This window comes from Anaerovorax odorimutans, assembly GCF_024459955.1.
GTDB lineage: Bacteria > Bacillota > Clostridia > Peptostreptococcales > Anaerovoracaceae > Hominibacterium > Hominibacterium odorimutans_A.
In genome coordinates this window covers 1-57,671 of the sequence record NZ_JANFXK010000012.1, presented here as the reverse complement: position 1 = coordinate 57,671, position 57,671 = coordinate 1, and the positions used below count along the sequence as shown (strand labels likewise).

At 45.5% G+C, this 57,671-nt stretch carries 52 protein-coding genes and 1 tRNA gene (1 of these 53 running past the window's edge); 9 read left to right on the top strand and 44 right to left on the bottom strand.

What is annotated here, in order from left to right:
• The 15 genes from NE619_RS11345 to NE619_RS11280 all read right to left on the bottom strand — a co-directional run.
• Positions 1-226, bottom strand: partial view of a DUF4367 domain-containing protein gene (locus tag NE619_RS11345; protein ID WP_256132534.1) — the 5' portion only. It extends 521 nt beyond the left edge of the window; the window shows 226 of its 747 coding nt (coding positions 1-226); its start codon is at positions 224-226; its stop codon lies beyond the left edge, outside the window.
• Complete coding sequence (locus tag NE619_RS11340; protein WP_256132533.1) at positions 223-783, bottom strand: RNA polymerase sigma factor; 561 nt, start codon at positions 781-783, stop codon at positions 223-225. Before NE619_RS11340 ends, NE619_RS11345 begins: the two co-directional genes overlap by 4 nt.
• Positions 784-1,058: 275 nt before the next feature.
• Entirely contained in the window at positions 1,059-2,237 is a 1,179-nt protein-coding gene (dltD, locus tag NE619_RS11335) for a D-alanyl-lipoteichoic acid biosynthesis protein DltD (protein ID WP_256132532.1), read from the bottom strand.
• A 4-nt stretch (positions 2,238-2,241) separates the two neighbouring features.
• Positions 2,242-2,472, bottom strand: a complete 231-nt coding sequence (gene dltC / locus NE619_RS11330; protein WP_256132531.1) for a D-alanine--poly(phosphoribitol) ligase subunit DltC — start codon at positions 2,470-2,472, stop codon at positions 2,242-2,244.
• An 18-nt stretch (positions 2,473-2,490) separates the two neighbouring features.
• Positions 2,491-3,648 (bottom strand): D-alanyl-lipoteichoic acid biosynthesis protein DltB, encoded by a 1,158-nt coding sequence (gene dltB / locus NE619_RS11325; protein ID WP_256132530.1) that lies wholly within the window; start codon positions 3,646-3,648, stop codon positions 2,491-2,493.
• Positions 3,648-5,168, bottom strand: a complete 1,521-nt coding sequence (gene dltA / locus NE619_RS11320) for a D-alanine--poly(phosphoribitol) ligase subunit DltA (RefSeq protein WP_256132529.1) — start codon at positions 5,166-5,168, stop codon at positions 3,648-3,650. The genes dltB and dltA overlap by 1 nt, the downstream gene beginning before the upstream one ends.
• Before the next feature lie 230 nt (positions 5,169-5,398).
• Positions 5,399-6,856 (bottom strand): polysaccharide deacetylase family protein, encoded by a 1,458-nt coding sequence (locus tag NE619_RS11315; RefSeq protein WP_256132528.1) that lies wholly within the window; start codon positions 6,854-6,856, stop codon positions 5,399-5,401.
• 107 nt (positions 6,857-6,963) lie between these two features.
• A complete protein-coding gene (gene mutY, locus NE619_RS11310; RefSeq protein WP_256132527.1) occupies positions 6,964-8,046 on the bottom strand; it encodes an A/G-specific adenine glycosylase in 1,083 nt (360 codons plus the stop codon).
• A gap of 4 nt (positions 8,047-8,050) precedes the next feature.
• A complete protein-coding gene (cysK, locus tag NE619_RS11305; protein ID WP_256132526.1) occupies positions 8,051-8,980 on the bottom strand; it encodes a cysteine synthase A in 930 nt (309 codons plus the stop codon).
• Between the two features lie 145 nt (positions 8,981-9,125).
• Complete coding sequence (locus NE619_RS11300) at positions 9,126-10,397, bottom strand: ComF family protein (RefSeq protein WP_256132525.1); 1,272 nt, start codon at positions 10,395-10,397, stop codon at positions 9,126-9,128.
• Positions 10,378-11,445: a DNA-processing protein DprA gene (locus tag NE619_RS11295; protein ID WP_256132524.1), complete on the bottom strand. Its 1,068-nt coding sequence runs from the start codon at positions 11,443-11,445 to the stop codon at positions 10,378-10,380. Before NE619_RS11295 ends, NE619_RS11300 begins: the two co-directional genes overlap by 20 nt.
• A 485-nt stretch (positions 11,446-11,930) precedes the next feature.
• The gene (locus tag NE619_RS11290; protein ID WP_256132523.1) at positions 11,931-12,311 is read right to left on the bottom strand and encodes a VOC family protein; all 381 of its coding nucleotides are present in this window, start codon (positions 12,309-12,311) and stop codon (positions 11,931-11,933) included.
• 469 nt (positions 12,312-12,780) lie between these two features.
• On the bottom strand, positions 12,781-14,073 hold the full coding sequence (locus NE619_RS11285; RefSeq protein ID WP_256132522.1) for an ATP-binding protein: 1,293 nt from the start codon (positions 14,071-14,073) through the stop codon (positions 12,781-12,783).
• 99 nt (positions 14,074-14,172) lie between these two features.
• Positions 14,173-14,280 carry a DUF3791 domain-containing protein gene (locus NE619_RS19305; RefSeq protein WP_420314507.1) on the bottom strand — a complete coding sequence of 36 codons (108 nt, stop codon included), beginning with the start codon at positions 14,278-14,280 and terminating at the stop codon, positions 14,173-14,175.
• Positions 14,281-14,300: 20 nt separating this feature from the next.
• Positions 14,301-14,867 carry a DUF234 domain-containing protein gene (locus NE619_RS11280; protein WP_256132521.1) on the bottom strand — a complete coding sequence of 189 codons (567 nt, stop codon included), beginning with the start codon at positions 14,865-14,867 and terminating at the stop codon, positions 14,301-14,303.
• Between the two features lie 104 nt (positions 14,868-14,971).
• Here NE619_RS11280 and NE619_RS11275 point away from each other — a divergent pair, with 104 nt between their 5' ends.
• Entirely contained in the window at positions 14,972-15,331 is a 360-nt protein-coding gene (locus tag NE619_RS11275) for a hypothetical protein (protein WP_256132520.1), read from the top strand.
• A gap of 1,090 nt (positions 15,332-16,421) precedes the next feature.
• On the opposite strand, the gene NE619_RS11270 is transcribed toward NE619_RS11275, so the two are convergent.
• From NE619_RS11270 to NE619_RS11255, 4 genes are all read right to left on the bottom strand, one after another.
• A complete protein-coding gene (locus NE619_RS11270; RefSeq protein WP_256132519.1) occupies positions 16,422-19,673 on the bottom strand; it encodes a hypothetical protein in 3,252 nt (1,083 codons plus the stop codon).
• Positions 19,674-19,843: 170 nt separating this feature from the next.
• On the bottom strand, positions 19,844-20,992 hold the full coding sequence (locus tag NE619_RS11265; RefSeq protein ID WP_256132518.1) for a helix-turn-helix domain-containing protein: 1,149 nt from the start codon (positions 20,990-20,992) through the stop codon (positions 19,844-19,846).
• A gap of 496 nt (positions 20,993-21,488) precedes the next feature.
• Positions 21,489-21,576 (bottom strand) — tRNA-Ser (locus NE619_RS11260).
• A 233-nt stretch (positions 21,577-21,809) separates the two neighbouring features.
• A complete protein-coding gene (locus NE619_RS11255) occupies positions 21,810-22,796 on the bottom strand; it encodes a diacylglycerol/lipid kinase family protein (protein ID WP_256132517.1) in 987 nt (328 codons plus the stop codon).
• A gap of 122 nt (positions 22,797-22,918) precedes the next feature.
• Between NE619_RS11255 and NE619_RS11250 the strand changes: the two genes are divergently transcribed.
• The gene (locus tag NE619_RS11250; RefSeq protein WP_305146622.1) at positions 22,919-24,028 is read left to right on the top strand and encodes an aminopeptidase; all 1,110 of its coding nucleotides are present in this window, start codon (positions 22,919-22,921) and stop codon (positions 24,026-24,028) included.
• 157 nt (positions 24,029-24,185) lie between these two features.
• On the opposite strand, the gene NE619_RS11245 is transcribed toward NE619_RS11250, so the two are convergent.
• Both NE619_RS11245 and NE619_RS11240 read right to left on the bottom strand, forming a co-directional pair.
• Positions 24,186-25,112 (bottom strand): alpha/beta hydrolase, encoded by a 927-nt coding sequence (locus NE619_RS11245; protein ID WP_256132516.1) that lies wholly within the window; start codon positions 25,110-25,112, stop codon positions 24,186-24,188.
• Between the two features lie 80 nt (positions 25,113-25,192).
• Positions 25,193-25,525, bottom strand: a complete 333-nt coding sequence (locus tag NE619_RS11240; protein WP_256132515.1) for a winged helix-turn-helix transcriptional regulator — start codon at positions 25,523-25,525, stop codon at positions 25,193-25,195.
• Between the two features lie 126 nt (positions 25,526-25,651).
• On the opposite strand from NE619_RS11240, the gene NE619_RS11235 reads away from it, so the two are divergent.
• The gene (locus NE619_RS11235) at positions 25,652-26,221 is read left to right on the top strand and encodes a flavin reductase family protein (protein WP_256132514.1); all 570 of its coding nucleotides are present in this window, start codon (positions 25,652-25,654) and stop codon (positions 26,219-26,221) included.
• Positions 26,222-26,343: 122 nt separating this feature from the next.
• On the opposite strand, the gene NE619_RS11230 is transcribed toward NE619_RS11235, so the two are convergent.
• From NE619_RS11230 to NE619_RS11215, 4 genes are read right to left on the bottom strand one after another with little or no spacing between them, the layout of a single operon-like run.
• The gene (locus NE619_RS11230) at positions 26,344-26,616 is read right to left on the bottom strand and encodes a hypothetical protein (RefSeq protein WP_256132513.1); all 273 of its coding nucleotides are present in this window, start codon (positions 26,614-26,616) and stop codon (positions 26,344-26,346) included.
• A gap of 2 nt (positions 26,617-26,618) precedes the next feature.
• Entirely contained in the window at positions 26,619-27,392 is a 774-nt protein-coding gene (locus NE619_RS11225) for an ABC transporter permease (protein ID WP_256132512.1), read from the bottom strand.
• Complete coding sequence (locus NE619_RS11220) at positions 27,389-28,111, bottom strand: ABC transporter permease (protein WP_256132511.1); 723 nt, start codon at positions 28,109-28,111, stop codon at positions 27,389-27,391. Before NE619_RS11220 ends, NE619_RS11225 begins: the two co-directional genes overlap by 4 nt.
• Complete coding sequence (locus NE619_RS11215) at positions 28,108-28,863, bottom strand: ABC transporter ATP-binding protein (RefSeq protein ID WP_256132510.1); 756 nt, start codon at positions 28,861-28,863, stop codon at positions 28,108-28,110. Before NE619_RS11215 ends, NE619_RS11220 begins: the two co-directional genes overlap by 4 nt.
• 148 nt (positions 28,864-29,011) lie before the next feature.
• Between NE619_RS11215 and NE619_RS11210 the strand changes: the two genes are divergently transcribed.
• Positions 29,012-29,719 carry a response regulator transcription factor gene (locus NE619_RS11210; RefSeq protein WP_256132509.1) on the top strand — a complete coding sequence of 236 codons (708 nt, stop codon included), beginning with the start codon at positions 29,012-29,014 and terminating at the stop codon, positions 29,717-29,719.
• Positions 29,716-31,107, top strand: a complete 1,392-nt coding sequence (locus NE619_RS11205) for a sensor histidine kinase (protein ID WP_256132508.1) — start codon at positions 29,716-29,718, stop codon at positions 31,105-31,107. The genes NE619_RS11210 and NE619_RS11205 overlap by 4 nt, the downstream gene beginning before the upstream one ends.
• A 97-nt stretch (positions 31,108-31,204) precedes the next feature.
• Here the strand turns inward: NE619_RS11205 and NE619_RS11200 are convergent, their stop codons facing one another.
• The 5 genes from NE619_RS11200 to NE619_RS11180 form a co-directional block, all read right to left on the bottom strand.
• Positions 31,205-32,869, bottom strand: a complete 1,665-nt coding sequence (locus NE619_RS11200; RefSeq protein WP_256132507.1) for an APC family permease — start codon at positions 32,867-32,869, stop codon at positions 31,205-31,207.
• 147 nt (positions 32,870-33,016) lie between these two features.
• Positions 33,017-34,294: a sensor histidine kinase gene (locus NE619_RS11195; RefSeq protein ID WP_256132506.1), complete on the bottom strand. Its 1,278-nt coding sequence runs from the start codon at positions 34,292-34,294 to the stop codon at positions 33,017-33,019.
• Positions 34,291-35,109, bottom strand: coding sequence for a LytR/AlgR family response regulator transcription factor (locus NE619_RS11190; RefSeq protein ID WP_256132505.1), 819 nt, complete (start codon positions 35,107-35,109; stop codon positions 34,291-34,293). Before NE619_RS11190 ends, NE619_RS11195 begins: the two co-directional genes overlap by 4 nt.
• Before the next feature lie 150 nt (positions 35,110-35,259).
• Positions 35,260-36,903, bottom strand: a complete 1,644-nt coding sequence (locus NE619_RS11185) for an APC family permease (protein WP_256132504.1) — start codon at positions 36,901-36,903, stop codon at positions 35,260-35,262.
• Positions 36,904-37,010: 107 nt separating this feature from the next.
• Complete coding sequence (locus NE619_RS11180) at positions 37,011-38,636, bottom strand: amidohydrolase (protein WP_256132503.1); 1,626 nt, start codon at positions 38,634-38,636, stop codon at positions 37,011-37,013.
• A gap of 205 nt (positions 38,637-38,841) precedes the next feature.
• Here NE619_RS11180 and NE619_RS11175 point away from each other — a divergent pair, with 205 nt between their 5' ends.
• Entirely contained in the window at positions 38,842-40,170 is a 1,329-nt protein-coding gene (locus NE619_RS11175) for a MerR family transcriptional regulator (protein WP_256132502.1), read from the top strand.
• A gap of 11 nt (positions 40,171-40,181) precedes the next feature.
• Here NE619_RS11175 and NE619_RS11170 read toward each other — a convergent pair whose 3' ends face one another.
• The 5 genes from NE619_RS11170 to NE619_RS11150 form a co-directional block, all read right to left on the bottom strand.
• A complete protein-coding gene (locus NE619_RS11170) occupies positions 40,182-41,819 on the bottom strand; it encodes an amidohydrolase (protein ID WP_256132501.1) in 1,638 nt (545 codons plus the stop codon).
• Between the two features lie 223 nt (positions 41,820-42,042).
• Positions 42,043-42,702, bottom strand: coding sequence for a hypothetical protein (locus tag NE619_RS11165; RefSeq protein WP_256132500.1), 660 nt, complete (start codon positions 42,700-42,702; stop codon positions 42,043-42,045).
• 17 nt (positions 42,703-42,719) lie between these two features.
• On the bottom strand, positions 42,720-44,528 hold the full coding sequence (locus tag NE619_RS11160) for an SH3 domain-containing protein (protein ID WP_256132499.1): 1,809 nt from the start codon (positions 44,526-44,528) through the stop codon (positions 42,720-42,722).
• Positions 44,529-44,690: 162 nt separating this feature from the next.
• On the bottom strand, positions 44,691-44,966 hold the full coding sequence (locus NE619_RS11155) for a DUF3343 domain-containing protein (protein ID WP_256132498.1): 276 nt from the start codon (positions 44,964-44,966) through the stop codon (positions 44,691-44,693).
• A gap of 16 nt (positions 44,967-44,982) precedes the next feature.
• Positions 44,983-46,194 (bottom strand): D-alanyl-D-alanine carboxypeptidase family protein, encoded by a 1,212-nt coding sequence (locus NE619_RS11150; protein WP_256132497.1) that lies wholly within the window; start codon positions 46,192-46,194, stop codon positions 44,983-44,985.
• A gap of 424 nt (positions 46,195-46,618) precedes the next feature.
• Here NE619_RS11150 and NE619_RS11145 point away from each other — a divergent pair, with 424 nt between their 5' ends.
• The gene (locus tag NE619_RS11145; RefSeq protein ID WP_256132496.1) at positions 46,619-47,326 is read left to right on the top strand and encodes a 4Fe-4S dicluster domain-containing protein; all 708 of its coding nucleotides are present in this window, start codon (positions 46,619-46,621) and stop codon (positions 47,324-47,326) included.
• Between the two features lie 21 nt (positions 47,327-47,347).
• Entirely contained in the window at positions 47,348-48,937 is a 1,590-nt protein-coding gene (gene hcp, locus NE619_RS11140; protein ID WP_330640723.1) for a hydroxylamine reductase, read from the top strand.
• Between the two features lie 378 nt (positions 48,938-49,315).
• Here hcp and NE619_RS11135 read toward each other — a convergent pair whose 3' ends face one another.
• The 9 genes from NE619_RS11135 to NE619_RS11095 form a co-directional block, all read right to left on the bottom strand.
• On the bottom strand, positions 49,316-50,200 hold the full coding sequence (locus NE619_RS11135; RefSeq protein ID WP_256132495.1) for an SPL family radical SAM protein: 885 nt from the start codon (positions 50,198-50,200) through the stop codon (positions 49,316-49,318).
• 70 nt (positions 50,201-50,270) lie between these two features.
• Positions 50,271-50,639 (bottom strand): ACT domain-containing protein, encoded by a 369-nt coding sequence (locus NE619_RS11130; RefSeq protein WP_256132494.1) that lies wholly within the window; start codon positions 50,637-50,639, stop codon positions 50,271-50,273.
• 20 nt (positions 50,640-50,659) lie between these two features.
• A complete protein-coding gene (locus NE619_RS11125) occupies positions 50,660-50,920 on the bottom strand; it encodes a hypothetical protein (protein WP_256132493.1) in 261 nt (86 codons plus the stop codon).
• 77 nt (positions 50,921-50,997) lie between these two features.
• Positions 50,998-51,960, bottom strand: coding sequence for a DUF4097 family beta strand repeat-containing protein (locus tag NE619_RS11120; RefSeq protein ID WP_256132492.1), 963 nt, complete (start codon positions 51,958-51,960; stop codon positions 50,998-51,000).
• A gap of 111 nt (positions 51,961-52,071) precedes the next feature.
• Complete coding sequence (locus tag NE619_RS11115; RefSeq protein WP_256132491.1) at positions 52,072-52,734, bottom strand: helix-turn-helix domain-containing protein; 663 nt, start codon at positions 52,732-52,734, stop codon at positions 52,072-52,074.
• A gap of 204 nt (positions 52,735-52,938) precedes the next feature.
• A complete protein-coding gene (locus NE619_RS11110) occupies positions 52,939-53,568 on the bottom strand; it encodes a CatB-related O-acetyltransferase (RefSeq protein ID WP_256132490.1) in 630 nt (209 codons plus the stop codon).
• Positions 53,569-54,093: 525 nt separating this feature from the next.
• A complete protein-coding gene (locus NE619_RS11105; RefSeq protein WP_256132489.1) occupies positions 54,094-54,483 on the bottom strand; it encodes a helix-turn-helix transcriptional regulator in 390 nt (129 codons plus the stop codon).
• A 115-nt stretch (positions 54,484-54,598) separates the two neighbouring features.
• Positions 54,599-55,471: an AAA family ATPase gene (locus NE619_RS11100; protein ID WP_256132488.1), complete on the bottom strand. Its 873-nt coding sequence runs from the start codon at positions 55,469-55,471 to the stop codon at positions 54,599-54,601.
• Positions 55,472-55,498: 27 nt separating this feature from the next.
• Complete coding sequence (locus tag NE619_RS11095) at positions 55,499-56,521, bottom strand: GNAT family N-acetyltransferase (RefSeq protein WP_256132487.1); 1,023 nt, start codon at positions 56,519-56,521, stop codon at positions 55,499-55,501.
• A 180-nt stretch (positions 56,522-56,701) separates the two neighbouring features.
• On the opposite strand from NE619_RS11095, the gene NE619_RS11090 reads away from it, so the two are divergent.
• A partial coding sequence (locus NE619_RS11090; RefSeq protein WP_256132486.1) for an Rpn family recombination-promoting nuclease/putative transposase occupies positions 56,702-57,671 on the top strand: 970 nt, incomplete at its 3' end.

Sequence of the window (57,671 nt, the reverse complement as noted above, 5' to 3'; positions counted from 1 at the left end):
TTGCGGAAATCATACTACCCACCAGAAAAACAAGAACGACGGCCGCGGCAATGGCCGCGTAACGCTTTGCGCGGTTTGGCTTTTTCCTCATATCCTGATCGCTTTTCATGAAATCCCGGTTCAAAGGGGGAAGCTCGCCAATTTCTTCTTTATAGTCCTCCTCTGCGGCTTTCTGTACAAACTCAACACGTTCCTCATGTGTATAGGTTGGCTTTTCTTTTTTCATTTGTCACCCTCCCCTACTATCTGGCGATATTCTTTATCCAGCATCTTCACCGCTCTGCCATAGTAAACCCTTGCCGTGCCCTCTTCCATCTGCATAATGATCGCAATTTGTGAAAATTTCAGATCCTGAATCAGCCTGAGGTCTAATAAAATTCTATACTTTTCCCGCACTCGTTTGAATGCCTCCATCATTATTTTTCTGTCCTCCCTGGCGATGATTGTTTCCAGCACATCGGCTTCTATCTGTTCGGGATTTTCAGAGATTTCAAATTCCTGCAGATCATAGCTTTCCTCATGGAACAAATTCCGTTTCTGCGCATTCTGCGCACGAAAGTATTTGCGTATTTCATTCATGGCAATTTGCATCAGCCATGCGCGTGCGGATTCTATATTCTTCAGCTGCTCAATCCGGTTCCAGGCCAGTTCCATCGTATCCTGCGTAATATCCATTGCCAGTTCTCTGTCCCGATCCAACCGTGCGTATATAAAAGTAAAAACTCGTTGATATTCGGGTTCTATCTTAGTGTCAAATAAGCGTCTTTTCTTTTTAGGATTCATATTTCCACCTATGATATAATTCTAAAATAACGATTAATCCATTATACCATAGCTTTTACATTTCCTTATTACTTAAGATGCCATTTATGGCAAAAACGCAACAAAAAACAGCAAAAGACCGCTTTTCACAAGCGGTCTTTCATATTGCAGCCAATATTTAAAATTGTGCGTAAATAAATTTAGGCGCGGTTGACAGGTTAGCCATCATGAAATAGCCGTAAATGACCATCATCAATACATAAAAGAGCAACACATATTTACCATAGGCCCACACCTTACTGTTTTTCATTTTTTGTCGCAAATTTGTAAATACTTTCATTTACGTCAAGCCATCCTTTCCATCCTAAATGGACCTTGTCGATAAAATAATACGGGGTATATTCTTCTTTACTGAAGTCCGCCACCTGTACGCCGAATTCACCCGCCAGATCCCGGATCTTCTGATAATAGATCTGCCGCTCTTCTTTTGGAAAGCCCAGATGGTCATACCAGTAGCCGTTTACCGGCTGCAGGACCAGCATAGGCTCGATGCCCGTTTCCTGACAGACCCGGAGGAAACACCGCAAATCATTGTATTCCCGTGACTTGGCGTAGGAGGAATGGATTGCTGAATCCTTCTTTTTTTTCAATTCGGGAAGAAACTCCCTCTTATAGATCCGGTTATCCACGTAAAAGGGATTGTCCTCTACTGCTTCCCTTCCCTCAGCTTCGGCCTTTACTGCGTATTTCTGCCAGTCAGGTTCCTCTGTACTGTATGTTTTGGATGGATCGTAGTCTTTAACACCCTTAACCTTTGCTGCGGCATATATGCTGAGTTTGCTTTTTTCCGCAAGAAACTTCCTGTAAAAGTGTACGTACTGCCTGTCCGACAGAGAGGCAGTGCCCGTCATAAAAATTCGTTCGTATTTTTCAACCCGATCCTTTGTCGGCGGGTCTCCTCGCAGCAGCTTTTTACTGCGCTTTATAATGTACTCCTTGGTCTCTTTGGAGATATGCTTGTTCTGCAGCATAGCGATAAAATTATCTTCGGAAAAACGCGAAGCATACGCAGGAGCCAGCACACCTTTCTTTTTAAACCACTGGGGGGATAAGATCAGCACTACCTTTTTGTTTTTGATGCCGTCTTCAATAGCGGCCAGTTCCACGGAATGGAACAGAGACTGATAGTACCCCGCTCCCACCATCATCATATGCATGGAATTGTTCTTAAACAAATTGACCGGATGCGTGGACATAGATGTCCCATGGCGAAACTCCGATGACCCCAGTACAACGATGGTATTGTCATCAATGTTCGTCTTAATCTCATCTCCGGCAAAAAATTTATGCTGATTGATCCAGGCTCCAAAGGAGTGGGGATCAAATTTAATATTTTTATCAACAAAAAAGTGGATCCCGCAGGCTGTTCCCAAGAATAAGACCAGTGCAATAAAAAATGCGGTTACCTTTTTCACAGGACTAGCTCCTTGCTTTAATCAGCGCAATGATCTTATTAGGCGTTTCCACATCGCTTCTTTCTACTTCTGAGGGTGAAATCACGATTCCGAAGTTTTCTTCAATCCCCACTAAAAGCTCCGTAAAGGCCAGAGAATCCATAAGATCTTCCTCAAAGAGATTGATATCCAGATCTTCTCTAACTACATCGTCCTCGCAAATTTCTTCCAACAGATCCAACACTTTTTCTTCCATTTCAACACACCTCAATTTCTAAATTAGTTCCCCTGAAAACAGGAGAAAGCCAAACATTACCATATTTAACGTGACAAACCAGGATATTGTTTTGTACCAGGTTTTCTTTTTGTTCTTTTTATAAAATCCGGACTTTTTCTGGTAGATCTCCGTCAATGCCAAAAGTACGCCGTGATACAGTCCGTATAATATATAGTTTACGGCAAGCCCATGCCAGGCCCCCATAACAAACATGTTGATTATAAAACCGACAGAAGCGCCGGTCAGCCTTGATGCGAACCATTTCCCCTTTATGGCCAGCATCATGAATCGGGAAAAAATAAAGTCCCGGAACCAGAAAGAGAGCGTCATGTGCCATCTGTTCCAAAAATCCTTCATATCAATACTGATAAAAGGCTTGTTGAAGTTTTCCGGTACTTTGATTCCCAGTATATAGCTGGCGCCTATGGCCATCGCGCTGTAGCCCGCGAAGTCGAAGAACATATAGATTCCGTAGCAATAGCTGTAGCCCGCGAATTCCAGAAAGCTCTGCGGATCCTCGAAAAATGCCACACCCTTATGGACCAATGTCGCCAGAATAAATTTATAAATAACCCCTATTAAGATCTTTAGCAGCCCGTCTCCCAGAAGCTCCAGATACGCATCTCTGGTATAACGGGTCTCCCCATCCTTTATGTAGCGTCTGCTGCGGTCGATGGGGCCGCTGCTGAACGTCGTGAAAAGCAGCAGAAAGTCGGTAAAGTCCAGCCATCTGACTTCCTTGATGATCCCGTCGTAGATTTCGATAATCATTTGGGCCACCCGGAAGGTCAGATAGGATATTCCCAGGAACTGAAACAGTCCGAGCGCAAATCCGCCCGACACCTCTGAAATCTTACAGAGGATGAGGGGCAGAATACTGATAAAAAGGAATATCCGATAGATCGCCGCGCTTCTGTGATCCGCCTGGGCCAGTCTCAGTTTCAGATAGGCCTTTACCAGGACAAACTCCAGAACATAGAAGGCGATCAGATACAAAAGCTGCTCTTTATTAGGCCACATCACAAGTCCGATCATCAGCACCGATGCCGCCGTCCTGTAACCGCGGAGGGACTTACCCCTAAGTCCCAGAACCGCGGCAGGTATAAAAAGCAAAATCATCAATAGAAAAAACTGTATACTTCCAAAGAAGCTCATTATGCAAGTCCTCCCAGCTGTTTGCGGTCCACCTTGCCGTTATTGTTCATCGGCAGGTTTTCCATGTGAACGATTTTCTTTGGAATCATATAGGCCGGCAGGAATGCCCTGAGCCGTTCTTTCATTTCCTTTGAAAATTTAAAACCGCTCTCCGGCTTTGTGCAGCCTGTCACAAAAGCCGTCAGGCTTTTTACTTTACCCTCTTTTATATTGGGCACCACTACCGCATGAGAAATCTCTTCCAGACGGACAATGTTCTTTTCAATATCTTCGATCTCGATCCGGTATCCGTTGAGCTTGATCTGCAGATCAATCCGTCCCTGATAGTGGAGATTGCCTTCATCATCCAGATAGCCTTTGTCCCCGGTCCGATAAGCGCGATGATTCCTTCCGTCTTTCATACAGTCGAAAAAGGCCTTTCTCGTCAGATCTTCTCTGCCGAAATATCCGGCGCTGACCGTATCTCCCACAATGATGATCTCTCCCGATTCTCCGGCAGGCGCCAGACTTCCGTCCTCCTGGTGGATCTCGAAAAAGGTTCCCGGCTTGGGCACTCCCACCGGCAGCGGCTGAACAGTCTCCGCCAGTTCTTTTGTCACCTGTATCTCCGTAACGGCCACCGTGGACTCGGTGGGGCCGTAGGTATTCATGATAACAGCATCCGGAAAACGTTCCATCAGCTTTAACGCCGTTGTATTGGTCAGCGTCTCTCCGCAGAAGAGGAATGTCTCCAGCTTTGGCATCAGCTCCGCCGAAAAGCTCTTATCCGCCATACACATATCGGCAAAGGAAGGCGTGGACACCCATACGGCGGCTCCCGATTCCTGAAGAGCGGGAATCAGCCGCTTGAAATCCAGCTGTACTTCCTTGTCCAGCAGGTAGAGCGTTCCTCTGCTGGCCAGGCACGTATAAACGTCCATTACCGAAAGATCAAAGGAGAACGGCGCCTGATTGAGAAAGACTTTTCCCAACTTGTCCTCAGGACGGGTTCCCAGCCCTACCGACCATTCCAGGTAATGGTTGAGATTGTCGGCTGTGATCTGTACTCCCTTTGGTGTTCCGGTACTGCCGGAGGTGAAAATAATATAGAAAACATCATCGCCGCTCACATAATGACTTTCGTCAATCGGCTCCTTTGTTTTCTCAATGATTTCTTTTGTCTCCTCTAAAGAAATCGCTCCTTTCACGTCGGCGGTCATTTCCTCCAGCGCGAAGATCACCGATGGCCGGGCCGCGCTGATGGTATCCTCCACTCTCGTATCGGGAATAGAAATATCCAGCGGACAATATGCTCTGCCCGATTTTACGGACGCAAGAAAACAGAGGATCATATAAATCCCCTTGTGGCCATATACAACTACAGGGGCTTTGTTGCCTCCGCAGCGTTCTTCAATATAGTTGGCAAGGCGGCCGGAAAGGTCATCCAGCTGCGCATAAGTGAAAAAGCTGTCTCCTGATCGGATAGCTATGTCCTGCCCATGATTCCGGGCATAGGAATGTAAACGATTTAAAATATTCATCTTGCTTCACTTCCCTTCAACTTATCTACATTCACACAATTATCAGAGCACACTACTTCTCTGTTTATCCAAGTGTACTACTATTTGTAATACACTGTCAAGTTTTATTCGTTTAATTCTTTCTTAAGACTTTCTTACATCGTTTTATTCCGCCAGAAAAACTGAAAAAGCCGCATCTGAGCTCATCTGCGGCATTTTCCTATCATCCGATTTTACTGTATTCGCAGGCCCTATTTATTCGTGTAAAAATATCCGTATCCGTACAACTTTCCGTTTTTCGGAGTTTCATTATATTTATATTGCAAAAGCTCACTGACGGTTACCAGCTGATAGCCGCTGTCCAAAAGCCATGGAACCAGCTTTTCCGTCGCTTCGGCGGTAGATTTATAGATGGAGTGCATGAGAATCACCCTTCCATCCAGATTCTTGACGCCTTTTACAACTTTTATAACACTTTTGGCTTTCCGGCTTTTCCAGTCCAGCGTGTCCACGGACCAGAGTACAACAGGCGCGTTGGCATATTTCTCCACAGCCTTGCTGCTGTTCCCATATGGCGGTCTGAAAACTGAGGACGGCTGTCCGCAAGCCTTTTTCAGCGCATTGTTGGTCTTATCTATCTGACTTTTCACCTTCTTATCGGAAAGCTTTTTCAGGTTCGGATGGGACCAGCTGTGACTGCCGATCTCCATGCCCAGCTCAGCTTCCCGCTTAACCACTTCCGGATATATGGACACGTTCTGTCCCAGTTCAAAGAAGGTGGCAACGACTCCGTATTTCTCAAGGCAATCCAGAATACGATTGCTGGTGGCCGGTAGCGGGCCGTCATCGTAGGTAAGCGCTACCATCGGCTTGGAAGGATCGATGGCGCGGGTAGCAATCTGATCTCTGATCGTGCCTTTTAGATCCTTATAGCTGATTTGCGCAGATACGGTACCTTCATCAGCGTTCAGCACGGTTCCTGCGTCAAAGTAAAACTTTACGCCTTTTTTTGTAAGAACGAATTTGTTAAAGTTCTCTTCCGAGTCAGCCAGTGCTTTTTCATAACCCTTGACCAGTTTGTCTGAATATTTGTCCTTAAAATATTTCGTCATATACTGCGAACAAAAAGTTCGGTATCCCGGATTGAAAATCTGGATCGCAGTCAGCGGCCGGCCGTTTTCGGAGGAAAAGTTATAAGTATAAACATCGGAGGACACGGTTTCCATCTTCCGTTCTTTTTCCGCTCTCTGCTCCTGGGAAAATACAACCCCCACGGAACCCATATCGGATTTGTAGGTGTCATAATCCATAAGCATGGCGATCTTGTCTTTATCTGTAGCCTTTTTATGGGCATCGGCAAACTTCGTGCGCATTTCTTTCACAATGCCGTCAATATACGTATCGGTCACTTCCTGACCAACAACCGGGTATTCCATCGCAGTGGAAAGGGGTGCGCCGTATTCTACAAGTTCCTTTGAGGAGCCTACGTCTTTCGTCTCGTCTATCTCCTTGAAAAAGGATGACGCATACGCTTTGAAGCTCTTTTCATCTTTATAGCTGTCCCCCGAAAAGAGGGCCGCTACGATAACAACTGCCGCAATCACACACACAACGATCAAAAGAACAGCAAGGATCTTATGAAGCCTCTTTTTTTTCTGCTGCTGCTGCATTCTATTGATTCTTCTTAATTCTGAATTTGTTTCTACCATGTTTTCCCCCTCGTAAATATTCTTTTATTGAATCGCCCACATTATAACATAAACTTATGTTCTTTTATACCACAAATTTGGAAATTTAAGCATTGTTAAGGTAGTCTTTACACTTTTTCCGGTAAGAACTGGCGAAAGGCCGTAGGCAATGCGATTCGTCCGTTCAGCGCCTCCTTTTCCGCCCAATAAAAATCCGCGGGGGTTTCCTCGCATCGAAAATAAAAACAGGACATATGCCATTCCACATGGCTGAATATGTGTTTGCGGAAGGTTTCTTTTTCCAGTTCAGCCAGGCGGCATCCCCAGTCTCCGGCAACAGCTGCTGCCTCCGGGGCGGTCAGTTTTCCGGCAATATTGGGAAATTCCCACATTCCGGCAAGAAGTCCTGCGTGCTTTCTCTGGCGAATTGCGATTTTCCCTTCGCAGCACAGGACGAACACGGTCCGCTCTTCAATACGTCTCGGCTTCTTTTTTTCTTTAACCGGAAGCTGCCCTTCGGTACCGCTTCGGTGAGCCAGACAAAATTTCTCTGCCGGACAGAGCTGGCATTTGGGGCTTCCTGCGGGCACACAGACAGTAGCACCCAGTTCCATCAGGCTCTGGGTAAAGTCGCCGCAGTCTTCTTTCGGATAAACTTTTTCCAGCTCGGTTTTTACATAGCGTTTTGTGGCCGGCTTTAGGATGTCGTCATACATTTCCGTGATTCTGGAAATAACTCTGAGCACATTCCCATCCACGGCGGCCACCGGTTCACCAAAACAATTGGACGCGATCGCCCCCGCAGTATACTCGCCGATTCCCGGCAGTCTTATTATCTCACTGTATTCGGAAGGAAATACGCCATTATTTTCAAAGGTGATGATTCTGGCGGCTTTTTGAAGGTTTCTGGCTCGATTATAATAGCCCAGCCCTTCCCAAAGTTTCATCAGCTGGTCCTCATCGCTTTGAGCCAGCGACTCAATGGTCGGCAGCTTGTCCAGAAAACGGCGGTAATACTCCTTTACCGCTTCCACTCTGGTTTGCTGCAACATAATTTCAGAGAGCCAGATATGATATGGCTCTCTGTCCTTTCTCCAAGGGAGATCCCGTGCGTTTTCCCTATACCAGGGAATCAATGCGCCCGGAAGTTTTTTATATAATTCCGCTCGGTTTTTTTCGGTCATCTTTTCTTTTTGCAGTTCTTTCGCCAAAATCCTAGTCTTCAAACAGCGGTGTTGAAAAATACCGTTCCGCCGTATCCGGAAGAACTGTGACGACTGTCTTTCCTTTTCCTAATTTTTTTGCCAGCTTTAAGGCCGCGGCCACATTGGTTCCGCTGGAGATACCGCACATGAGCCCTTCCATGCTGGCCAGCTTTTTGGCGGTATCAATGGCCTCATCATCTGTCACGATATAGATATTATCGTAGATTTCCTTGTTGAGAATCTTGGGGATCACACCGTCGCCGATTCCCATCTGCAGATGCGTACCAATATCCCCGCCTGCCAGAATCGCAGCGTTCTCCGGTTCTACCGCCCAGATTTCCAGATCAGGATTCTGAGCCTTGAGCACTTCTCCGATTCCCGTAATCGTGCCTCCGGTTCCGATGCCGGAACAGAATCCGTGGATCTCGCCTTCCACCTGTTCCATGATCTCCAGGGCCGTATGATGTCTGTGGGCCATGGGATTGTTTTCGTTTTCAAATTGCTGAGGCACAAAGACTCTTGGGTCTTTCTCCGCCATTTCCAGCGCTGTTCTCAGGCACTCGTCGATGCAATCCCCGATATTGCCTTCATCATGGATCAGCTTCACTTCCGCTCCGTAATGGCGCACCAGCTTTCTCCGCTCTTCGCTGACCGAATCAGGCATGATGATGACGGTCTTATAGCCCTTGACCGCTCCGATGAGCGCCAGACCGATACCCTGATTGCCGCTGGTCGGTTCGGCGATGATGGAGTTTTCGTCGATGAGTCCCTGTTTCTCCGCTTCCAGAAGCATGTTATACGCAGTCCTGGTCTTGATGGAACCGCCTACGTTGAGCCCTTCAAACTTGACCAATACCTCCGCGCTGTCCGGGTCGTTCATCCGATTCAGCCGTATCATGGGCGTATGGCCAATTGCTGCTAATACATTATCATAAATCATTTTGCTTTCTTCTTTCTTTTAAATAATTTCATAACGTTTATGATATCATTTTTGAGGCGATTTTTGTAGGGGGCGATGTAAAAAAAGGACACCTTTTCACCGGAGCTTCCCGGCCAGGCATCCTTTTTCCCTGATGTTCCAAAGATTAGAACAAAAATTTGCTTTCTGATTCATTGGCGAATCCGGCATCTGAATTTCTTCTTTCCATAGCCTTTTTGTAGCCTTCAATGTAGGTGCAGGGAGCCTCCTTGTTGTACAGCTCCCGGCAGCCGAAAAAGGCTTCCTGAGTCGTTCGGTTGATTCTCAGCTGCATCTCGCCGCCGCACTTTCTGCATCTGATGGGTACCAGCTTTTCGTCCAGAAAATTGTTTTTATTTTGTTTGATCGCCAATACCACAACGGTGACTTTTTCCGCGCCCCGGAGATATAGCTCATCGGCGGCCTCCGCAGCCGTAGCGCCCGAAGTCAGGATATCATCCAGCAGGACGATATGCTTGCCTTTTACCTCTTTTTTCATTTCAAAAGCGCCCTTCACATTGGCTTCTCTCTCCGCCCGGTTTAATGTCCTCTGGGAACCGTATTTCTTCACGCAGACCAATTGTTCAGATAAATCCTCTGCTCCCGTATCATCTGCTGCGGCCCTGGTTATGGCCGCAAAGCGGTCGAATTGTCTGCTGTCCTTGGGCGGAATTCTGGTAACAGCGTCGATCTTCTCACAGATGGCGCTGCCGATAATTTGCCGATAGGTCTCAGTAAAAATTTCCGTCTGCGCCGTATCCTCCCATTTATGCAGCAAGATCCGCTTGGAAAGCTGGTGGCCATAAGCTCTTGGGTCACTCTGGCTGAAATATCTGCCTGCTGCGATCAGCGGACAAGTGTTTCCTCCAAAGGTCTTTAATTCCGTGCGGATCGTACGCAAAGCCTGCCAGTCATCCTTTTTATCCGCATAGCGCTCCGCGCAGTATTCGGCCAGATAACCCGCGCTTTCCCCGCGGACAGCCTTTTCTATATCTTCCCAGCTCTGGGCGATATGATCGGGCAGGTCGACAATCAGATCTCCCGGAAGCTCTTCGCCCCCGCAGAAAAAGAGATTGGAAATGTTATGGTTCTGGGCTTGTTTCAGCGCCTGACGCGATCCTGTGATTACCGCGGTCTCACAGGATCTGGTCTGCAACATACTCAGGAGCCTGGCATAAACCTTGGGATAAAAGATTGCCTTTCCAAAGGGCGACTGATCGCAAGTCAATTGCGGTCCATCCATAGCTTCTATTTTTTTTAGCCGCTCCTTATTATTCCCGCAAAAGAGAATTTTCTTTCCTGCATTCTCCGATAAGGATTTCAGACGGGCGTCAAACTCTTCCGGAATCGAATCAGTATCCACTGCGATTCCTTTCCATTCATTTTGTATGATAAACATATTCCACTTTTATTCCTTTCGAAAAGATATCCGTCTGACCGGAAACAGCTATATTTTCTTTTTCTTCCGCTTCCACTGTTCTATCCAGTTTCATCTGCAGCGTTCGTATCACGTCTTCATCGTTTTTTCCCTCCTGCGGGTCCAGCATGGCCGAGGAAACAGCATTGAGGAGATCTTTGTAAACGAGCGGATTCTTTTCGTCTGTCTCTGCCGATGGCGGAAACGCGGAAAGGATCAGTCCCCGCTCTGCGATTTCCATAGTCAAATCATCTCCCGGCCCGTCTTCCTCGTTGGGAAGCGGCGTATCCATTATCAGGATTGGCTTGTATCCGTTTTTGAGAGCCGTGCGCTCAATCTCCGTTTCAGCCCCGCAGGCAATGATAACCCCTGCGTTTCCCAGCGCTTTTGACAGCCGGGTCGTCTTTTCCTTTATTTTCTGATCCGCCTTTTCACAGCCGCAAATACCAATGATTGTTTCCCTGAGCAGATGGGGTTCGCCTCTCAGGAAGAGATACGGTGGCAGGTTTTTCCGTCCTTTCATCTGGCGGGGATATTCTTCCGCGTCGCGGCCCACCACCAGATCGTCTCTTTCCAAAGCCTTAAAGGATTGGCGGACCCGCTTTCCCTTCATGATGATTTCTTCCTTCGATACGTCCAGATATTGGGCCAGCACAGCAGCCGTTTCTTCAAGGGGCCGTTCCATATCGTTTTTCTCCCCAGCTTTCGAAAAGATCGCCTCTGCTTTTTCATCCAGGTTGCCGCAGAAAGAACGCAGCGTAAAATAACTGATCGCTTTCTGCATGTATGGGTGGTTCAGTTCCATATCGCTTTTATAAATAATTTCTCGCTTTGCTTTTGGCTTGTGCTGCCGGCACTCATCCAGATCTCCCCTGAGGAAAAGCGCTTCACTCGCGCTTTTTTTGATCGGATTGAGAACGCCTCCCCGAACCAGCTCTTCCAGCCTTTGCAGGGGCACTCCCAGGTATTGGGCCGCCTCCCGGCTGAAATACAGTTCGCTTATGAGGGCCTTTTTTGTAATTTCGTCCATCACACACCTCCTGCTCTGATTCTATCACAGGCAGGCGTTGCCCTCAATCTGTTATCAGAAGAATCTGTAAATATGTCTGCGGCGGATTTACGCACAGGGGATTTTTTTGGCATACGGACCAGAGACATCGCCTCAGCGGGCCCCGGAGGTTGGGTCTGGCAGTTCCCAGAGACGTGCCTGACAGCCCCCAGCAGTTCCCAGAGACGTGGCCTGGCATTCCCTGAGACTTGACCCGGCGGCTCCAGAGGCGTGACCCGGCGTTTTCAAAGACTTGACCCGGTGGCCCCAGAGGAGTGACCCGGCGGCCCCGGTAACTATTTCTTTTTTTTGCGAAAAGTTACGCACTTTTCAACGATCCTGCGGCCTCGAGAGCACCGCCAGCACAAATTTTCGCTTTTAATGGCTGCGAAAGGCCCTCAAACCCACAACTTTGCGTAAACGGAGGCGGATTTTCATAAAAAGTTACCACAATCTGGCTTCGGATGCTATTCCTGCTTTAACGCATATTCCATGTTGTGTTCTATAAGCGCAATGTTGACGCCATTGGGATCTTTGGTAAAAGTCATTCTGCCCACCAGCGTTGGAACCATTGGACCTGTAATCTCATAGCCTTTGCTTTCAAGGTCGCGAGCTGTTTCTTCGAGATCATCCACGTCCATTCCAATGGAATAAAGTCCGGTTTCGAATTTTGCGTTCTGAATCAGTTCAAGCATTCTGCCTTCTTTGTCTTTGATAATAACAATTCTGGTTTCCGGCTGGGGATTGAATTCGCTGTCGATCTCGAAGCCAAAGGCTTTGCGGTAAAACTCCAAAGTTTTTTCCATGTTATTCACAATCATTGTGGTATATTGAATTCTTGTACTCATTTTATTTGTTCCTTTCTGTATGAAGTGTCGCCCCCTATGGCTGACATGTGTGCATAGGAGACGGCGCTTCTGTCATGCATACTTTTTTTCTAAAAACTACATTAGTTCTGCGACCATCTTCCCGTTTTTGCCTGTTTGGTCGCGGGATTTTAAGCTCAAGGCCGAATTTGGTCGCAAAGCGTATAACTTGCGGGCTGTCTGGCAAGAAGATGGTCTGGCGCTTTTTGCTTTGAGATTGGACCAGAGCGGATAAACTCTGTGGGTTTGCGGGTGTTGCGGATTTATTTTTGTGAAATTTCCACTTAAAATTGACCAGCAAGGGCAAGAAACGTTGAAAAAAGATCCGCTTTTGCTTATTTTTCTGGATAAAAGATCCGGAAATAATTTAGCACGTTATAATACGAAATCGGATAGATGTTTTTTTAGCTGAACGCAGTCCGGATACAACAGAGAGCAAAGAATGCCAAAGTTATAATAACGCTCTCATCTTTCTTGCAAGATACAGTGGCATATTGGTAATTATACCGTTTTTCATATATCCTCGTTTTGAGAAACGAATTGCATTCTTAGGCTGTTTATCTTTGATATAGCGTTTAAATGATGGGGCTGATTTATCTTCCCCTCCTTTTGCTTCTACCGGAATGATCTCCATACCATATTGAATAACAAAATCAATTTCTCCGCTTTTATTGGAAAAATATCTGGGCTCAACTTCAAATTGCCCACGAAACTGCTGCAAAACATAGTTTTCCGTAAGCGGTCCTTTAAACTGATAATTGGACTTCAAGAGAATCGCACTATTGTCAACCCCAGCCATGTATTTAAGCAGTCCTGTATCAAAAACAAACAGTTTGAAGTAATCGAGTTTATCAAATGCTGATAATGGATGTTCAGCTTTTGAAACATTATAGACACGGTTCAGCATCCCTGCGGAAACCAGCCATTCGATGGCTTCCTCAAAATCTCTTGCTCTCCCGCCTTGACGAACTGATCCATACATAAACTTCTCATTAGGTTTGGCAAGCTGAGAAGCGATACTTCTAAACACCATAAGAATTCGCCCACTATTAATGTTTCCATTATGTTTTGAAAAGTCATTTTCATATACTTCAATAAGTTCTTTTTGTATTTGCAATATTTTTGCAGGGTCTTTATATTTTATCCATGAAGCCACACATTCCGGCATACCGCCAATGATAAGATAATGGTTATAGGTTTCCATCAGGCGATTATGGAAAATTTCTTCAATATGCTGCCCCTTTTGTATACTGCAATAATAAGCAAACAGCGACTCGTCCGTTGCCTCAAGAAATTCATCAAAAGTAAGAGGAAAGATATCTAGGATGTTTACCATACCAACAGGATAAGATTTTGGCTTTGCCAGCAATGTTCCCAGCAAACTGCCGGCAGCAATCACATGATATTCGTTTGCCTTTTCCTTAAAGTATTTTAACGTATTCAAAGCCTCAGGGCACTCCTGTATTTCATCAAATATAACCAAGGTTTCTCCCGGCATAATTTTTTTGCCGATAATCAATGACAGCAATTCAATAATTCTTTGTGGGTTTTTATTTGATTCAAAAATAGATTTCAACTCGTCTTCTTCATCAAAATTAAAATAAGCATAACTCTCATAGTAATGTTCCCCAAATTCTCTCATAAGCCATGTTTTGCCTACCTGCCGAGCGCCTTTTAAAACCAGTGGCTTGCGTTCTTCACTTGCTTTCCATTTTATCAAGCTTTCCATCGCATTACGATTCAAGTTAACTACCACCCTTTCCCATGTTTAAATATAAATTATCACATTTTTCTCGAGTTTATTAATGATAAAATCACATTTTCTTGATATTTTATATTAATTTTAACACATTTTTTCAAAATATACATCTATTTTTCTTGTCTTAATGCACCGGCCAATATCTTCCACAATATACTTTTTCCCAGTTGTGTGCAAAATTTCAAATTTCAACGAGCTCAAAAGGAAAATTACTAAAAATACATATCTTCTAACGATATCAATTTAACTTCTCCTGCATCTGCCTTCTCAATTAATGCATCTGTAAAGTCGCCTTTGGAGAAAATATAATAATGATACTTATCTCCAAATCCAAATGCTTCGGCATATTCCTGAAGTAACTGCAGTTCACCTACACCTATTTTTTCATTTTTATATTTGCAAGACCCGATGATATATTCTTTACCCGCTACTGGTGTTCCGACAATATCGATCTGTATTTCTTTACGGGTTTTCTTATCCGTTCCCCACCACTGTCCGACTTCTTTAATTGCAAAATCCGGGTTATTTTCATAGTTCAGCAGATATTCTTTACACATTTTTTCAAAAACTAATCCCATATAATCAGAATAGTATTTCTTTATTACCGCATCGTAGATAAGTCTAATTCTTCCTGAGTTTACAGATGACAGGTTTTTAGAAACAAACCTATACCAAAATCTAAAGAAATTGTCTTCAATGACATAAACCGTTTTCCTTCCGGCCTTCTCTGTAACAGGTGTTTCTTTTCTTACGATCTCAAGGTCTGTAGTGGTAAACAAAAAGTAGACACCCATCCATTTTTTGTAGACACCGTAATTAATAAGGGTTACACTAAAGTGAAACCTGGAACACTTCTACAAAAAGTATCCATAGGAGGTGTCAAATGAAATACACAAAAGAACAACGATTGGACATAGGCAGACGGATTTACACCCGTGAAATCAGCAAAGCGGACGCGATGGCCCAATATGAAATCAGCAAGTCCTGCGCGGAGGGGTACGTCACGGACTACAAACGAGCGCATGGCATTCCAGTAAAGCGGCACAAATCCATTTCAGCGGTTGCCATTGAATCCGGATCCGATGAAGACATGGAATCGTATCAATCGATGTCAAAAGAAGAATTAATCCAAGCGTTAATTCGATCAAAGGCGAATGAATTGCGCGCAAAAAAAGGGTACGAAGTGAAAGGGGGTGGGCAAAACAAGGAGTTCATTTCTTTAAACAGCAAGAATTTGAAATAGTTTTTGAACTTTCCGCGAAGTTTCCCATAAAGGTGCTTTGCGACCTTCTAGGCGTCAACCGAAGCGGTTTTTATAAATGGAAACGCCGTCTTGAACATCCTTCGGAGCGTTTGAAAACCTTTGCGAACAATTTGATGCTGTTCAAAGAATACCACGAAAAATATCCTTCCCACGGGTATCGATGGCTTAACGCGAAAATACGCCTTGACACGGGCCTGGTCTTGTCAGACCCTTACGCGCATAAATACTGTAAAACGGCGGGGATTGTCAGCAAGTCAAAACACTATCGATATAAAAAGCCGGGAGATACCTATCTAATTTTTGTTGACTAGTACAGATTTTTCAAAAAACTTTCCAGGGACATGTTACAATTTTCCACATTGTAAAGATTGACCTAGACTTGTGGTAAATTTACAACTAAATTTTTTTCATTCGCTCTAATTCCTATTGTTACTAATGTAGCACGGATAGTATTTAATTCCAATAATTGGGTTGTTTTTTGTAAAAATTATGTATAGATGAGGAGACTCTTTAGCAGTTAGAATCTAATTTTGTCGTCACGATCTCCGCCACCCGTATGTCAAGTCCACGACATTTCAATTTTCTTTATTCATATCCGTTAACCTGCTGACTCCTGCTCAATCAATCAATGACTACATTTGTTCCTTTGCTACTCGGTTCAATTCCACCAATCAATCCTCGCGGACCATACCGCGTTTAATCATCTCTGCATTTAAACTCTCTATATTGGAAAGTACAATCAACTGATGCAAGGTAGCATGATCACGGATGTTTCCATCCAGGCTCGGATTCGCATCACGCCATTGCTTTGCCGTATTTCCAAACATTGCCATATTTAAGACATCTGCTGCCGTGGCAAACAAATAATACTTTTATCATAAGCAAAAATCCTACTAAAATGCTGTATTCTGCCCCAATTTGCCGCAGTTTGCCGACCTGCATTTCGTCATAAGCAAAATGTGGCAAATAGAGGCAAGTTGAGGACATGAAACGTAGTAAAACCGTAGTAGAAACCGGGATATGTTACTACTGCGTTTTTAAAATTCAAGTCAAATAAATTTCACATATATTATGGCGTTAATTCACGTCTTTGACAAGGTAAATATATTAAAGACACGTTCATAAACTGATTGAATATTTCAAATAACCTATTCCAATCCACCTCAATTCCACAGATCATGAGAAATCGCGGAATATTCCCAAGTAACATAAACCAGTTTCCAATATATTCTTTATTAATAACCCGAGCAAACATGGACTTATGGAGTACAAAAAGGAAATTCTGCTTCATCTCTTCCTCTCCATATAGCTGATATATCTCAGGAAATGGAAGACATGAATGCCATCCGTCAGCGTATCGTGCTATTTCAAATGCTGCTATGCTGTTTTCTTTAATATATTCAATGTCCTCCTCATGAATATATCCACCATCAAATGGAGAGTATTCTTTTTCTTCTTTTTCACTCTTGCCAAGATATTTTATTCCTCGATTTATAATTTTTTTCGCAATCACATCTTCCATATTTCCAATTACACTGTATTCGTAATATTCCAAAGCATCTAATACCATATCACAATAATCGGACTCCAACACATAACAGATATCTCTCCCTTCAACAATTTGGGAATGTCTCCCATAATATAGCATGTCACCTATTCTCGATTTCAGGTATTGCTTAGAAAAACAATTAATATTCTCCGGTAATAGGTCAAAAATGTCTGCCTTGAATGAATTATCTCTAAAATATCCAGCCTGTATTAATCTTTTTGTACACTCCGGACCTTTCTTATTAATATATGAACTAATCAAATGTCGAATCCCCTTTTCTGACTGTGACATCAATTTGCAAATCAGTTCAACGGATTCTGTTTCCTTAATTAAACCTTTTTCTTCAAAAATAATCAAAGCATCCTCTATATTATAAACACTGTAATCTTTTCGACATCCATACATTGTCCAAGCATAGTTTACAGAATAAATATCTATTTCTCTGTTTTCGTAATTTGCCAGGCGAACCACTGATAATGCGACTGGAACCACTGTAAATGATCCTTCTGGTGCGCATTCCTTTATTTTTTCCATCAAAGTCATTCCACGATATAAATTATCTTCTCCAAAGAATCCTAATTCATGAAGTCTAATTTTTGCTCGATGAGGAATAAACTCAGCCCCAAAATGATCTAATCCATATTCTTTCAAAGCCACACAGAAAAGTGTTTTTTCTTCTGTTTTGAGATATTCTAAAAACAAGTCATGAAATATTTCCTTAGAATTCCCGTGAATCCATGTACTAATCAAATATTCTTCAAGCAAATCTGCTTTCTTTTGAGCATCAGTTTGTGTATTTTTTAAGGTTCCTTCAATTTCCTCAAATAATATTTTCTTTTCCAAACGATCATAAAATGTAATTTCATCATTTACAGCCCGAACCAGTTCATAAAACTGACCATCGCTATAATTCCTAGATTCTATATACCTTTTTGTCATATCCTCCCCTTGTTTACAAGCAAGATACAAATTCCACATTATTCCAGTGCTAAAAATATGATTCTCTATTGAAGTATGTTTCTGAAGATAATATAATATTTGATAAATTAATCCATCACACCCTATTAGATCATTCCGAGTAGCCACTTGATATATTAGGCAAAAAGAATAGTATTGATAAATATTTAAGCAATTCTCTCGGGTTTCTAATATTCGCTGCAATTGATTGTAAAAGCTTGTAATAGAATTATAGTCTAGGGTTGAAGCCAATAATTGCTTGAAAACATCAAAGTCACTATACTTCACAAGAAGACAATCTAAAAAATCATCATCTAAATCAAAAGATGCAAGCCTTGCCATATATTCATAATTCCCATCCGCAAGGCTAGATTTTACAAAATTTAGCACATTACTCTGATGCCTTTTAAATGAAGGCATCAGTTCCCTCAAATATGTATTTAAGCTATCATGTAAAAGAGAAATTCTATTCTCTACTATTTCAAATAAATATTGATGAGATAAAACAAATTCTTTTAATACATCATAAAAGCCACTCTCAGCCAAAAAATCAAAAAGCTCTTTCCATGTAAAAAAGCTATTATTAGCTGCGAATATACACAACAATGACTTTGTATCTACATTTTCTAAAAGATTGTCATAGTACTGATTCAAACTATCAACAGGCTGATTTAAATTTATTTTTCCATTCTTCTTATAATGTTCTGCCAAAAAATATGTAATAATTGGATAACCTTCAGCAATTTCTAGGATATGTTTCTGCACCGTGTAATCTGTTATATCATGCACCATCGCAAGATATAATCTGGCCTCATCAGAGCTCCAGTTAAATAATTCTGTCTTCTCCCATTCCACTTCTGTTTTCAAAGGACGAGAAAGCACTACAACTCGTACTTGTGCTCTTGCTAACCTATTAATAAAATCTACATACTTGTTCAATTCCAAAGGATTATAATTCTCCACATGATCCAAGCCATCAATAATGATAATTTGATCACCATTGACCATTTTCGCAATAAGTTCATCGACAGTGAAACTTCTTGGTGTCTTGTAAACTAACAACCCCAGTTCTGTCAAAAACTTATCGAATTGTAATCTTCTCCTCAGTTGCTCATCTTGTGGACCGATCCAAAATCTATACACAATAGAATCTTTAAAAGTATTTTTTAATTCATCTACAAAATGACTTTTCCCAACTCCCGGCTTTCCTACATAAAATGTAATGCCAGTTTCAATGCAATCAGGCACTTTGCGCAATACAATCGTCTGATGTTGCAAATCTGTTGATAATGTAATTAGCTCCGGAAGATCAGATATTCTCACAACAAATTTTTCTGCACAAGCAAACTCAATCCCCTTTTGAATTATTTGAAGTTCTCTTTCTTCTGTTTGATAAAAATCATCCAGATATTCTGTGACCTGCTCCTCCGTTAATGGAATTATAATGACTCCCGATTTATTAACTGCAGGTAAACCCATAAAAATTGTATCTGTAATGATCTGATTTGTATTAATAATCATTACATTATTATCCTTATTATCGTATTGATTCTCATTCGCTTTAATTTTTACAGTATGCTCTGATACAACGATATCATCAATTTGAGTCCCCGCGTAATTTTTTGCCTGAATACGATAAACGATTCCATCATCCATTTCAATATAAATGTCATCAAACTGTTTAGTATCAAGTGCTTCTGACTCAATTTTTACAATATGGTGTTCTGTATCCATCTTTGCCAAGAAAAACGTAAATATATAATTTTGATAATTGTAACCTTTCAATGAATTTCTAGCCACTTTTCTCTTTGCCATATATACCTCCGTTCAATTGAATTAAAATGTTTCATATTTATACTTTTTAAATCGAGTTAATTCAACACATTTTATCATTCAATATGCCTACAATTTTTCCTCATAATTGCCTAATTTAACCAAGGAATCCTACTGTTCTAGAATTCTAATTATATTTATACAAAATTTGATTAATTCATCCGATACTCATCCAATAGCATTTTTAATATCAAAGCATTCTCGTACTCCTCTTTGAAAGCTTCCGGACGATATGTATCTGGCAACTCCATAAATGGAATACGGATTTCTTCCAAATATTTGTCTCTGTTTTCCCATTTAGAAATTGCATAGGTCTTGAAACTATTCTTTTCATCTTCTGTGAAAAATATTAATATACATTCTTCGAACATCTCCCGTGCAAATCTTGCCTCCTCACTTTCATTATCGGAAAAAAACTCATGAAGAATCATCTCTTTCGATCTCTTCACAAAATACTTAAAACTAACATGATCACTATACATTACCCCTCTAAACAAAAAATCTGTACAAGGTACATTTGTAAAATATCTTCCGCCATCCAACGCTACTCCTATTGTCGAGAACAACGTTGTCTGATGATAACGAACATAAACATTATACCAATGCGGTCTGCTATCCATCTGACTAAAAAGGTAATATTCATATCCATTCCTATCATCACATTCAAAATGTTCAATGATATATTCTGGATGATATTTATAATACTGTCGAACAACCGAACTATCATCCGGAACATCTAACCAGTCCTCTTTCTTCATTAAATAGTAAAATGCCTGCTCAAGAGGTGATGATAACAAATGGAATCTTTTCTTCCATAAATATTCTATATGAGATATTTCCGCTGAACGATTCTTGGGCGTATTAGTGTCAAAGGTCCTTACATAAATATTATTTGCATTAACATCCCTGTATTTTTCTTCTAAATAATATGGTGTATAATATCCATTTTTAATTATAATAATGTCTATCACACCTTTCATAGTTTGTAATGTTTCTACCAAAACCTTCGGCCTTATACCGCCAGCAAACTTTTTATCCCTTAAGAAATCAATGAGCATTTGTGTATTTTTTCTATTAGCTGCATTAAATAAATCATTTACACAATAATCATTTTCTTCATCTATCCCAATAATAATATAAGCATCTCTATTTTCCAAATTATTAGCCATACATATGATATCATGAAGTAAATCCGATAGTTTTCCTTCCGTATACCATTCTCTTTTAAAATCCCAATATCCGCCTTCCTGTTTAAATGATATTAACTCTTTTATTTCATCTTTTTGGTCTTGTAAAAGCATAAATATCATATTCCTTCTCAAATCAATATTTTTCCGTATTCCAAATCGAATCTTCTCTATAGAATCATTCATATCCTCAAACGAAAATTTTCTTTACACCATATCCTGATTTATTTCTCTACATTTATTGAGTTTTGCTCATTTCTTGCAAAGTATATCACATTTAGGCACAAAAATGGACTATATCGCATAGGCTTCTTTTTTATCCAATATGTTTCTTTATCCGTTTCTGTCGTCTTTTATCATGCTTTTCAAATCTTTTCATCACAATTTAAGGCACAGCTGTGCAAGCCAACTTCTTGCAAACGACATTCCGTTAAAACAGATGCAAGACTGGTCGGTTGAAAGCAAATGATGTTTAGAACAACTGTTGCTTTTTCTTAAACCCGCAGTTGTTCTGTCCTAAAAATACGAGCTCTGCCCTGGAAAAAAGGCGATTCGTGCCGTTTTCCAAAAACTACAAAAGCCTGCAACCATCAAAGTCACAGGCTCTACTTGGCGGAGAGTCCGGGATTCGAACCCGGGGCCCGGTTAAGGGCACGGCATTTCGAGTGCCGCACGATCGACCACTCTGACAACTCTCCAAAATATGAAATTCCCGATTCTTTTTAAAGCCCCTCCAAAATCACGCGCAACTCTACCCTGCGCATTAAAAAAATCGACTCCTATAGTATAGCGGATTTACCGCCGCTGCGCAAGCATTTTATTATGCAGAAAACACCAACACAAAATATCAGGGAACGCATTCTGCAAAGCATCGTCCCACAAAAGTTGTCATGTACACATAGAAGGCCACGTCACGGATGAACCGGCTCGCTCAAAGCCGTTTATTCGGCCCCGGCCCCGCTCCCACACCCGCCGGAACAGAAAAGCGCATGGCCCTGGGCACGATCTCAAAAGAAACCTTTCCCGTATAAAGAATTTCTCCGTCAACGCAGAGCTTCATTTTTCCCGAATTGGGAGCAATGGTCAGTTTTCTGCATTTACGATAATCGATGATTTCCTGGGCCCTTTTATCCCCCAGATGGACGCCCTTCGCATACTTGGGGAACAAGCGGATGAAGGTCCTTCTGGGAACGTCTTTAATCAAGCTGACATCGAGCAAGCCGTCATCCAAAATCGAAAGAGGCAGTCCCTTTACCCCGCCGCCGCAGAAACAACCGTTTGCCACCGCGATCAGAAGCAGCTTTCCGTCAAAGCTGGTACCGTCTTCATAATAAACTTTCAGATCCGCCCCCTCCTTCTTGATCAGGATAATAGCCACCGACAGCAGATAAGCAAAAGAACCCTTTACCAGAGGCCAGTTCTTGGCCCGGCTGGTCTGATCCACAACATTGCAGTCAAACCCGATGTTGAACATATTCACGCAGTATCGAAAAGCTCCGGCCTCTTCTACCTCTTCTCCTTCTTCCTGCACATAGCGGATCAGGTCGCTGTCCACCGCCCGGCCCCGCAGCTGCGCCTCAATATCCAGAAAAGCCTGCGGCGAAGCGTAATTGCGCACATAATCGTTGCCTGTTCCCAACGGCACGCAGCCCACCTCCGCATTGGCAAAACCGAAGGCGCCGTTGGCTACCTCGTTGAGCGCGCCGTCACCTCCGCAGGCGTAAAAACGAACCTTCTCATTGCCGGTCTGTTCTTCGCAGGTTTTGCGCACGAACCGTTCTCCGTCGCCCTGAAACTTGGTTTCATAGATTTCCACCTGCTCCCCCAGCCTGGCTCCCGCGGCCCGGATCTGCTCTTCCAGCCTTTGCGTTCTTCCCTTTTTTCCTGCCAGCGGATTTATCACAAAAATATGTCGCATCTTCTCTCTCCTTGCCTATCATTTTACCGTCCCGCCGACCGCCGCGCAACACAAATTCTTTTAAATTCCCGGACATTGGGGTATAATAACTACCAGTATATAGAATATAGAGGAGTTTTATTATGGATACGAGAATCAAGAAACTGTCGGACCTGCTGGTCCACTATTCCTGCAATGTGCAGAAAGGGGAAAAAGTACTGGTTACTTATGAAGGCGAATGCTGCAAGCCCCTCATCCGCCAGATTATCAAGGACATCTACGCCTGCGGCGGCCTGCCCTACGCAGAAGTACGCGACTCCGCCATTTCCAGGGAAATTCTGCTGGGCTGCCAGGAAGAGCAAATCGAATTTATGAATGAATATCAGCTGGCTCAGATGAAGGGAATGCAGGCGTACATCGCTGTGAGCGCTGGCAGCAATACGGCGGAAATGGCCGACGTGCCTTCCGAAAAGCTGAACATGTACAGCAAGCTGACCCGCCCGACTCTGGACTACCGGGTAAACAAAACAAAATGGGTCATACTCAGATATCCCAATAGCTCCATGGCGCAGCTGGCCAATACCAGTCTGGAATCCTTCGAGGATTTTTACTTTGATGTGTGCACGCTGGATTACCAGAAGATGAGTACGGCCATGGACGCCCTCGTTGACCTGATGAACAAAACCGATAAGGTTCGCATCAAAGGCCCGGGAACGGATCTGACCTTCTCCATCAAAGACATTCCGGCTGTCAAATGCGCAGGAGAATGCAACATCCCCGACGGAGAAGTTTACACAGCTCCGGTGAGAGAATCCATGAACGGAACCATTTCCTACAACACACCTTCCGAGGAACAGGGTTTTACCTTTGAAAACATCGTCTTTAAGATTAAGGACGGAAAAATTGTCAAAGCCACGGCCAACAACAACGACCGCATCAACCAGCTGCTGGATACGGACGAGGGTTCTCGCTATTTCGGCGAATTTGCTCTGGGTGTCAACCCGTATATCCTCCAGCCTATGAAGGATACGCTCTTTGATGAAAAAATCGCCGGCAGCTTCCACCTGACGCCCGGTGCTGCCTATGAAGACGCTTTCAACGGAAATAAATCGGCAGTCCACTGGGATCTGGTCATGATTCAGCGCCCCGAATACGGTGGCGGCGAGATCTATTTTGATAACGTACTCATCCGCAAAGATGGCTTATTCGTCGTTCCCGAACTGAAATGTCTCAACCCGGAAGAACTGAAATAGTCCTCTTCCCTTCAGGTTTTCGCTGGCACCATTTGCGCTAACACCCTTAAATAGTGAAAAAAGCAGAGATCAGCAGCGGCCCCATATCGTCCCCTTTGATCCCTGCTTTTTTAGATTCATTAGTTCTGTTCCCATTAGGCTTCCGGAGTGAACGATCCTAAAAACAATTGAACCCTTCATTCAAAAACAAAATGCGTTTTTGAACATTACCCATGACGATTTGGGTATTTAAGGCGCAGTCATATCCATGAATGGTTCCTCTTGTTTCATTCATTTCAACACTCGCCCCCGCTTGCCGCAATCGCTTTCCATATAGAACCCCTTCATCATGCAAACAATCATATTCCGCAGTTTCGATATAGGTATCGGGAATGGTTTGAGGCAGACTGCTATGCATCGGAGAAGCGCCATATGTATCTTCAACGTCCAAATTCTTGCAATAATATGACCACATTCGTTTGTTATTTTTCGAGTTCCATAGCGGAGTATCGGAAAACCGTTTCATTGAATCCGTCCGCATACTTACATCTGTTACAGGATATATCAGCATCTGAACACATGGCTGTTTCAAATTTTCACGTTCATAATTATTACAAATCAACGCGGCAATCGACGCACCCGCGCTATCTCCGGCCACTCCGATCTTTTCACCATCAATCCGAAACGCTTCTGAATTTTTCATAATGCATTTATATAGCGCCAAAACATCCTCATATGCAGCCGGATACGAATACTTGGGCGTCAAATGATAATCCGGAAAATAAACCCTGCATCTTGCTTTCATCGCGTACATACACGCAAGTTTTTTATGATGGGCAGAAGCCCTGTAACTGAAAGCGCCTCCGTGTACATAGATCAGGCAGGGCAGCTTTTCTTTTACATTCGATGGCTCAAATACTTCCACCTTAAAGTTTCGGTTCTTATAGCCTTCAACCGTAATCCTTCTATTGGTAACTCCTTTGGGAATCCTCGTTAAACGAAAGGATACGACCTGAAAGAGATTGGCGCACTTTATCACCAACTTATTGTACGGTACCCTTATTGCTATTTGCTTTAATTCAGAATCAATCTGTTTTTTATCCATAAGGCTGCTCCCCTGTCAATGTATGCCTGCAAACAAATTCAAAGATCGCCAGCATAACAACCGGCAAATCGTCATGCTATTTATTCCCTGTTGTTTTCACCCCAAACACACAGCTGATCCAAAACATCCATCAAGGATTTTCCTCTGTCGCTCAAGCTGTATTCAACCTTTGGCGGTATCTGCGGATATTCCTTGCGAATAACGAGACCGTCCGCCTCAAGCTCTTTTAAATTACTGCTGAGTGTTTTGTCGGTCACATTTTTCAGATATCGTTTCAACTCATTAAACCTTACAATTTCAAACTCCATCAGACAGTAGAGGATAACCATCTTATGCTTGCCGGATATGAGTGACAGCGTATAGCTGAATCCTGTATCTTCAAAATTGGCGTTCTCAATATAATTCTTTATCATTTTATACTTTCCTTTATGATAGTACCTATCTTTAATAACAGTACTTGTATTTTTTCTTTTACCCACTATAATTATATTTAAGGATGCAAGTTCTGTCAATCCCATATAAGAAACGAGGTAATCAAAATGAGAAAGAAGCTGAACCTAACAGAAGGTATTTTCCCGATGCCGGTTTTAATGGTAGCCACTTACAATGAAGATGGCAGCGTCAATGTCATGAATGCCGCATGGGGCACTATGCAGGAAAGAGGAAATGTAGCACTCAATCTGACAGAGTCGCACAAAACAGTGAAGAACATCAAGGCGAGAGGTGCTTTTACCGTAAGTATCGCCGATGCCGCGCATGTAGTTGAAGCAGACTATTTCGGCGTTGAGTCGGGCAACCGGGTTTCCAACAAATTCGAAAACAGCGGACTGACCACAATCAAGTCTGAACAGGTCGACGCGCCAATTATCAACGAATTTCCGCTCTGCCTGGAGTGTGAGTTTATCGAGTATCAGAGCGGCGAATACGGATGCGGCGTTATTGGTAAAGTGGTAAATGTAACAGCAGATGAAAAGGTAATGGTTGGAGACAAGATTGATATGTCCTTAGTAAACGCTATCGCCTTTGATCCGTATACCCATGGCTACTATAAAGTGACCGAACGCGTGGGCGAAGCCTTCAAAGACGGTTTGCAGCTTAAAAACGAGTAGGGCTGCGGCATCAGAAATCCTGTCAGCTGTATAGAAAAGCAGAGACCAGAATCGGCCCCACATCGGCCTTCTCTGATCCCTGCTTTTTCTCTAAACAGGTCCCTCTTTTCACACAAATCTTTTTACACCGTCATCATCACCAGCGCAGCCGCGCCGCAGGCCGCATACAGCATATTGACCACCAGACAGAGCTTCATAAAGGAATTGCGGAGCATCGTTTTTCCATAAGCAATGCCGGTAAGAATCCCTCCTCCAATCATCACCACCGCATATAATGCGATCAATCGCTCTGCCGCAGGAGACAAAAGCGCCCATTCATTGGTCCGCAAAACCAGCAGCGTCCATGGAAAAACCATCAGAATTCCGCAAACCGCTGTCATTAATTTCTCTCTCATTCTCATCCTCTCCTTTCCGCCTTTCCCAGTTGATTGCAGGAAACGGCAAGACATACCAGTGTAATAATCACCGCCGCGGGAATCCACGGCAATAGATCGCAGGGGAAGTCTCCCATATGGGCGGCCAGCTTGTGCATCTGCCCGGTAACCACCCGAAAGGCATAGCACATGGGATAAGCAAACCACACCTTGGTATTCATCACCAGGACCGAAGGTACAATAGTCGCCAATCCGATGCCTACCGAAAAGACTGGCGTGCGGATGCAGACCGCAATCATCCAGAAAACAGCAGCCATGGGAATGGACGCCAGATAGACGGATCCGGCCAGCCCCAGCACATCCGATGGCCCCAGCGTAAAGCTATAGTCTTCCAAAGAAGAAGCGGCGGCCGCGCTCAAGTAGTAGCACACTACCATCGCGATCATCTGTACAGCGGCTAAAAGCAGCAATACGATAAACTTGGCCATACACAGCTTGGCAGGAGATATGGGCAGCGAAAGCATCTTTAGAATACCATTGCCGCTTCTCTCCGTCTGATTGAGCAGAACGGTTCCGATCACCAGACTGGCGGGAAACATGAACCAGGACAGCCCCAGAAAGCCCTGAACCAGAAAATTATCTTCCGGCAGAATTCCTTCCGCCTGCATGTTAAAATTGACATCGGCATTGATAATCATCGGAATCCAGAGAATGACGATGGGAATCATCAAAATCCAGATGATTTTCGAACGATGGATTTTACGCCGTTCTATATCGACCATGGTTAACAGATTCATTGGACATTCCTCCTTATTCTCAGATAGACCAGCTCCGCTGCGCAAAATACCGCCATTTCCACAAGCGCGCCCAGAAGAAGTTCTCCAGCCTCCCCCTCGCCTGCCCCGCTAAAGGTCTGAAATGGAAGAGTAAATGGAAACATGGATAAAATCAGGCTGCCGGGCGGGATCACCACCGTAGCAAAAATGCCAATCACGCCGATGCCCAGAGAGATCCACATATTCCTGCATGCCGAAGAGATTCCCATCATCAGGATTACTGCCGGCACCGACAGGGCTGTCGCAAAGCCCATTGACGAAAACAGCTGCGCTGCAAAATCCTCCGGCGGCGAAAACCAGCAGCGGACGCAGAAAGCCAAAGCCGCTGTCTCCAAAGCGATCATGAAAACCGAAGCTGCCGCCAATACAAAGCATTTGCTGAAAAACATGCTTTCCCCCTTTGCCGGCAGGGCTTCCATTTTCTGCAGGGCATTATCCGCATATTCTATATGGTACACAATACATGCGCCGATCACGATCATAAAGACATTGAGCATTGCCATCATCTGCCAGTTGGCATCCATAAGGACCACAAAAGGCGACTCCTTCACAGATGTGAAAACATCCTGCCGCAGGGCAGTATTGGCGATGGGTATGGCTGCCGCCAGAAGACCGCCCCCTACGAATGCCGGATAAAACCCGGTCCGCTTCAACTTGCCGTATTCCAAAGAAACACTCATCTCCTTCTCCCCCTTTGCTGATTGTCCTCATCGATCATAGCCAGGAAGGTATCTTCCAAATGCTCGTGGGAATAGCCCTTTTGCACAGCATCCTGTTTCAGATCCGCAAGGGAGCCTTCAAACAGCAGCCTGCCGTGATTGATGATGCCCACATCATCCGCCATCAGCTCCACTTCCGGCAGCAGATGGGAGGACACCAAAACCGTACAGTCAAACTGTTTCGGCAGATTCCGTATCAAGGTGCGTATCTCGTGGATTCCCACAGGATCCAGGCCATTGGTCGGTTCATCCAAAATCAGGATAGGTGGCTTGCCGATCAGCGCTCCGGCCAGCCCCAGCCTCTGTTTCATGCCCAGGGAATACTTTCTAGCCAGCCTCTTGCGATGCTCCGTAAGGCCCACAAGCTCCAGGGCATCATCCACCGATGATTTCGGCAGGCTCAGAATTTTGCGGATAATATGCAGATTTTCCTCTCCGCTGAGGTTGCCGTAAAAAGCCGGCGCTTCGATAAACGAGCCGATTTCACGCAGAATGGCCTGCCGGTCCTGCGGGTAGGATTTTCCGTCTATGGTAAAGGTCCCTTTGCTCTGCTTGGTCAGCCCCAGAAACATTTTCATGGTCGTCGATTTGCCCGCTCCATTGGGGCCTAAAAACCCATACACGCTTCCCTTGCGGACGTGCAGATTAATACCCGCCACCGCTTTAAAGTCGCCGTAGGTTTTTGTCAGTTTGTTTGTCTCTATCATATTCATATTCCATTCTCCTTTCCGATTACAGCTATATCCTACAGCATCAACCTTACGCCAGCTTTCCCGCAACCTTACAATTGCCTTACATTTCGCCTTTGATAAAAAAATTTCCGATTTGTGTATTATAATAAAGACAAGGAGGCTGATGAAAATGAATGACGACTTTTTAAAGGAAAAACGAATCCTGCTGGTGGACGATGAGCAGGAGCTGCTGGATATGGTGGTTTCCATATTGAAAGAAGACGGCTACAAACGCATCTATACTGCCAAAACCGCAGAGCAGGCGGTCTGTGAAGCACAGCGCGTCCGGCCCGAGCTGGCGGTCCTGGATGTCATGCTCCCCGACGGCGACGGATTTTCTCTGCTGAAAGAACTGAAAAAAGAGGCTGATTATCCAGTGCTGTTTCTCTCTGCCCGCGGTGAGGACGAGGACCGGCTGGCTGGGCTAGGACTGGGCGCCGATGATTATATCGTCAAGCCCTTTCTGCCGAAGGAATTGCTCTTTCGCATCAGCGCTATCCTGAGAAGAAGCTATAAAAATGAGAATCCTCTGGTGCCTCTGCACGCCTGCCGGATTGATTTCAGCAGGGCCGAAATCCACAGGGGCAGCCAGCGCATTTCTCTGACCGCCAAAGAACACGACCTGCTCTTTGCCCTCTCCCAGAACGCCGGAAAAATCGTTACCATCGACGCGCTCTGTGAGGCTGCCTGGGGCGACAATCCATACGGTTATGAAAATTCCCTGATGGCCCACATCCGCCGCATACGGGAAAAGATCGAAGAAAACCCTTCCAAGCCTCAATCCCTTGTTACGGTCAAAGGGCTGGGCTATAAATTGATTACGGAGGAAAAGAAATGAGCAGCGCACTGAAACTGATCCGCAGGTTTATTTTGATCCTGCTGCTTTCCATTTGCCTGCTGTTTGTGTTCAACGCGGTCCTTCTGTTCTATCTTTCCTATCACCAGACAGGAAATGCGGGAGGATGGAAAGCGGCCCAGGCTGTTTCTGACGCATTGACCGCAGACGGAAATGGAACGTACCAGCTTTCCCGGGAAGGCGCATCTGTTCTGGAGGAATATCAGGCCTGGGCCATCCTCATCGACGACAACGGCGGAAACGTCGTCTGGCACAGTGACAATTTGCCCGGGGCCGTACCCCTTGCTTACTCAGCCTCTGATATCGCCCAGGCGGTACGGGGATATATCTGCGATTATCCCACGACCACCGGCAGTCACGGCGGAGATCTGCTGATTATGGGGCACCCGAAAACAGCTTACTGGAAACTGATGTGGAACACCTTTGACTACAATACCATCGCAAAGCTTCCCCAGCATGTCCTGGTTTTCATCATATGCAATCTGGCAGCCATATTCCTCATCTACATGATCGCTTCCTCAGGGATCTTCCGCTCCGTAAAGCCGATTCTCTGCGGCATTGAGGCCCTGCCCCAGGGAGAAGATATATACCTGAAAGAAAAGGGGCTGCTCTCCGATCTGGCAGCTTCCATCAACCGGGTTTCGGAAAAGCTGAGCGCCCAGAATCGTCAGCTCAGAAAAAAGGAAACCGCCCGGGCCAACTGGATCGCCGGGGTATCCCATGATATCCGCACGCCCCTTTCCATGGTCATGGGCTATGCGGGACAGCTTGAAGAGGATACGGCCCTGAGCCAAGAAGCCCGCTGTAAAGCTGCCGTCATCCGCAGGCAGAGCGAAAAGATAAGAAACCTGGTCAGCGACCTCAACCTGGCCTCCAAGCTGGAATACAACATGCAGCCCTTAAAGCTTTCTAAAGTCAGCATGACCTCGCTGGTAAGGCAGGTATCGGCCGATTTTCTGAACATGGATCTTGAAGAAAAATATCCTATCATCTGGGAAACAACCGAAAACCTTCCGGCCTGCTTTGTTCTGGGGGATAAAGAACTGCTCCGCCGGGCAATTACCAATATCATACAGAACAGCATTAATCATAACGACGAGGGCTGCGGCATCTACGTCTCCCTTGCGGAAAACAGCGGTCAGTGTGAAATCATCCTGGAGGATGACGGCATCGGGGCAAGCGATGCCCGGATTGAAGAATTGAACGACAAACCTCACTACATGGTCTGCGATGACAGCATAACCAGACAGCGCCACGGGCTGGGGCTTTTGCTCGTTAAACAGATCATCGCTGCTCATCAGGGGAGCGTGGAGATCGGTCGCGGCAGCCATGGAGGTTTTTCGGTTATTCTGAGGCTAAAGGTTTCGTAGGTTTTTCATTCCGAAGACAAAGAAAAACCATGAAATGGTCAGCACCGTTCCATGGTTTTTCGTATTTTAAGAAGCAGATCCAATAAAGCAATCTGATCTATTTTTTGGCAGGCTCCACTTTCTTGGAAATAATATAGAATATTATAGTCGCAATGGCGCATACTGCCGTAAATACATGCAGGCCCGTATAAATGATCGTGGTAATCGTATCCACATTGGCGTCCGGCAGCATTCCGTCAAAATAAGAATCCGCTTCCCAGCCATTCTCATACCAGGGCATGAAGAAACAGGCAATCACATTGAAGATGGATAACAGCAGGAGCATAAATGCTATCTTTCTCGTGTCGCCCACCGCCAGTCCTGTCCTTTTATTGGCAGGGAACAGCTGTGGATTCTTCTTGGTAAGCCCGCCATACCGCCTTCTCCAAATATAGTACAGAATCGTTCCCGAAACCATTCCCACCGCGCCGGCCAGATAGCAATCCGACCCATTGATAAAGAAGGAGAACAGAGCGACGCAAATCGGTACGATACAAATTACCGACAGCACTCCCGATCCGCCCGGAATTTTAAATTGATACTCCTCCTTTGGAATTCTCTTCCTTAAAACAATTGCTGAGATGTAGACGAGGATATACGATGCCACCAGCATGGTTACGTCAAGTATAATAATAAAACCAAATGGCAGCATGCACAGAAGCAGGCATACAACCGCAACCGTCGAGATCGCAACATATGGAACACCATGTTTTTTATCACATTTGACCAGTATCTGCGGAGCAAGATGGTCATCCGCCAAGGAGAAAAATCCTCTTGATCCTGACGCTATATATGTATTGAAAATCGAGCATTGGGCTAGAATCGCAATGATGACGAAAATTACGCCAAACGCCGGTCCCCAGAAGGTTGCGACCACATCGCCGTACCCAACTCCATCACCGTCAGGAGCCCAGTCCTGCCATTGCCCCAGTGAACCCAGACCTGCTACCGTAGGAATGATATAGACAGCCGCAATCAGCGGAACCGTAATCAGTGTCGCCTTGGGAATTACCTGCGGATTGGAAACTTCTCCCGCAATGGTAGACATGGATTCATAGCCTGAATACATCCACATGCCAATTGAAATCCCCCCGGCAATCAGGAAGAACCAGTCACTGATACCATGTGTCTCCGTAGCCGTCATTTGGAAAGAAACGTCCGTTCCTTCTCCCCAATGCAGAAAACCGCATATTGCAACCAGCCCAAAGGCTACCATTACTAAAATTGACAGGATGGTACTCACCACTCCGATATCTTTCACACCGCGGATATTAATATACACGAAAACCAAAATAATTGCCGCTTTAAGTAAAAATTCTTCCGGCCTGCTGAAATTCCATTGTGATGAAGCATAGCCTCCTGCCAGCACAACATAAGAAACCATATCAATGTAGATCGAAACCGTCCGCCACCAACCGGCCTGAAATCCCCAGAATTCACCAAGGGCTTCCTGTACCCATTTGTAATATCCGCCCTCCTGCGGTCTCGCCGAGCCCAGCTCAGATGCCACCAGGCTAAAGGGCAGGGCCCAGATAAAGGGAAGAATACACAGTATCACGATTGTCAGGCCCGGGCCGCAGGCAGGAATGATTTCCTCAATACCATAACATCCGGCTGCCACTAAGCAGAAAATCATAAAGACAACGGTCGAAACTTTAATGTCATGCTTCTTCAGTCCATGATCTCCTACCTCAGCCCCTCTCATCTTTTGAACTTCCGACATTGCTCTAACCTCCTAACTATTTATGTAAAACACAATAGAATTATAGAGCTTTCAAAATTTTTTGACAATATATCTGTTATATCATGCCGGAAAGGGGCTTAAAATGCGGATGCCAATTACAAAATCACATTTCATCTAAAAAAAACATCACTTCATACGGATCGTAAAAGTGAGCAAGTCATCTCTCAAATAGGATTCCATCTTAAAGCCGTGCCGTTTTACAATATCCCTTATGTTTACCATGCCGTAACCCCGGTTACGCCCCTTTGTACTGAAGCCGGGCCTGTTTGCTTTTTTAATCATACTTTTGCTGAAATCCTTGTTCACATAGTTTGACACTTCTATATAATCCTCTTCCAGGCAAACTGCCGCGTATCGTTTATGACCGTCCAATTCCTCAGCCGCTTCAAAGGCGTTATTGATAAGGTTCGCCAGCAATTCGCTCAGCTCGCTTTCAGGCAGGTCATATACGGGAAATGGCCTGGCGATATAGTAATCAAATCGGATGTCACGGGCTTCGGCAATACGTGACATTTTTAGAATATACGCGGCAATAACGGAATTATCGCTGATGATACTCCCGCCGGTTCTGCGATTTTTGTTCGCCCTGGTGATGCTTTCCGCATACTCAATGATCTGTTTTCTGCATTCCGGTCCGCCTCTTTCTGCGGTTCCGATGATCGTATTCAGCTGGTTTTTATACTCATGCTCCCGCTTGTTCAATTCTTCCGCCAGCTCTTTCAGATGCTCTCCATACTCACGGATTATTTTAATTTCATTTTCTTTATGCGAAATATCCACAAAATATTTTATTAAAAACAGATTCATAACAAAATAGAGGGCTGCCAAAAACGAAGTTTCATAATACCCCTCCCAGAACATCATGGAGTTGTCCAAAAATATGTTTGATAACATAACGATAGGAACAATTATACTTATGGAAACAATTAAGATATAATTGCTTTTATCCCGCAATATTGTATTGGCCTTTCGGGCAATACGGTTATCTCTGTGCAGAATCAGGTTACAGATGACGGCTATGGCCAGAAGGCCCGACATAATGCAGGAAATGCCATCCATTCCGTAATCTTTTCCAGGGATCAGGAGAACCCCCGTGGCAATCAATTCCAAAAGGAAGGTCGCTGCGGTTCCAAACACTAAATTTCCCACCAGCTCGGAAAGCTTTGCCGTCGTTGAAAGTTTCAGCCCAACAACGCACAAAAACAAGGCAACCAGTGGGATAAAGGAAGCATCAAAATAGTCAAGAACAATGATAACAAGCGATACGCCAAGACTTCCCAAAAACAGGGCCCTTACTTTCATCCGCCCCTCTCCGCCAAGGAGACTGCTAAAACAGTAGATAGACAGAACTTCCAGAAAAGACCGCAGCCAGTAAATATACCAGCCGGCAGCAATATCTATCATCCGTTATCATCCTTTCTGTTCTCTATCGCAGCAAAAACGTCGTCCTTATATGTCTTTGACAGCATACATTTTCTCCTGCTTGCCTGGTCGCTGTCTTTGAAAAGAATATCCCAGGATCGGTAATCAATTTTTTTGATTCGATCAATGTTTCTGATATTAACCGCATAGGATTTATGACAGCGCAGGAAATCAGGGGAATCCACACTTTCGATAAAGTCATCAAATTTCATTTTGACGCCGCTCACTGTCCTGTCGGTCAGATAAACAGTAATCGTTCTTCCGCTTATTTCCGCAAATAAAATATCATCGTATTTTACAACGAACACCTCTTCTCTGGTCTCAAGAAAAACGACTTTTTCCTTCTCCGGCGCAGGCATCCCGCCTCTGTTCTTTTGCTTCTCCAGTCCTTTTAACAGCGGCTCCATCACTTGGTTAAAGGTGTTCCGCACAAATGGTTTTTTGATATAATCATAGCAGTGATATTTTCTATGGGCCATCAGTGGGTTGGCGTCGGTCCCCGTTATAAACACAATTGGAAGCAGAGAAGTATCCTCCAGATTCCTTATTCTGTTGGCGAGAGAAAATCCATTGAGATCCGGCAGTTCAACATCCAGCAGAACAAGGTCAATATCACGTTCATAGATGATTTCCAGCGCTTTAAAGGCTTTTCCCGCCTTATGGATGTTCAGCCCCATATCCATCTCTTTTAAGCTGTCGCATACATATTCCATGTCGTCGTAATTGTCCTCCACTACCAGGATATTCAGCTTCCTTCTTTCGCCGGCGGCATTTTGATCTGGTTCCGATTTAAGCATACTTCACCCCCTGTTCCCATAATAACATTTATTCCCACTATAGACAAGAAAGGCTGCTGACTCAGAATATTCTTAATGGTAACCGACACGCATATCTCAAAACAGCAAAAAAATATCAGCCGGAATATATCCAGCTGATATTTTTTAAACTCAGTCTTTTGGAACCGGATCGACTTTCTTTCCAACCAGGAAGAAAATAGCTCCCAGCACCAGCATGGCAACGCCGCCCCAGCGGGCGATATTAATCATGCCCCAGAAATTGCTCATAATGCCTGATCCGTACGTTTCCAGATAGTAATCAGGACCCCATGAACCTTCATACCATACGAGGAAGAAGGAACCCAGGAAAGCGATGATGCCAAACAGCAGGAAGAACCACCCAAATCTGACCAGATCTCCCTTTGCCAGCTTTGTCTTAGGATTGATCGGATGCTGCTCCTTATCTTTCTTGTAGAAGCCGCCGTAGATCCATTTACAAATCGGATAGAAAATCACAGCTGCGATAATGGCAATGAATCCCAGTAGGAAGTATTCCGTTCCGTTTACCAGGAAGCTGATAATTCCCACGATTAACGGGCCTCCGCATATGTAAAGTGTCGCGAACTTGCTCTTTACATAGTAGAGGTCTCCCCTCTTTTCAACCGGATATTCTTTTCTGATCTTTACATATGCAAAGCCCAGGCCTACATACAGAACGAACAGAACCGGAGAAAGAATGGTAACCAGTACTTCGAAGTTTAAGTTTACCAGAATCAAGTTGATCGCTGCCAGAATCAGGATCGGCCATACAGGCACTTTTCTGTTCTTGGAAACCTTTGACAGGAATTTCGGGCAAAGATAATCCTGGCCCAGTACCATAAAGGATCTTGACGCGGATGCGATAGCCGCATTGAAAATAGCGCACTGCGCGATTACCGCAACGATCATAAAGGCTACGCCCGCCCATGTGCCTACGTGCTGATAAAGTACCGATGAATAGTCGATGCTGATACCCCATTCTGTCCAGGGGCCTGTGGATACGATACCGCCCAAAGTCGGCAGAACATAGCTCAGGGTAATAACCAGAATACCGATTTTCATTCCCTTCGGAATAACCTGCGGATTTTCAATCTCGCCTCCAAGGAATGAAATCGCCACATAACCGCAGTACATCCATACGCCAACGGCAATACCCGTACCCCAGCTGGAAAGCGCTCCCTGACCCTCTGGAACGATCGGATCAAACGGGCTGTACTGCCAGTTTACGATACCTACTACTGCTACGGCTGCGAATGCCAGCAGAATAATAATACTGAAAATCGTACTCAGCGTACTTACTTCTTCCAGCCCCATCAGGTTAACAATGGTAAAAACAATGATGATTGCTGCCTTCAAAAGAAATGCGGTCACCGGTGTTAAAGAAACAAACATGCCGATGTAATTCACCGCAAGTACCACATACGCCGCACCGGTCAGATACATGGCCAGCGCGATCCAGAATCCGAAGGAAAATCCCCAGAACTCTCCGAAGGCCATCTTGGCCCATACATAGGGCCCCGATTCAACCGGAGCCAAGTTCGTAAGCTCGGATGAATACAGCCCGATGGGCATACCCCAGAGGAGAGGAATCAGTACGAGCAGAATCAGGGTCAGCCCCGGACCTGCGGATGAAATCATTGTCTCAATACCAAAGGCTCCGCCGGCGCATGCGCAATAGATGAAAAACGTCATCGCTGCCAATGTGAATTTCTTCTTTTTCAAGCCAGGATGCGCGTCTACCAGCACTTGTCCGCCTGTGTAATTTGTCTTGGACATCTCAATCTCCTTTCATAAATAATTAAAATTGAAAAATAATTTCCCGGCCGCCTGAAAAATGACGGCCTATATACATACCTTAGCGGTTTGTATCAATTTATATATCCTTACGCTTTGTAAGTCGTCACGCCGTCCATGATCGTTTCACATACCTTGACTTTATGAATGTTTTCCGGATCGATCTCCAGAATATTTTCTTCAAGGATCACGAAGTCAGCGTATTTCCCAACCTCAATGGAACCGATCACATCCTCCATGTGCATCTGATAAGCGTTGTTTATGGTAAAGCCCTCAATGGCCTCTTTTACTGTCGTTCCCTCGTCATAAGGCTTGAGCATTGGGGCGTCCGGCTGACCGTACATTTTTCTGGTCACGCACATTTCAATGCTCTTAAGAGGTTCCCTTCCGTATTCGTCCACCGGGAAATCGCTTCCCAGGGCCATGCGCGCGCCCGCGCTGATCAAACTTCGCATGCGGAAGGTTTCATCGTTGATATGGCCCAGAACCTTATCCATCAGCGGGTTGCCGTACATCCACACACCGGTGGAGTTGGCGATAATGTTATATTTGCCGAACAGCTCCGCGTCCTCGGGCATTATGTACTGGGAATGGGAGCAGGTAATGCGGCAGTCCTCGTATCCGGCCTCCCGAACAGCCTTAGCCATCGCTACTACAGACTTTGCCGCCACGTCGCCGATGGCGTGCATATTGATGTCAAGTCCTGCTTTGGCGGCTTTCAGGCCGGTCTCAGCAGCTACTTCTTCATCCATCAGCGGTTTCACAACGGACCCGTCTTCAGGATACGGCTCGCTTATGGCCGCAGAACGGCTTTCCATGGTTCCATCGTTGATGATCTTGAGGAAGTTGATTCTGAACCGGTCGTCGTTATATTTTTTCTGAGCCTCAAGAATAGACGCTATTCTTGAATCAACGACCTCAGGGTCTTCCACATGACAGGTACATCCTGCGAATCGCTGCAGATACCTCCCATCTGCCTTAATTGCGTCCAGCGCCTCAAAATATTGTTTTTCCAGATAGGAGTACATACCCATATCCGCAGTTCCCGTAACGCCCATAGCCGCATAGTCCACGGAATTGGCCGCCAGCAGGTTAAGCACTTTTTCTTCATCAAAAAAGTTGATTTTACTCATAATCATAGCCTGAGATCTGCCTTCAACGACATGTCCGGCGGGATTTCCTTCGGCGTCTCTGGAAAAATAATGAAGTCCGGGAAGAGGATCCGGCGTATCCCTGGTAATGCCCGCTTCCTCAAAGCCTTTGCTGTTGCACCATGCCTCATGGGCGCCGCTTCCCAGGAAAAACATCGGCTTTTCCATACAGATCTCATCCAAAAGCTCCTTCTTCGGGCCCTTTTCATCGAAGATCCATTCCGCGTATCCCAGCCCGAAATAGGTCTTGTTGTCGGGATGTTCCTCTACATAACCTTTGATCTGCGCGAGACATTCCTCCAGAGTCCAATCTATGTCAAATACGATGCCGGACAGCACGTGGGCCGCCATTACAGGATGACAATGCCCGTCGATGAATCCCGGAAGCATCATCTTTCCCTTTAAATCATAAACCACTGCTTCATCATTCCAAAATGCTTCCGCACCGGCCTTATCTCCCACATAAACGATCTTATTCCCTTCAGTCACCACGGTATCTGCCCACTCGCAGTCTCTGTTTACCGTATAAATATTGCCGTTTGTATAAATCTTATATGTACTCATATTTCCCTCCGTTCGCCGTTGTAATTACTGTCATTTTATCAATTTTGAAAAGATTACAACTTTTCAATTAATTATATTATCTTTTTCTATAGTTTACGTCAAGATGCATTTTCATGTATTTTTTTACAAAACGCAAAGTGGCGCTTTATATTTTATGCTATAATAAGCGTTGCAGATCGTAAACTTTTCCCAAGGAGGCAATCATATGAAAATCGGAGAATTCTCGAAAAAATTCAACGTTTCCGTCGCTACGGTGAGACATTATATTAATCTTGGACTATTGGTTCCTGAAAAGAACGGGTTCCAATATGATTTTACGGATAATGACTGCCGTGAGATGGAAATTATCATTTCTATGAAAGCCACCGGGTTCAAGCTCAACGAACTGAATAAATACCTGAGCATACTACGCTTTTACAATAAAGACGATTACCTGCTCTATGGAAAACTTTTGGATTTTTTCACTGCCAAAAGGGACCGTTTGTATGAGGAGCGGCATCAAATTAATCAATATATCCGGCTGATCAACAAACAAATCAAAAAGATCGAGCTCAGCAGCACCCGTGCCACAGTGGGAACCGCGCCTGCCAATGCGGACAAAAGCCAGAGCCCTCTGCCCGGATTTCCGCTGAACACCGTAGGCCTGCTGCGCTGCCCCCACTGTCAGAGCCAGCCCCATCTGTCCCATGTGGACATTTCGGGAGATTCCATCGTGAACGGCGAGCTGACCTGTTCCTGCGGATATCATGCGGTTGTAAAAAACGGCGTTATGTACACCGGTGATATAACCGATCTTGAAAACGATCCCATTTTCCTGACGCGGTATTTCGGCGATGAAAACCTCATTACCAATGAAGACGGAATGCTTTTAATGGGAATGAACGATTACAGCAACGAATATCTCACCAACTTATATAAGGACAGCCTCTGGATTCACAAAAAGCTCAGCGTTTTTGATCTCCGCGGCAAAACAATACTGTTTCCCGATATTGCCTGCCAGTATCTGTACAGTTATTATGACAGCAGACAGGTCGAAGGCAGCACCTTCTTAGTCACTGCCCTATCGGAAAGAACGATCCATACGATGCGGCAGCATATAGTCAACGCCAATCCTCAGCTTAAGGTTGCCTACATTATCAATCAAAGCGGCCAGCTTCCCCTTAAAAGAAACTGTATTGACGCGGTAATTGACTATCTGGGGTCCAGCAATCTGGGTTTCTTCCAGACTACCCATTATTTTGACGCCATTGCTCCTTATCTGACGGAAAACGCCTTGATCGCAGGAGCTGTTGAATATTACGCCAAAGACAGCAAATCCGTCAAAAAAATCCATGAGCTCTATGCCCACGCCGCGCCCAATGCTTTTACCCTGGATTTTGCCATGGCCGCCCTTGACAGAAGCGGTTTTCACATTGAGAAAAGCGAAAAAATAAATGAAGGCTATGACCCCGGGCAGTTCTTTGAATATCATGTACCCGGGGATATCCGCTCCAATATGGTCTATCTCGCCAGACGCAGGCGTCCCAAGCCATAATGGGCCTGCTCCTACTGGCTGTCGCCGGCTTTGTATACGGTTTTTCCGTCCATAATGGTTTCGCACACCTTGACCTTGTGGATCTCTGACACAGGTACTTCAAAGATATTCTTTTCCAGAATTACCAGGTCCGCGTACTTGCCTGCCTCTATGGAACCCAGCTTGTCTTCCATATGCATCTGATAGGCATTGTTTATCGTGTAACTGGCGATACCGTCATCCACAGAAAGCTTTTCTTCATAAGGCTTCAAAACCGGCAGCTCAGGGTGGTCGAAAAGCTGTCTGCTGCAGCCCATTTCAATGCCCTTGAGAGGTTCTCTTCCAAACTCGTCAACAGGGAAATCCGAACCCTGGCCCATACGGCATCCGCCCTTTATCATGCTTTTCAGCCGGAAGGTGTGATTCTGCCTGTCACCGATGACCTTTTCCATATCCGGGTTTCCGTAATGCCATACGCAGGTGGTGTTGGCGATCACATTGTATTTGCCGAACAGTTCCAGTTCCTCGTCCTTTACATAATCGCAGTGGGAGTTGACAATACGGCAGTCATCATAACCTGCCTGGCGGATAGCCTTTGCCATCGCAAGAGTACCGCTTATGGCTTCATCGCCGATACCATGGACATTTATATCCAGGCCGGCTTCTGCAGCCTTGAGCCCCAGCTCCGCCAGCTCCTGTCTGTTGAACAGCGGTTCAACCATGGAGCCATCTTCGTCATAGGGCTTGCTCAAGGCAGCGGATCTTGTCTCCAAAGTCCCGTCGTTGATGATTTTCAGGAAATTGATTCTGAAATTATCCGTATCATATCTTGTTTTGTAATCCAACAGCCTCGGAAAAACAATGTCCACATCGCTCTTATCCGAAACCATACGTCCACAGCCTGTCATCCTCTGCTTGTAAGTACCGTTTTCCATCATAGCCGGCACGGTTTCAAAATACGCTTTCATTACGAATTCAGGCGCCCCCATATCGCATACGGCTGTAACGCCCATGGCTGCGTATTCATCGGAAGCCTTTGCCAGCGCCTCCTCGATTTTATCGGGATCAAAGAAATTCACTTGCTCCATAATCATATTCTGCGGGCCCATTTCCAACAGATGGCCGGTCGGGTTTCCCGCTGCGTCTCTGTGGAAATAATGGAAACCGGGAATTGGGTCCGGCGTATCCTTTGTGATACCCGCCAGTTCCAGAGCTTTCGTATTGACCCAGGCTTCATGGGCGCTGCTGCCCAGAATCATCATCGGCTTGTCGGCACAGATTTCATCGAGCAACTCCTTTTTCGGCCCATTTTCGTCGAAGATCCATTCGGCGTAGCCGATGCCAAAATACGTGTCATTATCGGGGTTCTCTCCAACAAATTTCTTTATCTCAGCCAGACACTCTTCTACTCCCCATTCCACCTGAAGATAGACGCCGCAAAGGTAATGAGACGCCATGACAGGATGACAGTGGCCGTCAATGAATCCCGGCAGCATCATTTTCCCTTTTAAATCCAGCACTTCCGCACCACTGTCCCAAAAAGTATCCGCGCCGGTTTTATCCCCCACATAGACGATTTTATTGCCTTCAATGACAACAGTATCCGCCCAATCGCGGTTTTCATTTACCGTGAAGATCCTGCCGTTTGTATAAATTTTACGTGCGCTCATAGTTTCCTCCCTCTGAATCCTGTACTTATCGTTTTATATTTTTTCAAAATTGAAACTTTTCAATTAATTATATCATCTTGGGTACAGTTAAGGTCAAGGTACATTTTCTTGTATTTTTTCAAAAGTGTAAGGTTATACTTTATGTTTTGTGAAAACCTGAAATAAACAAGGCTGCCACATCCGTTTTACCCACTGATGTAACAGCCTCCTCGGTTTTACATAATTATTTTTTCTTGCCTCTCAGTTTTTTAGCGATTACAGCGATCAGAGCGATAATGATCACTGCCAGTATCCCCAGCAGCGGATAATTGATGCCTGAGCCTTCTTTATCCTTCTGTTGAGTCAGATCCTGATCCATACCGGTTGTTTCATCTGCCGGCGACGTGGCAGGCTGGATTGTTGTTTCTTCCGTGGTCGTTTCCTGAGTGGTGCTTTCCTTCGTGGCTTCCGTCGTCGCCGCAGCGGTTATTTTTACGGTGCTGCCGGCGGAAGGGCTTCCCATGTCCTGGTCTCCGTCCAGATTCTGCGTTTCCAGTGTTTCCAGACTGAGCTTCACATTGCCGGAGTTCTTTGCCTTGAATTTGACTTTAAAGGAAATCTTGCCGCTGGCATCGTCAGCATAGGATTTCAGCTGCACCAGACCCGCGTCGCCCTGGCTGCTTCCGCCGGACAAATATTCCAGCTTGCTGTTGTCGTACGTCATCTGTCCGTTGACATATCCCAGCGAATCCCCTTTATAGGTCACCGTAACGGTTACCGTCTTACCCACCTGCGCCGAGCCTCCGGACACGGAAACGCTGGAGCTGGCGGCAAAGGCCGCCCACGGTACCAGAACAGCGAGCAGTACTGCCGCTGCTGTCCATATTTTGATTGTCTTTCTCATCTTATCTCCCCTGCCTGTCATGGTTTCGCGCATGGACTTGACGGCATGCTGCTGTAAACCGGGATATGGAATACGATCGGATAATTATCGCTAGCTTCATATGCGTATCTGAGGATCTTTCCTTCGCTCTCGGCTCCGGAAGTATTGGTCATATACTGATGGGCAGCCACATTGCTCAATCCGTTCATTACATTAAATTTCTTCGTATAATATGTATACTGATTGTTGGTCAGATAATTACTCGAATAATAGCTGGCCCCGCCGGACAGCGATTTTTCTATGGTGTTCCACGGTCTGCCATAGCTGGTAGCGCCGGTGCCCGCGCCCTTAGCCCACCACAGGCCTCTCTGAGTGGAATTCATAGTGCTGGTCGTATAGGCTCCGATATTAAAGTGGTTGTAGTAGCCTTTATAACCGGAATAGTTGCCGGATATGAGGCCGCTTCCGCCTCTCCAGCCCTGTTCCATAATTACCATAGCCGTAATCACGTTGGGGTTCACTTTGGAGTTCACGCCCGCGTTATACAGATAATTGATGTAGCTTGTGGTATTCATAAAGCAGTTGCTTCTGTTGACCATGCTCTTAATGGTATTCTTGTTCTGAGAAGCCGCGTCGAACTTATGATCCATGAACTGATAGATGGAGCTTTCCGTCAGGAAATTCCTCGGGTCCATGTAATAAGCAACGATCTTCTCAGAGGCTGCGTTCCATCTTCCGTCAAAGGCCGTATATTTTCCCGTTGAGCTGTTATACGCTCCCGGCGCTTTTGATTTCCAGGAGCTGGGTGAAGTCGGTTCAACCAGATTGATGCCGAGCTTCATTTCTTTTGACAGCATGCCGGACCAGTTAAGTCCCGTCTGCTGAGCTTTGAAGATCCACTGCGGATGGGCTTTGTGCAGGGTTCTCAGCTTCGCTTTATAGCTGTCCGGGAATCCCTGGGCGCTCATCCACGATTCAAACTGGGCGTCGTTCAGATTGGAGCCTCCCCCCGATGGCGTCTGTGAGCCGGATGAACCGGTCAGAGTCACATAGCTGGACAGCACGTATCCTTTTTTGGAGGACGAGTAGTTGAACTTGTACCATACCTGTCCCGAAGCATTGGTCACCTGGGAAAGAACGGTAATGGATTTTCCCTTGGCAACGGAACCGATCTTGGAATAGTTGGTTCCGGCCCCGCTTCTCACATTGAGCGGTCCATTTTTGATCTTAGCCTTTTTATTTACTGCGGTTTCTTTATTCTTCGATGCCGAAGAAGTGGTCTTTTTCACTGTCACGTATTTGGAGTGGACATAGCCGGTCTTGGAACCGAATTTGATCCGGTACCATTTGGCTTTATCCGTGCCCTTCTTTTCGCCGGTGATGGTTACGGACGCTTTTTTCTTCACTTTTCCGACCTTTTTATATTTGGTGCCCGCGTTGCTGCGCACGTTGAGCGGCCCATTCTTGATTGTCCCCTTCTTTGACGGTGAATAAGTCTTTAACTTGCCGGCAGAAGAGGAATTTTTGGAAGTGGACTTTACCTTCACGTATTTTCCGCATACGTACCCGTTCTTGGATTTGAATTTGAACTTGTACCACTTCGTTCCATTCTTATCCTTTTTCGTTCCTTTAATAGTTATGGTTTTCCCCTTAGCAATGGTCCCCAGTTTTTTGTACTTGGTTCCCGCATTGCTGCGCACGGTTAAAGGTCCGTTTTTAATGGTACCTTTCTGCGTAGCGCCATATACATCCGCCGTTCCCGCGGCAGGCAGGACTGCGAAAATCGTCATTACCATGAACAACGCTGTTATGGCCGCAATGCGCTTGCTGTTAATCCTTGTTGACATAATCTTTTACTCCTGTTACAAAAATTTCCCCCAAAATTCGAGTTTTACTCATTAGAGTTTACCCTATTGTCCCTGAAAAGTCAATTAACCGACAAACTTTTTACAAAAAATAGCAAGTAAAAAAGACTGTCATGCTTCTTTACCATAACAGTCTTTTCCTGTCTATTTGATCCGCCGATACTCCGGCTTTTCTTCCCCGTATTCCACGACAAAGATACCCTTGGCATCGATCTGGCTCTCTGCAAGTATCGCGATCACCTTTTGAAGGTCATGCCCTGTGATATACAGCGCCTGGCCGCAGGACCGCAAAAGCTGGGTGGGAACGCGCCTCACATCGGAAACGATTCCCCGCTCCATCAGTTTGTCTCGTGCGTACATAGCCTTGTAATAAGAAGAAAATGTCAATATATACTCTGAATTTATTTCAGGTCTGTGCAAAAAAAGGACCTCCTGTCTATATGATCTTTTTCATCATTTGTATGTAAAGATCCTTTATAGACGCTTTCTTTGCACTTTCAGCGGCAACAATGGGGAACCTCTCCTTTTCCACCCCATCCTGATATATGACAAGATGCCCCAGTTCCTGCCCTTTTTTCAGAGGCAGAGGCACATAGCCTTTCATTTCAATTCTCGTTTTGATGCTGTCTTTTTTCCCTTTTTTCACCAGCACAGCCACGTCGTCCTCCATGACCACATCAATCTTGGACGGAGCCCCTTTTTCCAGCTTGAGCGCTTTCTGCACCTGCCCTTTCTTCGCCACTTTGACGCTCTCATAATTGGAAAAACCGTAATCGAACATCTTGCTGATTTCCGCGAACCGGACTTTGGAGGTGGAAGCCCCCAGAATCACACCGATGAGCCGCGTTCCGTTCCGTTCCGCCGCGCCGGACAGACAGTATCCCGCGTCCTGCGTAAATCCAGTTTTGATGCCGATGGCTCCCGGATAGATTTTAATCAGCCGGTTGGTATTGGTCAGGCCGAAATCCTTTTCCTTGCCCGGCAGACCGACTTTGATGGTCGCCTGCCATTTGGTGAACCAGTTTTGCGTTTCCGGAAAACGAATCAGGGCTTTTGACATGATTGCTATATCATATGCGCTGGTGTAGTGATTTGACACAGGCAGTCCGTTGGTATTGACAAAATTCGTGTCTTTCATATCCAGCTCCGCCGCCCGCCGGTTCATCCGTTCCACAAACATTTCCACACTGCCGGCCAGGTGTTCGGCCAGGGCCACCGCGCCGTCGTTGGCGCTGGCCATAGCCACCCCCATGAGCAGTTCTTCTACCGTATGCTGTTCTCCCGGCTCCATGTACATCTGGCTGCCTCCCATGGCCGCTGCCCGTTCTGAAATTGTCACTTTATCCTTGAGACTGATCTTTCCCGACTCGCAGGCTTCCAGAATCAAAAGCATGGTCATAACCTTCGTTACGGACGCCGGCGGAAGCTTTTTATGAGCATCCTGTGCAAAGAGCACTTCGCCGCTGGTCGCATCCATGAGAACGGCCGCTTTCGCGTCCACTTTGAGCCCCGTTTCTTTTTCTGACGGTTCTACTCTGGCATTTACAATGGAAATGCTCCTTTCCTCGGGACGGAACCGGTCAATTCCCATAAAGCCCCCTATGAGCAGTGCCAGCACCAGGCATCCGCTGATAATCCTTTTTTTCACACAAAAAACCCCCTTGTTTGCAATAGCTACTACTAACATATTCGCCCCGTCAGGGTTTAGCACAATTAGTTCCCAATTTGGACTCGACACTTTTCAACATCCTCAAGTGGCTTTTTTATCAGGTCCGGCGGCTTTATCCACAAGGTTTTAAAAATCGTATACAATTTTATCCCAACTTTGCTGTGGATAAATACAAATTTGTAAATGTTGAAATTTCAATGTTTCTATGACTTTCAACAAATTGTTTATCCACAGTTTTTGCTTTTTCGGATTAAAGTTACTCAGTGACCCCATTTTATTCCAAATTCTGGGCATAACTTTTTAAAAAAAGAAGGGATTTCGTTGTATTTACAACATACTTATGAGGCGGCCTCCGGTAGAATGTGGGTAACAAATCAAACAGAGGATTATGGAGGAAACGTTTATGATAAGAAAGATCATTGAAATCAATGAAGAAAAATGCAACGGCTGCGGCTTGTGCGCACAGGCCTGCCATGAAGGTGCCATCGGCATGGTGGACGGCAAAGCAAAACTGCTGCGTGACGACTATTGCGACGGTCTGGGAGACTGTCTGCCGGCCTGTCCCACTGGAGCAATCACCTTCGTTGAGCGGGAAGCAGCTGCTTATGATGAAGCGGCGGTCATGGAAAAGAAAAAACAGCAGGCAGAGGCTCCGCTTGCCTGCGGATGTCCGGGAACCCAGTCCAAACATATTAAACGGGAAGATGCCGAAAACCCGGACCGGACGCAGGCCGCACCGGTACATACCCAGCTGAACCAGTGGCCGGTCCAGATCAAACTGGTCCCGGTACAGGCGCCGTATTTCAAGGACGCCAGCCTGCTCATCGCCGCCGACTGCACGGCCTACGCATATGGGAATTTTCATGAGAAATTTATGAAAGGCAGGATCACTCTCGTAGGCTGCCCAAAGCTGGATGATGTGGATTACACCGAAAAGCTGACGGAAATTATCCGCGAAAACGATATTAAAAGCGTAACGGTGGTACGCATGGAAGTTCCCTGCTGCGGGGGCATTGAAATGGCAGTGAAAAACGCCCTGCGGCAAAGTGGCAAATTCCTGCCCTGGCAAATCGTAACTATTTCTACAGACGGAAGAATATTGGACCGTTAGGAATTAAGGAGGAAATTTGAAATGAATCAGATGTTTTGTTATCAATGTGAACAGACAGCCGGATGCAGCGGCTGTACAGGAAAAATGGGTGTCTGCGGAAAGAGCGCTACGGCGGCCAATCTGCAGGATGAACTGACAGGTGCGCTGATCGGCCTGGCGCGGGCTTCCGACGGCAATCAGCCGGGACCATCTGCCCACAAAGCCATGATCGAAGGACTCTTTGCCACGGTCACCAATGTAAGCTTTTCCGACGAAGCCATCAAACAGCAGATCGAAGCAGTCCGCCGCGAAAAAGAAGCGCTGGTCCCTCAGTGCGGCCAGTGCGGAACTCCTTGTGTACGCAACGACGATTATGATATGGAGCTTTTATGGACTGCTGATGAAGATATCCGTTCTCTCAAATCGCTCATTCTTTTCGGGCTGCGGGGTATGGCCGCCTACGCTTATCACGCTCTTGTGCTTGGTTATACCGACGAGGAAGTGAACCAGTTCTTTTATAAGGGACTCTTCGCTGTGGGTGAGGACTGGACCATGGAAGAGCTGCTGCCTGTTGTCATGGAAACAGGAAAAGTCAACTTAAAATGTATGGAGCTTTTGGATAAGGCCAACACCACTGTCTACGGAACTCCAGCGCCGACCGAGGTGACCCTTTCCGTAGAGCCAGGGCCCTTCATCGTTGTCAGCGGCCATGATCTCAAGGATCTGGAACTGCTGCTGGCGCAGACAGAGGGAAAAGGCATCAATATTTATACCCACAGTGAAATGCTGCCGGCTCACGCCTATCCTGAGCTAAAAAAAAATCCACATCTGAAGGGGAATTTTGGTACTGCCTGGCAGAACCAGCAGAAGGAGTTCGACGCCATCCCTGCGCCTGTCCTCTTTACGACCAACTGCCTGATGCCTCCGAAAGAAAGCTATAAAGACAGAGTGTTCACAACGGAAGTGGTTTCCTATCCGCAGATGGTGCACATCGATGACAACAAGGATTTCACCCCTGTGATTGAAAAAGCGCTGGAACTGGGCGGATATTCCCAGACGCAACGCTTTACCGGAATCAACGGCGGAAATCAGGTAACCACCGGCTTCGGACACGGCACGATTCTTTCCGCAGCCGATCAGGTGGTATCGGCAGTCAAATCCGGCGATATCGGCCACTTCTTTCTGGTCGGCGGATGCGACGGCGCCCGCCCGGGAAGAAATTACTATACGGAATTCGTCAAACAAGCGCCGGAGGATTCCATCATCCTGACCCTGGCCTGCGGAAAGTATCGCTTTAACGACCTGGATCTGGGCACTATCGGCGGTCTGCCCCGTCTCATGGATATGGGCCAATGCAACGATGCTTACGGCGCGGTCAAAGTGGCTCTTGCTCTGGCAGAAGCCTTTGAATGCGGAGTCAACGATCTGCCGCTGACTCTGGTTCTTTCCTGGTTTGAGCAGAAGGCGGTATGCATTCTTCTGACGCTGCTTTCTCTGGGGATCAAGAACATTTACCTCGGCCCTACGCTGCCGGCGTTCCTCTCGCCCGGCGTTCTCGCATACCTGATCGACAATTTCAATATTCATAAGGCCTCTGCGCCGGAAGAAGACCTGAAAGCGATCTTGGGATAATCCATAAGGCTTTACAAGCAAACAGGCTGCCGCATCGGTTCGATAAAACTGATACGACAGCCTTGTTGTTTGTTTATTTGTTTGGGTGCGGGGCGTAAGTTCAAGTTTTGATCTGAGTTTGGTTTTGGTTTGCTTCTCCATCTTCTGCACTCTTACCCATATTCAGCAAAAAATCCTTCTTTTTGGATAAAAGTTGTGGGCTGAAAGGACTGTTTTGGCTCATTTACTGCCAAATGACCGGATTTTCAAAAATGAACCGCCGGAACCATTGAAAAGTTATCCAGATTCGCCTGTTTTAAAGCGAATCTGGATAACTTTTGTTTTATACGAACCGACCCGGGTAATCAGCAACGTTCTTCCGGGGCTACCGCCCCGTTTTCACAGTTCCATATCAGGCAAAAAGCTCAGCTGCTGCTTTGCCTCTTTATCCTCAAATTCCGTCAGGTACGCAAAGACCCGCTCCACGTCCCACAAGATCCCCTCTGCCTCGCAGGTTTCTCTTAACATGCGCATCAGATGCCGGTTTTGGCGGCTGTTCACCTGGTAAGCATTGCCGTATTCCCGCATATACCGTTCCTTCAGCCCCGGAAAATGCCGGTCCAGCTGCTGATAAAAATACTCCCTGTTTCCATCCCGCAAAGTCAGACCCATGCCAAAACAAAGAACCCCTTGCACCTTTGCTTCTATACAATAGTGGAGGAGTCCCCGCAGGTTTTCTTCCGTATCGTTGATATACGGCAGGATAGGGCTGATCCATACGACCGTCGGAATGCCGTGGTCCCTCATAACTTTGAGCATCTCAAAGCGCTGTTTGCTGGTTGCCACGTTGGGTTCCACGATTTTGCACAGCTTTTCATCATAAGTAGTGAGGGTCGTCTGCACAACGCATTTTGTCTTGCTGTTGATTCTTGTCAGAATATCCAGATCCCGCAGAATGCGGTCCGACTTAGTATGCAGCGCTGCGCCGAATCCGTATTTTTCAATCAGCTCCAAACATGCCCTCGTATGCCCCAGCTCCATTTCCAGAGGAATATAGGGATCCGTCATCGCGCCCGTGCCAATCATGCACTTCCTGCGCCTCCGCCTCAGGGCATCCTCCAAAAGCTCTGCGGCATTGGACTTGACTTCAATATCCGTAAACGCATGGGGCATCTGATAGCATCTGCTCCTGGAATCGCAGTAAATGCAGCCGTGAGAACATCCCCGGTACAGATTCATCCCATTTTTCGCAGAAAGAATTCCTTTTGCCTCTACAAAATGCACAGCCTCGCCTCCCGTTGTTTGTGTTTTTCTTTATTATAACGCGGCAAACACGACAGCTGTGTGGCCTGTTCTAATCCGCGATTTTATAGCCGTTCTCCTGCAATATGGAAAGCGCCTTCTCAAAGTTTTCTTCCTTTACCAGCACGTAGTCCGTGTTGTAAGTGGATACGACGAAAATGCCGATTTGATTGTCAGCCAGAATCCCGGATATCTTGGAGAGGATTCCGATCAGGGAAAAATCCAAGACGCCTTGAATGCGAAAAGCTTTCCATCCGTCCTCCCGTTCCAGCGTTTTTTGCGGAACGCTGCCCGTTTCACAAACCAGTGATAGCTCTTCATCCGTCTTTCCTATGAAGAAGAATTCGTCTTGCAGCTTAATTTGTGAAAGGTCTTCTACTTTGCATACGGAAAAATTCTTATTGATTTTTTTCAGTTCCATGTTCGATTCCTCCCTGTTGATCATTTATGTTTGTCTTCGTTGATTAAATATCTGGCCTGCTCTGCATCTTCCCGGTTAACGACAACCTCATACTGCCGTTCAAAACGGGACTGCATACCTGCAGGTCCGGTGATCCCCCGGCGGCCTCCTGTTACAGATCCGCCCCCGCTGCCATTATTGGTCTTTACTTTATACTTGATACCATTTTGCGCCAGCACATTTCTCACTTTTGCCAGCTCTCCCAGAGAGTAGCCCTGGTAAACCGTTTCCTTATTAAACATTTCGCCTCCCTGTCTTTCTGTTGAACAACACACAGGTTTATGAGGACATTATATCATAAAACACTCCGCGCCGCTTTTTAGCGGACGGTTATATTTCCGTTTTTGCTGGTCAGCTCAATTAGGACTTTTGGGTTCTTTCCTATGACGCCAGCCGCATTTTTTTCACCTACTGAGATCAGATCGTTGAAAGGTGTGGTGATCGTCCCGTTTTTGGCTGCGGCTGAGAATTTAAAGCTCAATTCTTTTGGAAGGTTGATTTCCAGGCTACCATTTTTGGTGCTGGCCGCTATGTCGCCAGTTGCTTTTGTAAAATGAAGTTTTGCTTTACCGTCGCCGGAAATGTTAAAGCTGCCGCCGCCCTCCAGTCCATCTATTGTCAGGCTTCCGTTTTTGGTTCGGCAGTCCGCATTTCCCACCGCATTTTTAATGGTTACATCTGCACCGGTGGTTTCGGTTTTGATATGTGCGGCAGTTATATTGCTGAGTCCTACGGAACCATTGGTACTGACTGCGCTCACTTTATCAGCTGTCAGGTCTGCACCTTTTATCTCTCCATTGGTAGTAACCAGCTGAATTGATTCCGCTACAAGCTCCGAGGCATGGATGGGGCTTTCGGTGGTGTCCAGCCGCAAATCTCCTGTCACTTCCAGCGGACTGGTTTCTATCGTGCCGCTGGTAGAATGAATGGCAAGATTCCCCTGGTAACTTTGCGGTATGTATAGCTCGATATAAGACTCAAGTTCTGAAAAGAAGGGTCGCTTCCCTTCTGTGACGAGCAGCGATCCGCTGCCTTCCGTGGTCTGAGCGTAATAGGTTTTCTTATTCTTACTCATGTATTCCTTTATGACGACCTTGTTTTCCTGCCCCTCCAGCAAAATGATACCATCTGCGTCGTAATCCAGCTCGATATTTTGGAACCGGTCGGTATCAAACTTCAAGGTATTGACAAGGGAAGGCACGACCTCGCCCCCGCTGCATCCGCAAAAAACAACCGTTATCATTGCCGTGCCCAGTAAAATGGATAGTAATCTCTTTTTCATAAGTTTATTCCTCCTTATTTCTTTTTAATTGAACCATTCATTCAATACAACTGTAAAATTTAACGGAGCAGAAATTGCTCCGCAAGTTTTTCTCTACGTTGTCGGATATCCCTAACACTTGTACGCATGAATCAAATTATCCAGACATACCTTCTTCGCCGTTTCCACCGGCAGATCCTTTTCCAGTTCAAAGGCATCATTCATGATATGCATGCCCCACCAAGACAAAGTCTCAATAATCAGCTGCACACAATACTGAATATGCTCTGCTTCGCGGAATGTACCGTTTTTTATATAACCGGTAACATAGTCCAGCATCTGGTCAAAAAAGCACTTTCGGTATTCCTTATAGATGTCCACCAGCTTTTTCAGAGCATCCGGATTCTTTTCAATCATCAGACATCCGATGCCGTACCGAGAGATAATATCAAAGGCATCCGAAAGCATCTGTTCCAGAGGATACTGATCCAAATCGTCAAGATGGGATGCAAACTCCTTTGTATTATTTTCAAACACCTCCATAATTTCCTCTTCTAAAGATACAAACACTCCCGGGTCGATTGGAAGCTCAAATTCTCTATTTATAAAATCCGGGTCAATGGCTCCCTTCATAATGAAATTCAACAGATCCTCTTTTCCCCCAAAGTAAACATACAGCATTCCAGTGGAAAGGCCGATCTCTTTGGCAATATCCTTCATCTGAGTTCGGGCATAGCCTTTGTTAATGAACAAATGACTGGCTGCCTGAAAAATAACATCCATTCTATTTTTCATTCTCTACCTCCGATATATAATTGAACGATTCATTCAATACAAGTATACTCGATCTCCTCCCATCCGTCAATCGTTAATTCTATTGGAAAATGCCGCGCTTTCATTACAAAAAAAGAACCGCAGCTGCAGATCACATTACTATGAATTACAGCTGCGGTATTTTTAATGAAAATATCTCCTGTCTTAGTCAGCGCATGGTCCTTTTTATTTCAGCTGTTCGATGCAGCCGGATTGTATGGCGCTGATTTTTTCGGCAATCTTCTCTCGCGGCCAGTCCCACCATTTGATTTCCAGCAGATCTGAAATCGTTTGTGCGGAATAGCGCTTTCGAATGGGTTTTGCCGGTATGCCTCCCACGATCGTATAAGGCGGCACATCCTTTGTAACCAAGGCTCTCGTCCCGATGACCGCTCCATCTCCAATGGTGATGCCTGCCATTATCACTGCCTCATAACCGATCCAGACATCGTTTCCAATGATGATATCGCCCTTATTATCCCAGGCCTTCGTCACATCCTCGCGCCGCAGGTCCCACTCCTCAAAGAAAAGGGGAAAGGGATAAGTGGACATTGAGGACATGGTATGGTTGGCGCTGTTAAAAAGAAACTTTGCGCCGCAGGCAATGGAACAAAATTTGCCGATCCTGAGCCTGTCATGGTTGATCGGGTAATGATACAGCACGTTATTTTTTTCAAATAACGTTGGATCATTGACAAAATCATTATACATCGTAAAATCACCAACGCTTATGTTGGGATTCGTAATTACATTTTTTAAATATACGGTTTCCCGGTCTCCCGTACGGGGAAAAATTTGCTTCTCCGGAATAGTCATTTGAAATCCTCCTGTTTCTGTTATTGAATATAGCTAACTATTCCGGCAGAAACAATGCAGAGTTTCATAGAAACCACCTTCCTTTCATTTGTGGTTATTATACAATTCACTGCGTGAAATGGCAATAAGGAGTTGTCTATTGGAGATTTCGGCCTTTTCGGTTACTTGTAAAAAATTCCAATTCCCGTTTTATGTTCCAGATGGCACTCTGGGTTGTTTTGTGAACATACTTTTCTCGAATTGTGTGGAATATCCGAACAATTCAGGGCCGTCTCAAGCAGCAAACCACAAATTTATATAAATATCTGTTAATTTAAAAGCAATAAAATAAATTTCAATATTTGTATAACCTCATTTTATATTCCCTTCTGCCGCAAAAGATACCATAGGAACATAAACCGCAGATTTTTTCAATTCGTCATCCCCATCCCATCCCCGCAGCTGCGTAATTCGTCCCGATCATTTTTTCATACGCAAGCTCCAGTCCCCCACATTTTGGAAAACGGCGTAGCCTTGACCCGCCACTCAGGATTTCTTTTTAACAATCATAAATATATATGCGAGGACATAACCGATAACGCCGCCTCCGATCCCCCAGGCACCTATATTCTTTGCGTCAAGGGACTCCGTCTGCAAAAGCCACCCTATCACCAGCCCCACGACCATCCCTGCGGACGCTATATGCCAGCATGCGCTTTCATCTGTCGTTTCCAGTTCTTCTTCCTCCCGCACCAGAGAATCCAAAGTCACATCAAAAAGATCGGCAATCGCTTTCAAATTCTCGATATCCGGCATTCCCTTTCCGGTTTCCCATTTTGTAATCGCCTGCCGTGAAACGTTGAGCATGTCGGCCAGCTGTTCCTGCGAATATTCATTTTTGGTTCTCAGTTTCTTTAATTTTTCTGCGAATGTCATATTCATCACCTCATGCTCAGCATAGCAAAGCCCGCCCTTTTTGTCTGCTACGTTTCCCGCTCACACCGCTACTATTGGTAGCATCATTGATTTTTCAACAGTTTTCAGGGGATTTTCAACGGCCGCTTTTCTCAAAGTCCGCCTCATGTTCCATAAAAAAATCATAATAAGCCCGTATATTTTTCAGTTCTGTCCAGGGTTTTACATCCACGATTTCTTCATCCAAATCGTAAATCTTAGCGTTTTCTATGGAAAGCAGAAAAGGCGAGTGGGTCGAAATCACAAACTGACAGTTGAAATACCGCGCCGATTCTGCCAGAAAATGCATCAGCTTTATCTGGTTTTCCGCCGAAAGACTGTTTTCCGGCTCGTCCAAAAGATAGAGGGCGTTCTCTGTGATTTTTTCTGAAAAATACATGAAAGCGCTCTCTCCGTTGGACAATTCTCTTACGTTGTTCATCAGGTTTTTGCGCACATACTGTGACTGGGTTTTGCTGCGGGCCAGGTTCGCCTTTTTCAGCTGCTCGTAATCATCCAGCGAGTGAAAAGCAAAGTCCGCATATTTTAAGCTTAGATATTCGCTGAACAGCTCTTCCCGTTTTTGATCGATCCCTTCGTTGAGAGCGCGGATATTCAGCATATAGTCGAATACATCATCACTGGTAATAATACAGCTTTTCTCAGGGATTTCCCGCTGCAGGCCGCAGCTGCACAGGAAATCTACATACTGCTGGAAAAAGGCAGAATGATTAAATGCCGTTTCCCTCTTTAATTTTAGTTTTTCGGCAATGATATTGAGAACGGTCGTTTTACCGGATCCATTGCCTCCGTATAAAATGGTGATGGGTTCAAAATCCAGGCGTTCCAGCCCTTTTTGAGAAAGAACTTTAAGCGGATAGGCGCTATCATAGCAGGTCCGCTTTTCATCCATAAAGAGACTGACCTCCTCATCTTCATAGGGAAAGAAAAAGGTATCTAAATAAATCATAACTGCTTTCCTCATCTCGAATTTTCGTTAGATATCAAGAACAAAATCTCTTATGTCATGCCTTTTGCCGTCCCGCTCAAAGGCGTTTTCATGGAGGGCGGTTTGGCTGAATCCCAGCTTTTGCAGGATCTTAATGCTGGCAATATTTTCAGTCACCGCATCGGCATAAAGTGTCGCGCCCGGATAGTTGTCCCGCATATAAGCTATGATCCAGCCGGCACTTTTTTGGCCGATGCCCCGGCCCCAGTTTTGGCGGCTGATCTGATAGAAAAAGCCGAACTCTTTTTCATTTATGGCCGGACAGCCTGCCATGCCGCAGATTTCCCCGTCATAAAACAGGGTAAATATGGTTGGGCGGTCCAGCTTCTTTTGATTGTCCAGGAAAACAGCCAGACGGCTTTCCGCCTCCTGCCGGCTGCACGCTTCCTTGATGTTCGTATACCGGATTACTTCTTCGTTGGCCCACAGCGCCGCCAGCCCATCAAGGTGCTTGGCAGAAGCCAACTGGCAGTACAGACCGTTTGTCCCATTACTGGCCCCCTGCCCCGGATATTCCTGCTTCAGATCGCACTGCATCACATAATCATCCATGAAAAAGCCGCTGCCAATATCGTTCTTTTCTTCCCGCACCTTCACAAAGCCCATATGTTCATAGGCCGCTATGACCGGGTTGTTCCTGTTCACATTGAGAAAAACAGAAGAAAGCCCGCGCCGGAGCGCCTGGTCAATCACGAAATTGAGCATCTCAGTGGCACGTCCTTTGCCCCGCTCCTCTTTGTCCAGATAAAATTTACTTAAATATAATTTGTAATCCTTTGGATAAAAAGAAAGAAACCCTATATTCTTAGCGTTCTCGCTGATAAAATAATAAGTCGCCCCGGAAGCAATCTGCCTGCTGATCGCTTCCGGGGTCTGAAACTTTTCAATCATGTATTCGTTCTGCGCTTCCCCGATGATCGGCGTAAAGTAATCCCTGACGATACGTGTCGCCAGAGCGGAAAGTTCATCAATTTTTTCATTTTCTGCTGCTGATATTGGGGTAAACTCCATAGCCTCTATCTCCTTTTGATTTTTCTCTATCATACCACAAAAGCATTCTATACTAAAGAAATTCCCAACCGGCTTCCAATCCATTATCAAATTCTTGTCATTTTTTATTTACATTTTATTCCATATATGTTACAATATATTCCAGTTAAATATTTACATATAATGAAGGGGATTATTGTCATGTTAACATTGAAAAACGACCTGCTCTTCAAAGCGGTCTACGGCCGGGAGGACGAGAAATGCAAACAGGCCCTGATCGCCGTACTGAATTTGATTCTGGACCGCAAGGAAGACCCGATTGTCCGCATCCACTACCGCAATCCCTTCAACGTCCGCAAATTCGAGACGCAGAAGGAATCCGTCCTGGACATCAAAGTGGAAACCGGCCAGGGTGAGCTGCTGGACCTGGAAATCCACCTGCTTTACGACAAAAACTTCATCGCCCACGGCATCTATTATCATGCGGGCATGGTTCTCGAGGCCTTGGAACCCGGGCAAAATTATGGTATGATGAAAAAAACGATCAGTATTTTCATCACGGATTATGTCCAGTTCGCGCAAACGGACCGGTACCATACCACCTTCTGCCTGATGGAACGCCAGGACTTGTTTCCCCTGACCGATCTAGTGGAGATGCATTGGCTGGAATTGGCCAAGGTGAACCCGGCCAGGGACAAAACCGTCAGCCAGATGAGCCAGTTGGAACGGTACCTGGAATACCTGCGTTACGCAGGCGACCCGTCAGAGGAAGCGTACCTGACGCAATTGCGCAGACAGGGCGGGAAGGAGATCGACATGACGGAGAGATTGCTCAAGGAAGCAACCGCTGAGCAGATCATTCGGGAACAAGCCATTGCCAGGGAAAAGTTCATCATGCGGCAGAAGTCACGGGAGCAGCAGGAACGGGAAACGCAGGAGGCGCTGCGGGAAACCGAGAATTCTTTGAAAAAGACCAGGGAAGCTTTAGGGAAAACCGAAAAGGACTTGGAGAAAACTGAGGAAACCCTGGCACAAACCGAAAAGAATTTGGAAAAAACCGAGGATTCTTTGGCACAAACCGAAGAAACTCTGGCACAAACCGAAGAAAATTTGGAGAAAACCGAGGATTCTTTGGCACAAACCGAAGAAACTCTGGCACAAACCGAAGAAA

Excerpts from the sequence above, each read along its gene's own strand:
- NE619_RS11095 (WP_256132487.1), bottom strand. The coding sequence starts at position 56,521 with ATGGAGTTTACCCCAATATCAGCAGCAGAAAATGAAAAAATTGATGAA.
- NE619_RS11245 (WP_256132516.1), bottom strand. The coding sequence starts at position 25,112 with ATGGATAAAAAACAGATTGATTCTGAATTAAAGCAAATAGCAATAAGG.
- NE619_RS11165 (WP_256132500.1), bottom strand. The coding sequence starts at position 42,702 with ATGAGAAAGACAATCAAAATATGGACAGCAGCGGCAGTACTGCTCGCT.
- NE619_RS11300 (WP_256132525.1), bottom strand. The coding sequence starts at position 10,397 with ATGTTTATCATACAAAATGAATGGAAAGGAATCGCAGTGGATACTGAT.
- NE619_RS11190 (WP_256132505.1), bottom strand. The coding sequence starts at position 35,109 with ATGCTTAAATCGGAACCAGATCAAAATGCCGCCGGCGAAAGAAGGAAG.
- NE619_RS11175 (WP_256132502.1), top strand. The coding sequence starts at position 38,842 with ATGAAAATCGGAGAATTCTCGAAAAAATTCAACGTTTCCGTCGCTACG.
- NE619_RS11265 (WP_256132518.1), bottom strand. The coding sequence starts at position 20,992 with ATGCTTTTACAAGACCAAAAAGATGAAATAAAAGAGTTAATATCATTT.
- dltC (WP_256132531.1), bottom strand. The coding sequence starts at position 2,472 with ATGGAAGAAAAAGTGTTGGATCTGTTGGAAGAAATTTGCGAGGACGAT.
- NE619_RS11235 (WP_256132514.1), top strand. The coding sequence starts at position 25,652 with ATGAGAAAGAAGCTGAACCTAACAGAAGGTATTTTCCCGATGCCGGTT.
- NE619_RS11125 (WP_256132493.1), bottom strand. The coding sequence starts at position 50,920 with ATGTTTAATAAGGAAACGGTTTACCAGGGCTACTCTCTGGGAGAGCTG.
- NE619_RS11255 (WP_256132517.1), bottom strand. The coding sequence starts at position 22,796 with ATGCGACATATTTTTGTGATAAATCCGCTGGCAGGAAAAAAGGGAAGA.
- NE619_RS11230 (WP_256132513.1), bottom strand. The coding sequence starts at position 26,616 with ATGAGAGAGAAATTAATGACAGCGGTTTGCGGAATTCTGATGGTTTTT.
- NE619_RS11200 (WP_256132507.1), bottom strand. The coding sequence starts at position 32,869 with ATGTCGGAAGTTCAAAAGATGAGAGGGGCTGAGGTAGGAGATCATGGA.
- NE619_RS11170 (WP_256132501.1), bottom strand. The coding sequence starts at position 41,819 with ATGAGCGCACGTAAAATTTATACAAACGGCAGGATCTTCACGGTAAAT.
- NE619_RS11105 (WP_256132489.1), bottom strand. The coding sequence starts at position 54,483 with ATGACATTCGCAGAAAAATTAAAGAAACTGAGAACCAAAAATGAATAT.
- dltA (WP_256132529.1), bottom strand. The coding sequence starts at position 5,168 with ATGAATATTTTAAATCGTTTACATTCCTATGCCCGGAATCATGGGCAG.
- NE619_RS11315 (WP_256132528.1), bottom strand. The coding sequence starts at position 6,856 with ATGGTAGAAACAAATTCAGAATTAAGAAGAATCAATAGAATGCAGCAG.
- NE619_RS11340 (WP_256132533.1), bottom strand. The coding sequence starts at position 783 with ATGAATCCTAAAAAGAAAAGACGCTTATTTGACACTAAGATAGAACCC.
- NE619_RS11220 (WP_256132511.1), bottom strand. The coding sequence starts at position 28,111 with ATGAGTGTTTCTTTGGAATACGGCAAGTTGAAGCGGACCGGGTTTTAT.
- NE619_RS11290 (WP_256132523.1), bottom strand. The coding sequence starts at position 12,311 with ATGAGTACAAGAATTCAATATACCACAATGATTGTGAATAACATGGAA.
- NE619_RS11225 (WP_256132512.1), bottom strand. The coding sequence starts at position 27,392 with ATGAATCTGTTAACCATGGTCGATATAGAACGGCGTAAAATCCATCGT.
- NE619_RS11145 (WP_256132496.1), top strand. The coding sequence starts at position 46,619 with ATGATAAGAAAGATCATTGAAATCAATGAAGAAAAATGCAACGGCTGC.
- NE619_RS11210 (WP_256132509.1), top strand. The coding sequence starts at position 29,012 with ATGAATGACGACTTTTTAAAGGAAAAACGAATCCTGCTGGTGGACGAT.
- NE619_RS11275 (WP_256132520.1), top strand. The coding sequence starts at position 14,972 with ATGAAATACACAAAAGAACAACGATTGGACATAGGCAGACGGATTTAC.
- NE619_RS11115 (WP_256132491.1), bottom strand. The coding sequence starts at position 52,734 with ATGAAAAATAGAATGGATGTTATTTTTCAGGCAGCCAGTCATTTGTTC.
- NE619_RS11110 (WP_256132490.1), bottom strand. The coding sequence starts at position 53,568 with ATGACTATTCCGGAGAAGCAAATTTTTCCCCGTACGGGAGACCGGGAA.
- NE619_RS11270 (WP_256132519.1), bottom strand. The coding sequence starts at position 19,673 with ATGGCAAAGAGAAAAGTGGCTAGAAATTCATTGAAAGGTTACAATTAT.
- NE619_RS11295 (WP_256132524.1), bottom strand. The coding sequence starts at position 11,445 with ATGGACGAAATTACAAAAAAGGCCCTCATAAGCGAACTGTATTTCAGC.
- NE619_RS11180 (WP_256132503.1), bottom strand. The coding sequence starts at position 38,636 with ATGAGTACATATAAGATTTATACAAACGGCAATATTTATACGGTAAAC.
- NE619_RS11185 (WP_256132504.1), bottom strand. The coding sequence starts at position 36,903 with ATGTCCAAGACAAATTACACAGGCGGACAAGTGCTGGTAGACGCGCAT.
- dltB (WP_256132530.1), bottom strand. The coding sequence starts at position 3,648 with ATGAGCTTCTTTGGAAGTATACAGTTTTTTCTATTGATGATTTTGCTT.
- hcp (WP_330640723.1), top strand. The coding sequence starts at position 47,348 with ATGAATCAGATGTTTTGTTATCAATGTGAACAGACAGCCGGATGCAGC.
- NE619_RS11240 (WP_256132515.1), bottom strand. The coding sequence starts at position 25,525 with ATGATAAAGAATTATATTGAGAACGCCAATTTTGAAGATACAGGATTC.
- NE619_RS11120 (WP_256132492.1), bottom strand. The coding sequence starts at position 51,960 with ATGAAAAAGAGATTACTATCCATTTTACTGGGCACGGCAATGATAACG.
- NE619_RS11205 (WP_256132508.1), top strand. The coding sequence starts at position 29,716 with ATGAGCAGCGCACTGAAACTGATCCGCAGGTTTATTTTGATCCTGCTG.
- NE619_RS11215 (WP_256132510.1), bottom strand. The coding sequence starts at position 28,863 with ATGAATATGATAGAGACAAACAAACTGACAAAAACCTACGGCGACTTT.
- NE619_RS11160 (WP_256132499.1), bottom strand. The coding sequence starts at position 44,528 with ATGTCAACAAGGATTAACAGCAAGCGCATTGCGGCCATAACAGCGTTG.
- NE619_RS11195 (WP_256132506.1), bottom strand. The coding sequence starts at position 34,294 with ATGATAGATATTGCTGCCGGCTGGTATATTTACTGGCTGCGGTCTTTT.
- cysK (WP_256132526.1), bottom strand. The coding sequence starts at position 8,980 with ATGATTTATGATAATGTATTAGCAGCAATTGGCCATACGCCCATGATA.
- NE619_RS11100 (WP_256132488.1), bottom strand. The coding sequence starts at position 55,471 with ATGATTTATTTAGATACCTTTTTCTTTCCCTATGAAGATGAGGAGGTC.
- NE619_RS11250 (WP_305146622.1), top strand. The coding sequence starts at position 22,919 with ATGGATACGAGAATCAAGAAACTGTCGGACCTGCTGGTCCACTATTCC.
- NE619_RS11130 (WP_256132494.1), bottom strand. The coding sequence starts at position 50,639 with ATGGAACTGAAAAAAATCAATAAGAATTTTTCCGTATGCAAAGTAGAA.